Genomic DNA, 56,641 nt, shown 5'->3' with positions numbered 1-56,641 from the left:
GGGCCCGGCCCGGCCCCTGCTCGAACTGGCGTCCACCACCGCGCTGAAGGCCGCCGCCGTCAGCGGGGAGGGCCCCTGCGTGCTGAGCGAACTGGCGGTCGGCGAGGAGCTGGCCGCGGGCCGGCTGGTGCGGGTCCCGGTGGCGGGCGTACGGCTCCGGCGTGACCTGCGGGCGGTCTGGCCGGCCGGTGCCCGCCCGGCCGGCCCCGCGCGCGACCTGCTGTCACTGACGCGCGGCGCCGTCCAGCCTCCGCCCGACCGGCTCTGAGGCGGCGCCGGGCGTGGCTGCCCGGTCGGAGGCGGCCCGGTCGGAGGCGGCGCGGGCCGTGGCTGCCCGGACCGTGGCGGCCCGTACCAGCCAGGACATCACGCGGGTGTCCTCGCCCATCTCGGGGTGCCACTGGACGCCCAGCACCGGCCGCGGATCCGGCAGTTCGACGGCCTCGACCGTGCCGTCGGCGGCGAACGCCGAGACGGTCAGCCCCGTACCGAGCCGGTCCACCGTCTGGTGGTGGTGCGTCGGTACGGCGAACTCCTCCGGCACCAGTTCACCGTAACGGGTGCACGGCACCGGCTTCACCGCGTGACTGCCGAAGGAGCCGACGACCGGGGAGCTGTGCCCGTCCACGTGCTGCACGAGCGTGCCGCCCAGCGCCACGTTGAGGAGCTGCATGCCCCGGCAGATCCCCAGCAGCGGGGTGCCGGAGGCCAGCGCCGCCCCGATCAGGGCCAGCTCCCACGCGTCCCGCTCCAGGGCGGGCGGCCCGGTGCGGGGGTCGGCCGTGGCCCCGTACCGGGCGGGCTCCACATCGGGTCCGCCCGCGATCACCACTCCGTCGAGCCGGGCCACCACCGCCGCCGCCGCGTCCGGGTCGTCCGGCGGGAGCATCACGGCCGTACCGCCGGAGCGCTGGACGAGCCGGGGGTAGCCGGCGGGCAGCAGCGCCGCGGGCAACTCCCAGACGCCCCAGGCGGTGGACTCCTCCAGATAGGTGCTGATGCCGATGAGCGGCTTCACTGTGCCTCCGTGCGGGTGGTTCGTGTGCGGGTGCTGGTACGGGAGTGCGGGTGGTGCTGGTACGGGTGGTACGCGTACGGGCCGGGCCTCGTCAGTCGCGTGCGAGTTCGGCCTCGGCGGCGGCGAGCGCCGCGAACTCCTCCTCGGGGGCCGCCGCGACCAGCCGGTGCCGACTGTAGAAGGTGAAGTAGGCGAGAGCGACGGCATAGACGCCCAGCGCGATGAACGCGGCGTCCTTGTCGACCAGGAAGGTCGCCACCAGCGCGGAGAGCGCGAGCACGAAGGCGACGCCCGAGGTCAGCATCCCGCCGGGGGTCCGGTACGGGCGCGGCAGACCGGGCTCCCGGCGGCGCAGCACGAGGTGCGAGAGGGCCATCAGGGCGTACGAGATGGTGGCGCCGAACACCGCCACGTTGAGCATCCGCCCGCCGTCGCCGGTGGACGCCGCGAGCGCGAAGCCGATCGCGCCGGGGATGAGCAGACCCGGATAGGGGGCTTTGCGGCCGCTGGTGAGGGAGAGGAATCGCGGCAGGTAGCCGGCGCGGGAGAGGGCGAAGAGCTGCCGGGACCCGGCGTAGATGAGCGAGAAGAAGGAGGCGACGAGACCGGCGAGGCCCGCGTAGTTCACGAACCGGCTGAGGGGGGTCGGGTCGCCGTCCCCCTGGAGCGCGACCACCAGCGGGTTGCCCGCCTCCTGGATGGCCGCCGACCCCCGGGCGCCCGTCGCGGCGAAGAAGGTGAGCAGGGCGAGGAGCACCAGCACCCCCATGGAGATCGACAGCGCCTTGGGCATCGAACGCACCGGGTCCTTGGCCTCCTCGGCGGCCAGCGGTACCCCCTCGACGCCCAGGAAGAACCACATGCCGAACGGGAAGGCCGCCCAGATGCCCAGCACGCCGTACGGCAGCCAGGAGGTGGAGCCGAACGCGTCCGGGTCGGCGGGGATGTCGTTGAGGCCGGCGGCGTCGAACTCGGTGAACGCGCCGACCGCGAAGATCAGCAGCGCCGCCACGGCGACGGCGGTCACGACCAGGCTGAAGCGCAGCGCCTCGCCGACGCCCCAGAGATGGATCCCGATGAAGATCACGAAGCAGGCCAGATAGACCGGCCAGCCGGCCGTCAGACCGAAGAGGTGGAGGGACTCGACATACTCGCCGATGAAGATGGAGATCGCGGCCGGCGCCAGGATGTACTCGATCAGGATGGCCGTACCGGTGAGAAAGCCGCCCCAGGTGCCCAGCGCGCGCCGGGCGAACCCGTAACCGCCGCCAGCCGTGGGCAGGATGGCGGACAGTTCGGCGAGCGAGAAGACCAGACAGGCGTACATCACGCCCATGAGGAGGGTGGCGATGGCCAGACCGCCGAAGCCGCCCTCGGAGAGGCCGATGTTCCATCCGGAGAAGTCCCCGGAGACGACGTAGGCGACGCCCAGGCCGGTGAGCAGCAGCCAGCCCGCGCTGCCCCGGCGCAGGGCGCGCCGCTTGAGGTAGTCGGCCGCCGGGGGAGCGGCGCCGTCCGCCACGGTGGCCGGTGGGGTGCGCGAGTCCGTGCCTTCGGACATGATCGGCTCCTGCCTCGGGGTAATGGTGTGGGGCCATACCATTGCTGCCGCGACGACCGCGCGCAAGGCCCGTGCGTTAAACGGCTGTTACGGATCGGCGTCACGTCAGGGATCGGCGTCACCGCGGTTCCGTGTCGCCGCGGTTCCGTGTCACGGCGAGCCGGCGTCGCGGCGGGCCGGGCCGCGACCGCGGCCGGCCCCGGCGGGCCGGGCCGCGACCGCGGCCGGCCCCGGCGGGCCCTCAGGCCAGGAAGCCCCGCAGCAGCGCCGCCGTACCGCCGCAGTGCTCGCGCGCGATCTCGCGCGCCCCGTCCGCGTCCCCGTCCAGCACCGCCCCGACCAGGGCCGTGTGCTGCCGCTGCGAGTGCTCCAGATTCCGTACGAGCAGCGGGATGCAGTCCAGCAGATCGTTCACCCCCGCCCGCACGGCCGCGTACTGCGCGGTCAGCGTGGCGGACCCGGACAGCTCGGCGAGCGTGAGATGCAGCAGCGTGTCCAGCCTGCGGTACTCCGCGAGCGGCGCCTCGTGCGTCGCGGCCAGCGCCGCACGCAGCCGCTCCGCCTGCTCGCCGGTCAGCCCGTGCGCCGCGCACAGCCCCGCCGCGCCGACCTCCAGCACCTCGCGGAAGCGCAGCACGTCCTCGATGTCCACGCCCGCCACCCGCCGCCGCAGCTCCTCCTCGGCGCCCAGCGCGGGCGCGTCGGGGCGGGGTCGTACGAACGTGCCGCCGTACCGGCCGCGCCGGCTCTCCAGCAGCCCCTGGTCCTGGAGGACCCTGAGCACCTCGCGCAGGGTGACCCGGCTGATCCCCAGCCGCTCCGCCAGCTCCCGCTCGGCGGGCAGCCGCTCCCCGGCCGCGACCAGCCCCAGCCTGACGACCTGGAGGATCTGCTCCAACGCCTCCTCGAAGCCGTTCCCGGCCCGCACGGGCCGCAGTACCGGAGTGAGCGGGTCCGTGTCGGGCGGGTCCATCGGCTCGTTCATCCTCGCCACGTCGCCGTTGCCCCTTCCCAACCAAAGGTCTTCAGGCATACCTTATGCCTTCCGGCTGACCGAAGGAGGAGCAATCCCGTGGCAGACCGCACACCCCCGCTCTCCGTCGAGGAACTGCGCGTCCTCGTCGAGAGCGGCGAGATCGACACAGTTGTCCTGGCCTTCCCGGACATGCAGGGCCGGCTCCAGGGCAAGCGGTTCGCCGCGCCCTTCTTCCTCGACGACGTCCTGGAACACGGCACGGAGGGCTGCAACTACCTCCTCGCCGTCGACACCGACATGAACACCGTCGACGGATACGCGATGTCCTCCTGGGAAAGCGGCTACGGCGACTTCGCCATGCGCCCCGACCTCTCCACCCTGCGCCGCGTCCCCTGGAACGAGGGCACGGCGATGCTCGTCGCCGACCTCGCCTGGCACGACGGCTCCCCCGTCGTCGCCGCGCCCCGCCAGATCCTCCGCCGCCAGCTGGAACGCCTCGCCGGCCACGGCTACACGGCGCACGTCGGCACGGAGCTGGAATTCATCGTCTTCAGGGACACCTTCGAAGAGGCCTGGGACAGCGGCTACCGCGGCCTGACCCCCGCCAACCAGTACAACGTCGACTACTCCGTCCTCGGCACCGGCCGCGTCGAACCCCTGCTGCGCCGGATCCGCAACGAGATGGCCGTCGCCGGACTCACCGTCGAATCGGCCAAGGGCGAGTGCAACCCCGGCCAGCACGAGATCGCCTTCAAGTACGACGAAGCCCTCGTCACCTGCGACCAGCACGCCGTCTACAAGACCGGCGCCAAGGAGATCGCCTCCCAGGAAGGCGTCTCGCTCACCTTCATGGCCAAGTTCAACGAGCGCGAAGGCAACTCCTGCCACATCCATCTCTCGCTCCAGGACGAGCACGGCACCAACGCCATGGCCGGGGACGGGCCCGGTGGCATGTCCCCCGTGATGCGCCACTTCCTGGCCGGACAGCTCGCCGCGCTGCGCGACTTCTCCCTGCTGTACGCGCCCACCGTCAACGCGTACAAACGCTTCCAGCCGGGCTCGTTCGCCCCCACCGCCGTCGCCTGGGGCTATGACAACCGCACCTGTTCGCTGCGGGTGGTCGGCCACGGCCGGTCCCTGCGCTTCGAGAACCGGCTGCCCGGCGGGGACGTCAACCCGCACCTCGCCGTCGCCGGACTCGTCGCGGCGGGGATCCACGGCATCGAGAACGAACTGGAACTCCCCGAGCCCTGCGCCGGAAACGCCTACACGGCCGAGTACCCCCACGTCCCCACCACCCTCGCGGAAGCCGCCGCGCTCTGGGAGAACAGCCCCATCGCCCGCGCCGCCTTCGGCGAGGAAGTGGTGGCGCACTACAGCAACATGGCGCGCGTCGAGGTGGATGCCTTCAACGCCGCGGTGACCGACTGGGAGCTCCGCCGCTCCTTCGAACGTCTGTGAGGAACGACCACCCGTGAGGAACGACGTGCAGGAACACCACGCCGCCGTACACCAGATCCTCAACCCCGCCACCGGGGAGACCATCGCGGCGATCGGCGCGACCACAGCCGAACAGGTCGACACGGCGGTACGGCGCGCCGCCGCCGCCCAGCGCGGATGGGCCGCCGCCGCCCCGGCCGACCGCGCCCGGCTGCTGCGCCGCTTCGCGGCCGTCGTCGACGCCCACACCGAGGAACTGGCCCGGCTGGAGGTCCGCGAAGCGGGCCACACCATCGGCAACGCCCGCTGGGAGGCGGGCAACGTCCGCGATCTCCTGGACTACAGCGCCGGGGGAGTGGAGCGGCTGACCGGCCGCCAGATCCCCGTCGCCGGCGGCCTCGACATCACCCTGCTGGAACCGCTCGGGGTGGTCGGGGTGATCGCCCCCTGGAACTTCCCCATGCCGATCGCCGCCTGGGGCACGGCCCCCGCGCTCGCCGCCGGCAACGCCGTCCTCCTCAAACCCGCCGAGACCACCCCGCTCACCGCCCTGCGACTGGCCGAACTCGCCCTGGAGGCCGGACTCCCCGAGCACCTCTTCCAGGTCCTGCCCGGAGCGGGCGCCGTCGCGGGCGACGCGCTGGTCGAACACCCCGGCGTCGCCAAGATCGTCTTCACCGGCTCCACCCGGGTCGGCCGGCGGATCCTGGCGAAGAGCGGCGCCCTGATGAAGCGCGTGACCCTCGAACTCGGCGGCAAGAGCCCCAACATCGTCTTCGCCGACTCCGATCTCGAACAGGCCGCGGCATCGGCCCCGATGGCCTTCCTCGACAACGCGGGCCAGGACTGCTGCGCCCGCACCCGCATCCTCGTCCAGCGCGACGTCCACGACCGGTTCCTCGAACTCCTCGCCTCCGCCGTCGCCTCGGTCGTCGTCGGTGACCCGGCCGACGAGAAGACCCAGATGGGCCCGCTGATCTCGGCCACACAACGGGAACGGGTCAGGGCGTACGTCCCCGACACCGCGCGGGCCCTCCGGGGCACCGCACCCGACGGTCCCGGCTTCTGGTTCCCGCCGACCGTCCTCACCGACGCGGCCCCGGACTCCGCGGTCGCCACCGAGGAGGTCTTCGGCCCCGTCGCCGTCGTCCTGCCCTTCGAGGACGAGGCCGACGCCGTCCGGCTGGCCAACGCCACCGACTACGGCCTCGCCGGATCGATCTGGACCCGGAACGTCGGCCGCGCCCTGCGCGTCTCGCGCGCCGTCGCCGCGGGCAATCTCTCCGTCAACTCCCACAGCGCCGTTCGCTACGGCACCCCCTTCGGCGGCTACAAACAGTCCGGAATCGGCCGGGAGCTGGGACCCGACGCTCTCGCCGCCTTCACCGAAACCAAGAACGTCTTCCTCAGCACGGAGGTCTGAGCGCCATGACCGACCCCACGACCGACGTCGTCTGCCGCCGCCTGGTCGGCCGGACCGCCGTCATCACCGGAGCCGCCAGCGGCATCGGTCTCGCCACCGCGCGCCGCCTCGCCTCCGAGGGCGCGCGCATCGTGTGCGGCGACATCGACGAGACCGCCGGCAAGGCCGCCGCCGAGGCGGTCGGCGGCACCTTCGTACGCGTCGACGTCACCGACGCCGAGGAGGTCGAGGCGCTGTTCCAGGCCGCCCACGACACCTACGGCAGCGTCGACATCGCCTTCAACAACGCGGGCATCTCGCCGCCCGACGACGACTCGATCCTCACCACGGGGCTGGACGCCTGGAGGCGGGTCCAGGAGGTCAACCTCACCTCGGTCTACCTCTGCTGCAAGGCCGCCCTGCCCTACATGCGCCGCCAGGGCCGCGGCTCCATCATCAACACGGCCTCCTTCGTCGCCCGGATGGGCGCGGCGACCTCGCAGATCTCGTACACCGCCTCCAAGGGCGGCGTCCTCGCCATGTCCCGCGAGCTGGGCGTGCAGTTCGCCCGCGAGGGGATCCGGGTGAACGCCCTCTGCCCGGGGCCGGTCAACACCCCGCTGCTCCAGGAGCTGTTCGCGAAGGACCCGGAGCGCGCCGCGCGCCGGCTCGTGCACATCCCGCTGGGCCGGTTCGCCGAGGCGGAGGAGATCGCTGCGGCCGTCGCCTTCCTCGCCAGCGACGACTCGTCCTTCGTGAACGCCACCGACTTCCTGGTCGACGGCGGCATCTCGGGCGCGTACGTCACCCCGCTGTAGGCCGGACCGGTCGTCCCGTTCCGCCGTACGCAGGCGGGACGGGACCGCCCGCCTCAACGGCCGTCGGAGATCAGAGGAACGTACGGCCCTCGCCCCGGTACGTGGGTACGGACGCCACCACACGGTCGCCCTCGACCAGCCGCAGGGTGTCGAACCGCTCGCACAACTCCCCGGCCTTGGCATGCCGGAACCACACCTTGTCGCCGATCAGCAGATCGTCGGCCGGCGCCCCCAGCAGCGGGGTCTGCACCTCGCCGGGCCCTTCCTGCGGGTCGTAACGCAGCCCCTCCGGGAGATACGGCACCGGCAGCCGGTCGGCGCCCGCCGCGCCCGACGCCGGGTAGCCGCCGCCCAGCACCGTCACCACGCCCACGCCCGGCCTGCGCACCACGGGCTGGGCGAACAGCGCCGCCGGACGGCCGGTGAACGAGGTGTAGTTGTCGAAGAGCCGCGGTACGTACAGGCCCGAGCCCGCCGCGATCTCCGTCACCGCGTCCTCGGCCGCCGTGTGCTGGACACTGCCCGTGCCTCCGCCGTTGACGAACTCCAGGTCGGGCGCGACGGCCCGTACGGCGCGCACCACCGCGGCGCGTCGCTCCGTCAGTTCCCGGCGCGCGACGGACTGCATCAGCCGGATCGCGCGCGAGCGCACCGGCCGGCCCGCCACGGTGTCCCCGACGCCGGCCACATGCCCCTCGTACGCCATGAGCCCGACCAGCCGGAATCCGGGGCGCCGGGCCACCGACCTGGCCAGCTCCGCCAGTTGAGCCGGCTCGCTCAGCGGGGACCGCAGCGCGCCGAGCCTGATCCGGCCACCGAGCAGCCGCAGGGCGGTGTCCAGTTCCAGACAGACCCGCACTTCCTCCCGGCCGCCTTCGCGCGCGGCGTCGATCAGGTCGAGGTGGGCCGGGTCGTCGACCATCACCGTGACCGCCGCGGCGAGCTTGGGGTCCGCGGCGAGTTCCGCGTAGCCGGCACGGTCGGCCGACGGATAGGCGAGGAGCACGTCGTCGAAGCCCGACCGGGCCAGCCACAGCGACTCCGCCAGCGTGAACGACATGATCCCCGCGAAGCCCTCCCTGCCCAGCACCCGCTCCAACAGGGCGCGGCAGCGCACCGACTTGCTCGCCACCCGGACCGGCTTGCCGCCGGCCCGCCGGACGAGGTCGCCGGCATTGGCGTCGAAGGCGTCGAGATCGACCATCGCGAGCGGCGCGTCGAGATGGGCGGTCGCCCGGTCGTACCGGGCGCGGTCGGTGGCGCGCGGGGGCGGGGACGGAGTCATGGGCCGAGCTTGCCAGACCGGATTACCGCGCGGTAGGGGGATGATCTGGGCAGATCCCCCCGGGGCTTCGCGGACGTTCCCGCGGGGTGCTCTCCAGCCCGTAGAGTGACGCACACACCGCGACGAACGGGCCTGCGCCGTACGGCCGGTAGCGGTGTGGGGCGGTTCAGGTCTGCATGGTTTCAGGGGGTCGGATGAGCACGGAGGCACCACGGGCTCCCATCCCTCCCCGCCCCACGGCGCCCCCGCGCGTACCCGCCCAGTCGGCCGGACGCGGCCAGGACGCTCCGGAAGCCGAGCCGCAGCCGCCCTCGGGCGCCGCCGCACCGTCGCCCGCTCAGGCCCACGCCGGCGCGCCCTCCGCTGCCGCTGCGGGCGCGTCGGGGTCCGGCGCACCGTCGCCGGTCCTGCCGTACGGCGACGTACGGTTCACCGCGGGCGGGTTCGCGCCGTACGGTCCCCGGCCCTCGGGCGGCGGGTACTTCAGCCGCGAGCGCGGCTCCGCCGCCGCCCCGCCCCCGCCCCCGCCCGAGACACCCGCGACGGCTCCCGCCCAGCCGCTGCCCCCGGCCGCGTCGCCGGCCCCCGTACCGAGGCCCGGCGAACAGTCCGCCCCCGACGCACGTACGGACGCACGCGCGGACGCGGCCCAGGGCACGGGTACCGGCGCTCGTACGAGTGACCGGCCCCGCCAGGACGAGAGCGCCCCGGGCACAGCCCCGCGCTCCGCCGCCACAGCCCCGCGCCCCGCGCCCGCCGTCCACGCCGTCCCCGCCGAGCGTCCGTGGGGAGACGACCGGCCCCCCGCCGCCACGGTTCAGGCGCCGCGGCCGCCCACCGCCCCGCCCTTCCCGCCGCCGCCCGCCGCGCCCCCGTCCCCCTCGGGCGCCCCGACGGCGAGCGGCACCCCGGCCCGGACCACGCCGCCCCGGACCACCCCGGTTCCGCCGGCCGGGCTTCCGCGCCCCAGCGGCTCGAACAGCCCGTTCCCCACCCCGTTCCTGATCGCCGGCGCGCGCGCCTCCTACGCGCCGCCCGTCCCGGCCGCGCCCCCGGCCGTACCGCCACTGCCCGCACGCCCCCCGGCGATGCCGTACACCCCGACCGCGCCGACGGTGTTCCCGTGGGCCGCCGGGCCCCCCGGGACACCCTCGGAGAGCACCGCGCGGCTGCGCCCCGTTCCCGTACGACGCCCCGCCAGGGCGGCCGCCGCCGTGGCCTGCGTGGTCCTCGGGGTCGGCCTCATAGGAGGCGCCGTCACCGGAAGCTGGCTGACCGGGGACTCGGCCGCCGAACCGGCCGTCCGGGACGACTTCACCGTCGCACGCGGCCTCTGGCACAGCGCCCCCGTGGACACCCTCTTCCCCCGCACCCTCAAGGGCGACGGTGCCGGGCCCGGCACCGCCGACCGGCGGTGGACGCGGATCGCCGTCGCGCCCGACAGCGGCTGCGCCGCCGCGCTCGACCCCCTGCTGGAGCGGGTACTGCGCCCCCTGGGCTGCACGCGGGTCGTGCGCGCCACGTACGCCGACGCGACCTCCAGCAGCGTCACCACCGTCGGACTGGTCTTCACCCAGGGCGACGCGACCGCGATGGCGGCCCTGCGCACCCGGTTCCGGGTCGACGACCTCACCGAACGCACCGACCTGATGCCCCGTACCTTCCCGGTCGAGGGCACCGTCGCCGCGACGTTCGGTGACGCGCAGCGCGCGAGCTGGACGGTCAACGTCCTCACCGAGGTGCCCGTCGTCGTGTACGCCGTCTCCGGCTTCGCCGACGGCCGTCCGGTCGCCTCCCCCCAGCCCGCCGACCACGCCATGGTCAGCGGCGCCACGACCCCGGCCGCACAGGCCGGCCTCGGACATGAGGCGAAAGGCGTCGCGGACCGTATAGAACGCGGGCTGCGCAAGGCAGTCAGCGCCGGCACGGTGGCCCCCCGTTGACCCCTAAGGGACACGGACCGCCGGTGCCCACGAGAACCCGGAGGACCCGCAACCCATGACGTCGAAGACCGCAGCGACGAGGCGCGGGCGCCGCCACCGGATCGCCGCCGTCCTCACCGCCGCGTCCGTCCTGCTGCTCCCCGCGACCCCGGCGCACGCCGACGCGATCCGCGCCCAGCAGTGGGCGCTCGACGCGATGCACACCGAACAGGCGTGGCGCCACTCGCAGGGCACCGGCGTCACCGTCGCGGTCCTGGACACCGGCGTGGACGACACCCACCCGGACCTCTCAGGACAGGTACTGCCCGGCAAGGACCTGATCGGCTTCGGCGCGCGCAGCGGCGACCGCTCCTGGGCCCGGCACGGTACGGCCATGGCCGGCATCATCGCGGGACACGGCCACGGCTCCGGCCGCACGGACGGGGTGCTCGGCATCGCGCCCGAGTCGAAGATCCTTCCCGTCCGGGTCATCCTCGAAGGCAGCGACCCGGCCCGCGCGAAGGCACGCGCCTCCAAGGGCGGCGCGCTCGCGCAGGGCATCCGCTGGGCCGCCGACCAGGGTGCCGACGTCATCAACCTCTCCCTCGGCGACGACAGCGAGTCCGCCCACCCCGAACCGGCCGAGGACGCGGCGGTCCAGTACGCCCTGTCCCGGGGCGCGGTCGTCGTCGCCTCGGCGGGCAACGGCGGCGAGAAGGGCGACCACATCTCGTACCCCGCGGCCTATCCCGGGGTGATCGCCGTGGCCGCCGTCGACGAGTACGGCACGCACGCGGCCTTCTCCACACGGCGCTGGTACGCCACGGTCAGCGCGCCCGGCGTCGATGTCGTCATCGCCGACCCCGACCGTCGCTACTACGAGGGCTGGGGCACCAGCGCCGCCGCCGCGTTCGTCTCCGGCGCCGTGGCCCTCATCCGCTCCGCCTACCCCGACCTCACCCCCGCCCAGATCAAGAAGCTCGTGGCCGACACCGCGCGCGACGCCCCGGAGAGCGGTCGCGACGACGCCAGGGGGTACGGCTTCATCGACCCGGCCGCCGCGATCGAGGCGGGCGGGAAGCTGGCCCGTACGGATCTCAAGAGCCAGTCCGCGGGGTTCGGCAAGCACTACTTCGGCAGCGGCCCCGAGGCCGCCCGCGAGGACGCGGACCCGGCCGTCTGGCTGGCGCCGGCCGCGGGCGCCGCCGGCGCCGTACTGCTGGCGGGAGCGGTGCTGCTCTGGCGGGGCTCGGGCCGGCGCATCGGCATCGGGGGCCGGCGCTGAGAAGGGCGCGGAGCCCGGTCGTACGAGGAGCCCGGTCGTACGAGGAGCCCGGTCGTACGAGGAGTCCGGGCGCCGTGTCAGCCGCGCCGCGGCCCCGTGATCCGGCGCACCGCGTCGACGGCGGCCTCCTCGACCCGCGTGACACCCTCCTCCTTGGAGGCGTGGCCGTCGGACAGGACCGCCACCAGGCAGCCGTCCACCCGCCCCACGGAGTGGACGACCCACAGGCCGCTCTCCGTTCTGGGCAGCCAACCGTTCTTCAGAGCCACCCCGTCACCACGGCGGCCCGAACCAGCCATACCTGTCGTACCGGTCCGGGTGCCGGTGCCGCGTGCCGCCGACACGCCCCAGTCCTGTCCCGGCACCACCCGCCCCATCAGTCCCGCGATACAGCGGCGCGACCGTGCGTCCAACGGCGCGTCGGGCCGGGCGTCCGCGTCGAAGACCGCCTTCAGCAGGGTGAGCTGATCGCCCGCCGTGGTCCGCGTCAGCCCCCACGCCGGGGCCGCCACGGTCCGGGTCATGCCGAGCCGCGCATGGGCCGCGGCCAGCCCCTCCACGCCCCCGGCCGCCTCCCGCAGCACCGTCGCCGCCTCGTTGTCGCTCCGCTCGATCATGGCCTCCGCGAGGCGCTCCTCGCCCGGGTCCGGCCACCGGCCCGCGTCCCGCGCGCGCAGCAGCAGGGCGGCCAGCACCGCGACCTTCACCACACTGGCGGTCACATACGTACGGTCCGCGCCGTACGCGGCCTCGTGACCGCCCGCCATGTCGTACACCGCGACCGAAAGATCCACCCGAGGACCGTACGCCCGCGCACACGCTCTAGGCTCGTCCCGTGGCGCTCAAGAACATCCCGGACCCCGGTTTCTCCGACGACGACGGCACCGCCGATCCCGCGCTGACGGCGGCCCTCGCCGCCTGGGCGGAGGACCGCGGGGCCCACGGGCCGGTGCTGGCGGCGCTGCGGACCTCGCGGCTGCTGGTGCCCGTCGTGGCCGTCCTGGGGGAGGTCGAGGAGGACGATGAGGGGAGCCGCGTGGCGTCGGACAAGGGTGGTGGGCGACGGGCGGGCCTGCGCCGCGAGAAGACCAGCGACATGGCCGTGCCCACCCTCCGGGCCGGTGACCGGCGCGCCCTGCCCGCCTTCACCTCCGTCGAGGCGCTGGCGCGCTGGGACCCCGGGGCGAGGCCCGTCGCCGTACCGCTGCACCAGGCGCTCCAGGCCGCCGCGCACGAGCGGGCCGACACGGTCGTGCTCGACCTCGCCGGCCCCGTCCCGTACGAGATCACCGGGCCCGCCCTGCTGGCCCTCGCCGAGGGCCGTACGAGGACCGGTCCGCTCGACGACCCCGCCGTGACCGCGGCGGTACGGGCCGCGGTGGCCGCGGAGCCCGCGGTCGTACGGGCGTATCTCGGCCCCGGCAGCGCGGACGGCACGCTCGCCCTCCTGCTGGACCCGGCCGCGCCCCCGGCGGAGGCGGCCCGCAGGGTCGCGCGCGCCCTCGCGGACGACGACGTACTGAGGGCCCGCCTGGTGCGCGGACTCGACCTGGCGGTACTGCCGGCCGAGGCCACCCCACCGGGCGAGCCCCTGTACGTACGCTCCTAGAAGCCGGTCAGCCGTAGACCGGGCCCGTGTACTTCTCGCCCGGGCCCTGGCCCGGCTCGTCCGGTACGACCGACGCCTCACGGAAGGCGAGCTGGAGCGACTTCAGCCCGTCACGCAGCGGCGCCGCGTGGAACGAGCTGATCTCCGTCGTGCTCGCGTCCATCAGCCCGGCCAGCGCGTGGACCAGCTTGCGGGCCTCGTCCAGGTCCTTGTGCTCGTCGCCCTCCTCGGTCAGCCCGAGCTTCACGGCCGCCGCGCTCATCAGGTTCACCGCGACCGTGACGATCACCTCGACGGCGGGGACTTCCGCGATGTCGCGGGCCATGGCGTCGTAGCCGGGTGATTCCGGGGCTGCCGGGGTGGACTGGGGGGAGGTCGCGTCGCTCATGCCCCACACGATAGGCCCACGCCGCGGGCGCCCGTCCGGGGGAGTGGCGGGGAGCGGACGGGGGAGCGGGCGTGGACCACGGGTTAGCACGAGTCCCCTGGTGGTGCTAACCTTGTGTAACGACCGGCCGGACACGTGTGTGCCCGGCCCACAAGTGGAGGCTCCGATCTCCCACCTGGCTGCCCCTTGAGGGCGGCGGGTCACCGGTCAGGTGGTGCCCATCGTTCCGTACGGACGATGGAACCGCCCGATGCGCCCCGTGGTTGGTACGCGGCGGTGCTCCGGTATTCGAGGAGCTCCTGCCTGTGTGCCGTCCGGGGCATTTTTGCTGTGCCGCCGCGGTTGGTCTGAAACAGACGTTACGCGGCTGTCTGCCAGACAGTCGTGTGGTGCTACCGAGGAGGATCCATCAGCGCCGAGCCCCGCATCAACGACCGGATTCGCGTTCCCGAAGTGCGACTTGTCGGTCCCAGTGGTGAGCAGGTGGGCATTGTCCCGCTCGCCAAGGCTCTGGAGCTCGCACAGGAGTACGACCTGGACCTGGTCGAGGTCGCGGCGACAGCCCGTCCGCCCGTGTGCAAGCTCATGGACTACGGGAAGTTCAAGTACGAGTCGGCCATGAAGGCCCGTGAAGCGCGCAAGAACCAGGCGCACACGGTCATCAAGGAAATGAAGCTCCGGCCGAAGATCGACCCGCACGACTATGACACCAAGAAGGGTCACGTCGTCCGGTTCCTCAAGCAGGGCGACAAGGTCAAGATCACGATCATGTTCCGTGGTCGTGAGCAGTCCCGCCCGGAACTGGGCTTCCGACTGCTCCAGCGACTGGCTTCCGATGTCGAGGAGCTCGGCTTCATCGAGTCGAACCCGAAGCAGGACGGCCGGAACATGATCATGGTTCTTGGTCCGCACAAGAAGAAGACCGAGGCCATGGCCGAGGCCCGTGAGGCGCAGGCGGCCCGCAAGGCGGAGCGCCAGGGCCACACGCCCGAGGAGTCGGCCGACGAGAGCGTCGAGGCTTCGGCCGAGGCCCCCGTCGAGGCATCTTCCGACGTGTGATCCGTGGGGGCGCCACCCAGGCGGCCCCCGGCTCCGCTCGGAACCACACACCAGAGATCTGACGCTCCCGCGCGCCGTTCGAGAACGCGGACCGGCTGGGAGCGCCACTGACGAGGAGAGAACGGCGCTATGCCGAAGAACAAGTCGCACAGCGGTGCCAGCAAGCGCTTCAAGATCACCGGCTCCGGCAAGGTGCTGCGCGAGCGGGCCGGCAAGCGCCACCTGCTCGAGCACAAGTCGTCGCGGGTGACGCGCCGCCTCACCGGCAACGCCGAGATGGCCCCGGGCGACGCCAAGAAGATCAAGAAGCTTCTCGGCAAGTGATGCCGCCGCCCCCGGTGACCGGGGGCGCGACAACAGGACCGGGACCTATTCGTTTTCGGGCCGTGTGAGTTCGACCACGGCCCCGCTACAAGGAGTCAACACGTGGCACGCGTCAAGCGGGCAGTCAACGCCCACAAGAAGCGCCGGGCAATCCTCGAAGCGGCCAGCGGTTACCGCGGCCAGCGTTCGCGCCTGTACCGGAAGGCGAAGGAGCAGGTCACCCACTCCCTCGTCTACAACTACAACGACCGCAAGAAGCGCAAGGGCGACTTCCGTCAGCTCTGGATCCAGCGGATCAACGCCGCTGCCCGCGCCAACGGCATCACCTACAACCGCTTCATCCAGGGTCTGAAGGCCGCCAACGTCGAGGTGGACCGCAAGATCCTCGCCGAGCTGGCCGTCAACGACACCAACGCGTTCGCCGCGCTCGTCGAGGTCGCCCAGAAGGCGCTCCCCAGCGACGTCAACGCCCCGAAGGCCGCGGCCTAAGAGCCGACAGGCTCCCTCAAGCCCGCGCCCTTCCCGCCGGACCCGCAGGCCCACCGCCTGCGGGTCCCGCGCGTTCCCGGCCCCTTCCCGGGCACCCCGCCGGACCGCCGGACCGCCGGCCGACAGACCGACAGACCGCCGGACCGCCGGACCGCCGGGCGACGGGCCGACAGACCGCCGGACGAGACCGCCCGTACCCGCCAGACGAGAAGCGAGCCGCCGCCCATGGGCACCCCCGAGCTGATCTCCCCGCGTTCCCCCCGTGTCACGGCCGCGCGCAGGCTCGCCAAGCGCGCCTTCCGGGGCAAGGAGCGCCGGTTCATCGCCGAGGGGCCGCAGGCCGTGCGCGAGGCGGTGGCCCACCGCGGGGCCGACGGGGAGCCCACGCTGGTCGAGCTGTTCACCACCGCCGAGGCCGCCGAGCGGTACGCCGACATCGTGGACGCGGCCCGCGCCACCGGCGCCCGCGTGCACTTCGCCCCCGACACCGTCCTCGCCGAGGTCTCGCAGACCGTCACCCCGCAGGGGCTGCTGGGCGTCTGCCGCTTCCTGGACACGCCGTTCGCCGACGTCCTCGCCTCGGGGCCCCGGCTCGTCGCCGTCCTGGCCCATGTACGCGACCCCGGCAACGCCGGTACCGTGCTGCGCTGCGCGGACGCCGCGGGGGCCGACGCCGTCGTCCTCACCGACGCCTCCGTCGACCTCTACAACCCCAAGTCCGTCCGCGCGTCCGCGGGCTCGCTCTTCCACCTGCCCGTCGCCGTCGGCGTCCCCGTGGAACAGGCGGTACGCGGCCTCCAGGGCGCCGGGGTGCGCATCCTGGCCGCCGACGGCGCGGGCGAGGACGACCTCGACGACGAGCTGGACGCGGGCACCATGGCCGGGCCCACCGGCTGGATCTTCGGCAACGAGGCGTGGGGCCTGCCGGCCGGGACCCGGGCGCTCGCGGACGCCGTGGTGCGGGTGCCGATCCACGGAAAGGCCGAGAGCTTGAACCTGGCGACCGCCGCGGCCGTATGTCTCTATGCCTCAGCGCGTGCCCAGCGCGTCCGCGGTATGCGCTGAGGGGGTCCGTCCGGTCACGGTCAGCTAGTAGGGTGGCGTGCTCGGGGACCCACTGAGCTACCCGGAAGAGGTGGGGTGCGGGGATGACCGTCGGGGCGAGCCGACCCGCAGAGGTCCAGGGAGCCTTACCTTCCGCGTTCGGTGCCGGTGCCGGAGAACCGGACGGCGTGCCCACGACGGGCTCCGGGGAACCGGGGGAAGCCCGCGCCGGCCTGCCGGCCGTACCCGGTCTCGACCCCGACGACCTCCCCGACGGGCTGATCGTCGCGGACGGGACCGGCCGCGTCGTCTGCTTCAACGCCGCCGCCGCGCGGATCACCGCCCTCGACCCCTCCGCCGCCCTCGGCCGCCCCGTGGACCGGGCGCTGCCGCTGGAGGACCTCAAGGGCCGCCGCTGGTGGGCGCTGACCGACCCGTACGGCGGCCTCGCCACCCGGACGGGACAGCCGGAGCGGAACCTGCTGCTTCCCGGCGGCCGGGAGGTCCTGGTCTCCGCCCGCTACGTCCGCGCGTACCCCACCGGGCCCGTCCAGAAGCTGGTGATCTGTGTCCGGGGCACGGAGGCCCGCCGCCGTACCGAGCTGAGCCACGCCGAGCTGATCGCCACCGTCGCCCACGAGCTGCGCTCGCCGCTGACCTCCGTCAAGGGGTTCACGGCGACCCTGCTCGCCAAGTGGGAGAGGTTCACGGACGACCAGAAACGGCTGATGCTGGAGACCGTCGACGCCGACGCGAACCGGGTCACCCGGCTGATCGCCGAACTGCTCGACATCTCCCGCATCGACTCGGGCCGCCTGGAGGTGCGCCGCCAGCCCGTCGACATCGGCGCCGCCGTCGGGCGGCACGTCCAGTCGCACACCGCCTCGGGACAGTCGCCGGACCGCTTCCTGGTACGGATAGAGCAGCCGCTGCCCGATCTGTGGGCGGATCCCGACAAGATCGACCAGGTCCTCGGCAACCTGCTGGAAAACGCGGTGCGCCACGGCGAGGGAACCGTCACCATTGAGGTGGCGCCCGCGCGGATCGAACACGCGGCGGAGAGCGAGAAGGGAACGGCCGTCACCGTGTGCGACGAAGGACCCGGCATCCCCGAGGAATCGATGCAGCGCGTCTTCACCCGCTTCTGGCGGGGCAGCAAACGCGGCGGTACGGGGCTGGGCCTCTACATCGTCAAGGGCATCGTCGAGGCGCACGGCGGCACGATCACCGTCGGCCGCGGCCCCGGCGGTGGCGCGCAGTTCCGATTTATCCTGCCCGTCGGCGCCCCGGCCTACCTCTCCTGACGGTCCCCGACCGCACCGGAGACCCCGCCCGGGCCGCCCGCGGGCCAATCCACCTTCGTACGACCCTTTAGACTCGGCTTTTGGCACCTTCACGCCCTCAGTGATCGAGCAGGGTCGTTTCGCCAAGCCAATCGGAAGTACGGGAAGAGATGTCCGCACCCAACAAGTCGTACGACCCGGTCGAGGTCGAGGCACTGAAACCGGAGCAGATCGAGCGCCTGCGGGACGAGGCGCTCGCCGCCTTCGCCGCCGCCGGTGACCTCGACGCGCTCGCCCACGCGAAGACCGCGCACACCGGGTCCACCTCGCCGCTCTCCCTCGCCAACCGGGAGATCGGCGCGCTGCCCCCGCAGGCCAAGGCCGAGGCGGGCAAGCGCGTGGGCCAGGCCCGCGCCGCCGTCGGCCGGGCCCTCGCCGCCCGGGGGACCGAGCTGGAGGCCGAGCGCGACGCCAGGGTGCTGGTCGAGGAGGCGGTGGACGTCACACTGCCGTACGACCGCACCCCGGCCGGCGCCCGCCACCCGCTCACCACCTTCATGGAGCGGGTCGCCGACGTCTTCGTGGCCATGGGGTACGAGGTCGCCGAAGGCCCCGAGGCCGAGGCCGAGTGGTTCAACTTCGACGCCCTCAACTTCGTGCCCGACCACCCGGCGCGCCAGATGCAGGACACCTTCTTCGTCGCCGGCCCCGAAGGCACCACGGGCGACGAGTCCGGTGTGGTGCTCCGTACGCACACCTCGCCGGTGCAGGCCCGCACCCTGATCGACCGCGAGCCGCCCGTCTACGTCGTCTGCCCCGGGCGGGTCTACCGCACCGACGAGCTGGACGCGACGCACACCCCGGTCTTCCACCAGATCGAGCTGCTCGCCGTCGACGAGGGCCTGACCATGGCCGACCTCAAGGGCACCCTGGACCACATGGTGCGGGCGCTCTTCGGCCCGGACATGAAGACCCGGCTCCGCCCGAACTTCTTCCCGTTCACCGAGCCGTCCGCCGAGATGGACATGGTCTGCTACGTCTGCCGCGGCGCGTCCGTCGGCAACCCCGACCGGCCCTGCCGCACCTGCGGCAGCGAGGGCTGGATCGAGCTGGGCGGCTGCGGCATGGTCAACCCCAAGGTGCTCACCGCCTGCGGCGTCGACCCCGAGAAGTACAGCGGATTCGCCTTCGGGTTCGGCATCGAACGGATGCTGATGTTCCGCCACAACGTCGAAGACATGCGAGACATGGTCGAGGGTGACGTCCGGTTCACCCGGCCGTTCGGGATGGAGATCTGATGCGCGTCCCGCTTTCCTGGCTGCGGGAGTACGTCGACCTGCCGGCGACGGAGACCGGCCGTGACGTACAGGCGCGGCTCGTCTCCGCCGGTCTGGAGGTCGAGGCCGTCGAGCAGCTCGGCGCCGGGCTCAAGGGCCCCCTCGTCGTCGGCAAGGTCCTCACCATCGAGGAGCTGGAGGGCTTCAAGAAGCCCATCCGTTTCTGCACCGTCGACGTCGGCACCGCCAACGGCACCGGCGAACCGCAGGAGATCGTCTGCGGTGCCCGTAACTTCGCCGTCGGCGACAAGGTCGTCGTGGTCCTGCCCGGCGCCGTCCTCCCGGGCGACTTCGCGATCGCCGCCCGCAAGACGTACGGCAGGACCTCGCACGGCATGATCTGCTCCGGCGACGAGCTGGGCATGGGCGACGACGGCTCCGGCGGCATCATCGTGCTGCCCCCGGAGTACGAGCCCGGCACCGACGCCATCGCCCTCCTGGAGCTGGTGGACGAGGTCCTGGACATCGCCGTCACCCCCGACCGCGGCTACTGCCTCTCGCTGCGCGGTGTCGCCCGCGAGACGGCCATCGCCTACGGCCTGCCGCTGCGCGACCCGGCGCTGCTCGACGTCCCCGCGCCGAACGCGTACGGCCACCCCGTGAAGATCGCCGACCCGATGGGCTGCGACCGTTTCACCGCGCGTACGGTCACCGGCCTCGACCCCGAGGCCCGCTCGCCGATCTGGCTGAGCCGCCGCCTCCAGAAGGCCGGGATGCGCCCGATCTCGCTCGCGGTCGACATCACCAACTACGTGATGCTGGAACTGGGCCAGCCGCTGCACGCGTACGACCGGACCCGTCTCGAAGGCCCGATCGGCGTCCGTCGTGCCGAGGCCGGCGAGAAGATCACCACGCTCGACGGCGTGCAGCGCGTCCTGGACACCCAGGACCTCGTCATCACCGACGACCGCGGGCCGATCGGCCTCGCGGGCGTGATGGGCGGCGCCCACACCGAGATCGCCGACGTCGTCACCGACGCGGAGACCGGCGCCGTGCACGGCACGACCGAGGTCGTCATCGAGGCCGCGCACTTCGACGCGATCACCATCGCCCGTACCGCGCGCCGCCACAAGCTGCCCTCCGAGGCGTCCAAGCGCTTCGAGCGCGGCGTCGACCCCGGGGCCACCGCCGCCGCCGCGCAGCGCACCGTCGACCTGCTGGTGCTCCTCGCCGGCGGCTCCGCCGAGGCCGGGGTCACCGAGGTCGTCGCGCCCTCCGCGCCGCACACCATCGCCATGCCCGCCGACCACCCCGACCGCGTCGCGGGCGTCGGCTACGGCCGGGAGACCGTCGTACGACGCCTCCAGGAGGTCGGCTGCGACGTGTACGGACAGGACGAGCTGATCGTCACCGTCCCGTCCTGGCGGCCCGACCTCGGCGCGCCCAACGACCTCGCCGAGGAGGTCATCCGCCTGGAGGGGTACGAGAACCTGCCCTCCACGCTGCCGACCCCGCCGTCCGGCCGCGGGCTCACCGAGCGGCAGCGGCTGTACCGCCGCGTCGGCCGCGCCCTGGCCGGGGCCGGCTACGTCGAGGCGCTGAACTACCCGTTCACCGGCACCGCGGTCCTCGACGCGTTCGGCCTCCCGGCCGACGACGACCGCCGCCGTACGGTCACCCTCGTCAACCCGCTCTCCGACGAGGAACCCGCGCTGCGCACCACGCTGCTGCCCGGACTCCTCACCGCGCTGCGCCGCAACGACGGCCGGGGCTCGCACGACCTCGCGCTCTTCGAGACCGGGCTGGTCTTCCGGCCGACCGGCGAGGAGACCGTACCGGTACGGCTGCCCGTTGACCGGCGGCCCACCGACGAGGAGATCGCCTCTCTCGACGCCACGCTGCCGCGCCAGCCGCGCCACGCCGCGGTCGTCCTGTCCGGCGCGCGCGAGCAGGCCGGCTGGTGGGGCCAGGGCACCCGGGCGAACTGGGCGGACGCCGTCGAGGCGGCCCGCACCGTCGCCCGCGAGGCCGGCGTCGAGCTGTCCGTACGGGCCGACCGCCACGAGCCGTGGCACCCCGGCCGCTGCGCCGCGCTGTACGTGAGCGTGGACGGCGCCGAGACGCTCGTCGGGCACGCGGGAGAGCTGCATCCGCGCGTCGTCAAGGCGCTCGGACTGCCGGAGCGCACCAGCGCCATGGAGATCGAGCTGGACCTGCTGGAGCGCGCGGGCACCGGCGCGCTCCAGGCACCGCGCATCTCCACCTACCCGGTGGCCACCCAGGACGTGGCGCTCGTCGTCGCCGACGACGTGCCGGCCGGTGACGTGGAGCGCGCGCTGTACGAGGGCGCGGGGGAACTCCTGGAGTCGCTGCGCCTGTTCGACGTCTTCTCCGGCGAACAGGTCGGCGCGGGGAACAAGTCCCTCGCGTACGCCCTGCGCTTCCGCGCCACCGACCGCACGCTGACGGTCGACGAGGCCACGGCGGCCCGTGACGCGGCCGTCGCGCTCGCCGCCGAGCGGACCGGGGCGGTGCTGCGGGGAGCATGACCTCGCTGTAACGCAGGGCCTTTCGGCTTTTCGTTCGACAGCTAGGCGGTTCGGCAGTTCGAAAGAGAGTGGAGCCCTGAGGGGCGCGTCCGGGGCTCCGGGCGCGCCCCTCACTCATTTGAGTGAGAACCCTCGGCGGGTCGCGCCATCGGCGGCCGGTGATCGACACAATCGATCCGGCCACGACGGTCGACGTACGCCCAACGGCTGAGTGGCCGGACGGCCGAGGGGGGCCGACGTATGAATCGGACCAGTCCAGAAGAGCAGGCAACCGAGGAGGACACAGCCTCCTGGGGATTCGTGGAGTGCGCGATCCCCGGCGGTCTGCTCGCGCTGGTGATCACCTGGGAGCTGACGCGCCCGCCCTCGGAGCGCGACACGCTGCTGCCCCGCATCGTGACCTGTGTGGCCTTCGTCCTGGTGATGGCGTACCTCGTCATGCGGGTACGGCGCCGGGCGGCGCGGGAACTGCTCCAGGTGCGCGCCGTGGCGCGCGCCGCGCAGGAGGTCCTGCTGCGCCCGCTGCCGTCCCGGCTCGACGGGCTGGCGCTCCACGCCCGCCAGCTCTCCGCGTCGCGCGGCGCCGACGTGGGAGGCGACCTGTACGAGGTGATGGCGACCACCTACGGGGTGCGCGTGGTCATCGGGGACGTACGCGGCCACGGACTGCCCGCCATCGGGGCGGTGGCCGCCGTCCTCGGCAGCTTCCGCGAGGCCGCCCACGACGAGAGAGGGCTCGACGGCGTCCTGCGCAGACTCGACCGGGCACACCAGCGTCATCTGAAGGAACTGGCGCGGCGGGATCCGGACTGCGAGGCCGCGCTCCGGGTGGCGCTGCTCGCCGAAGCGGCCGCCACGGAGGGCGCGAGCGCGGCCGAGGTCGCCGAGGCGTGCCGGGCCGCCCAGCGGATGGCGGAGGCGGACGCGGCGGACGCCGCCGAGGAGTTCGTCACCGTCCTGCTGCTGGAGATCGGCCCCGACGCGGAGATCCGCGCCCTCAACTGCGGCCATCCCTGGCCCTACCGGCTCGGGCCGGGCGCGGAACCGCTCGCCTGCGAGGAGCCGTTACCGCCGCTGGGCGCCGTACCGCTCCCGGCGGAACTCACCCCGTACCGGTGCGGACGGCTGCTGCCGGGCGAGGCGCTGTTCCTGCACACCGACGGCGCCGAGGACGCGCGGGACGCGCAGGGGCGCTTCTTCGGCCTCAAGGAGGCGCTGGTGGAAGCCGCTTCGGTCACCGAGCTGTCGCCCGTGGCGGTGGTACGGCAGGTGCACGCGGCGCTGCTGCGGCACACCGGCGGCCGGATCACCGACGACATGGCGCTGCTGGTGCTGCGCAACGACCGGGTGGACGGCACCCTGTGCGCGGCGGCCGGACGGCAGTCGGGGCCGGCCGACCGCTCCGGCGCGGAGCGGACCCTCGCCGACCTGGCCGGGACGGACCGGACCGCTTCCGTCAGGACCGGTACGGACGGAAGCGTCGCCGACGGCACCGGTACGGACGGAAGCGCCGCCGACGGGCCACGCGCGCCGGACGGCCCCCTCACCCCTGACATCTCCGACCGCCTTCCCGCGCCGGACGCCGCGCCCCCGACGCAGGAGGGGCCACCGGTCAGCGGCCAGGCGCAGCCGGGCTGTCGTGCCGTACTGGAGGAGCGCACACGGGTGCCGACGCAGTCCGGTGACCCGGCGCTGCGCCGCACCCGTCCGGCTCCTTCCCGTCCCTAGACGCCGCTGTCGTCCGTGACCGGACTCGTCTCTCACCCAGGATCACCCCGCCCGCGGTCTGAGGGGGACCGCCGGCGCGGTGGCCGTGTCGTCCGCCCCGCCGTGGAGTGCCGGGCAGGTCGGCGGGGCGGACGACACGGTTGCGGGCCGCCGCACTTACGAGGGGGAGCCGGCGACCCGGCCGCCTCCTTGAAGAGGGCACCCAGTCAACCGGTCCCGCCCGCCCGGCGGCAGAGCGCACAGGGTGCGAGTCCGGGCACTCCGTTCACACCCCGTGCGTTTCCCGTTCCGCCTGTACGAGCGCCTCCGAAGGAGCGTCACCCGCCTCTCGGGGCCTTCCGTAGGCGGGAGTTCGGATTTATTCGTCTAGGCTGGAAAGGCCGAGTCTCCGGAGGGGCACATGCAGCCCAACACTCTGCTCGATTCCCTGCTCGACGAGGCGGGCATCTCCCATGCCGGCCTCGCCGCACGCGTCAACCAGGCGGGCCGCACGAGGGGCCTCGCGCTGCGGTACGAACACACCGCCGTGTCCCGCTGGCTGAAGGGCCAGCGGCCACGTGGCCAGGTGCCCGACCTGATCTGCGCGGTGCTCAGCGACCGGCTGCGCAGACCCCTCACCCTCGACGACATCGGGTTCGGGGTGGCGGGGGAGTCACCTCTGCCGCACGCCACCCCGCTCTCCGGCTTCGTGGAGCGCGCCGCCGCGCTGTGGCGCAGCGACGAGCAGCAGCGTCCGCACATAGTGGGCGCCCCCGCCGTCACCGGCACGCCCGCCGTGATGCCCGTCTGGGAGTGGGAGAACCCGCCCGAGGACTCCGACGTGTCCCGCGCCGGCCGTACGAAGGTCGGCCCCGCCGACATCAAACTGCTGCGGTCGGCCCGCGCGCACTACGAGTTGATGTACCGGCGGGCGGGCGGTGTCGCGACCCGGGCCAGGATCGTCCGCTTCCTCAACGCCGAGACCGCGCCGCTGCTGCGCGGCGGGTACAGCGATGCCCTGGGGCGCCAGCTCCACCGCGCCACCGGCGGTCTGGTCGCGGTGGCCGGCATCTGCGCGTACGACTCCGATGCCCACGGCCTGGCCCAGCGCTACTTCCACCAGGCGTTGCGGCTGGCCAAGGCCAGCGGCGACCGGGGGCTCGGCGCGTATGTGATCGCCCTGCTCGTCAACCAGTCGCTGTTCATGGGGGAGCACCGCCAGGCCGTGGCCTTCGCGGAGGCGGCGCTGCGCACCGCCGGGCGCCAGATCACCCCCGCGCTCGCCGCCGATCTCTACGCGATGCAGGCCAAGTCGTACGCGCACCTCGGCGACGCGGGCGCGGCGCTCAGCTGCATCCGTCGTGCGGAGTCAGAGGCGGAGCGCATCCGTCCTGGCCACGAACCGGACGAGACGGGCTACGTCCAGCCGGGCCTGGTCAACGTACAGGTGGCGGAGGCGCTCCTCAGCCTCGGGGAGCTGGCCGCCGCGCGGGTGCACGCGACGGCGGCCGTGGACACCCCGGCGCACGACCGGGGACGGGTCCACCGGCTCGCGATGCTGAGCCATATCGAACTGCGGCAGGGCGAGGCCGACCGGGCCGCCAGAACAGCGGCGGAGATGGCGGAGCGGGCCAGGGGGATGGAGTCCCAGCGGCTGCGCGACCGCTTGCGCCAGGTACGCGAACAGCTTGTGGCCAGCGGCTCTTCCGAAGCCGAGGACACCGCGGAACTGATCGCCGGGGCGCTGCGCGTTCCTCTGTGAGCCCCCTTGTGAGCCCCCCGCGCTTTCCCCGGGTCGGGCGTCGCTGCTGCGATATTGCCATCAACTTGTCGGAAGGTGGCAGAAACGTGCAGTGGACGAAGCTAAATGAGCAGACCGTGTACGAGAATCGCTGGTTCAGCGTCAATCTCGCCGACGTCAAACTCCCCGACGGCCGGCATCTGGACCACTTCCTCATCCGGCTCCGCCCGGTCGCCGTGGCGACCGTGGTCAACTCCGCCAACGAGGTGCTGATGCTCTGGCGGCACCGCTTCATCACCGACAGCTGGGGCTGGGAGCTGGCGGCCGGGGTCGTCGAGGACGGTGAGGACATCAAGACCGCGGCGGCGCGGGAGATGGAGGAGGAGACCGGCTGGCGCCCGGGACCCCTCAGGCATCTCCTCACCGTCGAGCCGTCCAACGGGCTCAGCGACGCGCGGCACCACATGTACTGGGCGGAGGACGCCACGTACATCGGTCATCCGGAGGACGACTTCGAGTCCTCGCGCCGGGAGTGGGTACCGCTCAAGCTGGTGCCCGACATGATCGCCCGGGGCGAGATCCCGGCCGCCAACATGACGGCCGGGCTGCTGATGCTCCACCACTTGAGGCTGGGCCAGTGAGGTCCTGGCCCGGACAAGGGCCCGGGACCCGCTAACGGCCCAGGCTCTGCCAGACCGCCACCGCGAGCGCCCCGAGTGAGCAGAGCGCCGCCACGGCGGGCAGCGGCCACCTGGAGTGTTCCAGGGCGGCCACACGCGCGGCCAGATCGGCCACATCCTTGTCGGTCTGGTCGTTGCGGTGGGCCAGTAGTGCCATCCTGCCCTCGGTCCTGGCAAGGCCGACGTCGAGGCTGCGACGTAACTCCGCGCGCTCCTGGCCGACCACGGAATGGTCAGATTCGGTGGTCACGATTTCCGCTCCTGTTCGGGAGAGTGGTTCCACGATTCGGTTGCCCGGCCACGGCGGGTACTGGCCAAGCGGAATCGAGTCAACTCCCCCTGGGCGGTGGGCATCAGGGTGTACGGGAGTCATATGCGCGCACCCTTCGCACACTCCGTGTGAATCAGGTGTACGAGTAGAAGCCCGCACCCGTCTTACGGCCCAGCCGCCCCGCGTCCACCATTCGCTGGAGCAGCGGGGACGCCGCGTACAACGGCTCCTTGTACTCGGAATACATCGAGTCGGCGACCGAGGCCACGGTGTCCAGACCGATCAGGTCGGTGAGCTTGAGCGGGCCCATCGGGTGGGCGCAGCCCATCTCCATCCCGTTGTCGATGTCCTCGCGGCTCGCGATGCCCGACTCGAACATCCGGATCGCGGCGAGCAGATACGGGATGAGCAGCGCGTTCACGACGAAGCCCGAGCGGTCCTGCGCGCGGATCGCGTGCTTGCCGAGGACGCGCTCGACGACGGTCTCGGCGCGCCGGATCGTCTCCTCGGAGGTCGTCAGCGCGGGGATCAGCTCGACGAGCTGCTGCACGGGGGCCGGGTTGAAGAAGTGGATGCCGATCACCTGGTCGGGTCGCGACGTCGCGACGGCCAGCTTGACCAGCGGGATGGAGGAGGTGTTGGAGGCCAGGATCGCGTCGGGACGCGTCACCACCTGGTCGAGCACCTGGAAGATCTCCGTCTTGACCTGCTCGTTCTCGACGACGGCCTCGATGACGAGATCCCGGTCGGCGAACTCCCCGAGATCCGTCGTGAAGCTCAGCCTGCCGAGCGCGGCGTCGCGCTCCTCCGCGCTGATCTTGCCACGGTCCGCGGCCTTGGCCAGCGAGTTCTGCAGCCGGGTCCGGCCGATCTCCAGCGCCTCGCCGGTGGTCTCGGCGACCATGACCTCCAGGCCGCTGCGCGCGGCGACCTCCGCGATGCCTGCGCCCATCTGGCCGCAGCCCACCACTCCGACGCGGGTGATATCGGTCAGGGTGTCGGTCACATCGTGCCTTTCGCCGGTCCGTGTCAGCACAGGTCCCCCGTATGATTCCGGCGCCTGCCCGGGACAGGACGTTACTCCGACGGCGGATGCGCCGGGCGGGCCGGGGCGGGCATGCTCAGCGGGTGACCGGACCGATCATCTCTGTGGCCCGGTCCAGGACGAGACGACAGGCGAGGGACGGCGCATGGGGCACGACGACGTGGGGCACGGAGCGACGGGACGCGGAACGGCAGGGCACGGCAGGACAGCGCAGGGCGGTACGCCCCTCGGGCGGCGTGGATTCGTGGCCGCCGCCGCCGGGGTGGCGGCCACGCTGCTGACCGCCGGCGACACCGCCCTCGCCGCCGCGGACGTGCCGGGGCAGGGAGCCACCGGGCACCGGGCACCGCGCCCCGCGCTGCGCGGCATGTGGCTGGCCACCGTCGCCAACCGCGACTGGCCCTCCAAGCCCGGCCTCTCGGCCGGCCGCCAGCGGACCGAGCTGATCCAGCACCTCGACACGGCGGCGGCCCGCGAGCTCAACGCCGTCGCCTTCCAGGTCAGGCCCACGGCCGACGCGCTGTGGCCCTCGCCGTACGAGCCCTGGTCGCAGTACCTCACCGGCACGCAGGGCAAGGACCCGGGCTGGGACCCGCTGGACACGGCGGTACGGGAGGCCCACGCGCGCGGCCTCGAACTGCACGCCTGGTTCAACCCGTACCGCGTCGCGAACCACACCGACCCCACCCGGCTGAGCGCGCGCCACCCCGCCCGGGTCCATCCCGGCTGGGTCCTGCCGTACGGCGGGAAGCTCTACTACAACCCCGGTCTGCCCGAGGTCCGGAAGTTCGTCCAGGACGCCATGCTCGACGCCGTCGAGCGGTACGACATCGACGCCGTCCACTGGGACGACTACTTCTATCCGTACCCGGTCGCCGGACAGGTCTTCGGGGACGACGCGGCGTACGAGCGGTACGGGGCGGACTTCCCGGACAAGGCGGCCTGGCGGCGGGACAACACCGACCGGCTGGTGCGCGAGACCGCCGAGCGGATCAGGAAGACCAAGAAGAACGTGCGCTTCGGGATCAGCCCCTTCGGGGTCTGGCGCAACGCCGCAACCGACCCCCTCGGCTCCGACTCCAGGGCGGGCGTGCAGACGTACGACGATCTGCACGCCGACACCCGCGGGTGGGTCCGCAAGGGCTGGATCGACTACATCGTCCCGCAGCTCTACTGGAACATCGGCTACGCCGCCGCCGACTACGCGAAGCTGGTGCGCTGGTGGGACGCGACGGTACGGGGGACCGGGGTCGACCTGTACATCGGGGAGGCCCTGTACAAGGCGGGCGACCCGGCGCAGCCCGCCGCCTGGCAGGACCCGGCCGAACTGTCCCGCCACCTCACGCTGGCGAAGGACTTCACGGGGGTACGGGGCCACTGCTACTTCTCCGCCAAGGAGGTCGGCACCGACCCGATCGGGGCGATGACCCGGGTGGTGACGGACCACTACGGCAAGCGGTCAGCGCTCCAGAAGTGAGGCCGGGGCGCGGTCCACCGGCCGGGCGGAGCGCTGCGTCACCGCGATGCAGACCAGCACCGCCACGGCCGCCACGGGCGCCGCCGGGGTGAGGTGTTCACCGAGCAGCAGGACCGACCAGACCAGCGTCAGCACCGGCTGCGCGAGCTGGAGCTGACTGGCCCGCGCGATCCCGATCGCCGCCATGCCCCGGTACCAGACGTACATCCCGAAGAAGGTGGAGGCCAGCGCCACCCAGACCACACCGATCACCCCGTGCGCGGTCAGCCGTACCGGCTCGAAGGACAGTGCCACCGCGCCGCCCGCCAGTGAGAGCGGCAGAGCGCCGATCAGCGCCCAGCCGATCACCTGCCAGCCCGGCATCTCCCGGGCCAGCCTGCCGCCCTCCGTGTAGCCCGCCGCGCAGACCAGCAGCGCTCCGAAGAGATACAGATCGCCGGTGGACAGGGCGCCACCGCTCTGCTGGACGGTGAAGGCGATCACCACGGCGGCCCCGGCGACCGCCGCCACCCAGAACGTACGGGAGGGCCGGCTGCCGCTGCGGACCACCGAGAAGGCGGCCGTGGTGAGCGGCAGCAGCCCGACCACCACGGCCGCGTGCGAGGAGGTGGAGGTCTCCAGCGCGAGCGTCGTGAGCAGCGGGAACCCCACCACGACCCCGAGGGCGACCACCACGAGCCCGCCCCGGTGCCGGCGCTCGGGGACCGGGACACGCAGCGCCAGCAGACAGCCCCCGGCGAGGAGCGCGGCGAGCACGCTGCGGACGGCGACCAGGGACCAGGGACCGAAGCTCTCCAGGCCCCACACGGTGGACGGGAAGGTCAGGGAGAAGGCGACGACGCCCAGCGCGGCGAGGAGGGTGCCCCGCTCGGCGCGCGGGCCGGGCCGCGGCGCGGAGTCGCCGGTGACCGCTATCGCGGTATCGCTGGTAGCGCTATTCTCTGCTGTCATGCAAGAGCGTAACAGCGTCGTTGAACTGGCGCATTCTCTGAGGCGGGAGCTGAAGCACTACTCTCCCGGTGGAAAGCTGCCGTCGAGCAGGGAGCTGATCGAGCGCTACCGGGTCTCGCCCGTGACGGTCTCCCGGGCGCTCGCCCGGCTCGCCGCGGAGGGCCTGGTCGTCACCCGCCCCGGCGCCGGAGTCTTCCGCGCCACCGAACGCCCCGCCCCGGTCAGGACCGGCGACACCTCCTGGCAGGAGGTCACCCTCAGCGCGGACAGCCCGGCCGGCGGCGTGCCGCGCACCGTCGACGCCTCGGGCGTCCTGGTCACCCTCGCCGCACCGCCGCCCGGTGTCATCGAACTGACCGGCGGCTATCTGCACCCCACGCTCCAGCCCGAGGCCGCGCTGGCCGCCGCCCTCGCCCGCGCCGGCCGCCGCCCCGGCGTCTGGGGCCGGCCACCCGTCGACGGACTGCCCGAGCTGCGCGAGTGGTTCGCCCGCGCCATCGCCCCGACCTGCGGCACCGCGGAGATCCTGGTCACGGCGGGCGGCCAGAGCGCGCTCACCACCGCGCTGCGCGCGCTCGCCCCGCCCGGCGCCCCGGTCCTCGTGGAGTCGCCCACCTACCCCGGCATGCTGGCGATCGCCCGTGCCGCCGGACTGCGCCCCGTCCCCGTCCCCGTCGACTCCGACGGGGTACGGCCCGAACTGCTCGCCGCCGCCTTCCGGGCCAGCGGCGCCAAGGTCTTCGTCTGCCAGCCGCTCTTCCAGAACCCGACCGGCGCCGTGCTCGCGCCGGAGCGCCGCCCCGAAGTGCTGCGGATCGCCCGGGAGGCCGGGGCCTTCGTGATCGAGGACGACTTCGCGCGCCGTATGGCGCACGCGGACGCGGGCCCGCTGCCCGCGCCGCTCGCCGCCGTCGACCCCGACGGCATCGTCGTCCATGTCTGCTCGCTCACCAAGGTGACCTCGCCGAGCCTGCGCGTCGGCGCCCTCGCGGCCCGGGGCCCCGTCCTGGAACGGCTGCGCGCCATCCACGTCGTGGACACCTTCTTCGTACCGCGCCCGCTCCAGGAAGCCACCCTGGAACTGGTGGGCTCCGCCGCCTGGCCCCGTCTGCTGCGCACCGTGGCCACCGAGCTGAAGACCCGCAGGGACACCCTGACCGCCGCGCTCCGCACCGATCTGCCAGGACCGGTCCTGACGCACATCCCGGCGGGCGGCTACCACCTCTGGCTCCGCCTCCCGGACGGCACCGACGAGGCCGCCGTCGCCGCCGCGGCCCTGCGCGCCGGTGTCGCGGTCGCACCGGGCCGCCCGTACTTCAGCGCCGAACCGCCCGCACCGCACCTGCGGCTCAGCTTCGCGGCGCCGGCCGGCCCCGCCGAGATCACCGAGGGGGTGCGCCGGCTCCGTACGGCCTGCGACGAAACGCTCGGCCGGGGCTGACCCCACCGAGGGGCGCACGAGCCCGTGGACGACCGGCGCGTGCCCAGCGTGTGACAGGGCGGGGACGGGGGAGCACCCACGCGCGTTGCCTGGCTGAAACCCCTTGACCGGCACCGCTTTCCGCTCCACGATCACGGCCATGAGTGTTCGGCTCACCTTGGTCGCGGCGGCGCGCAGCGCCGACCTGTTCGACGAGCGCTTCGAGGACGACCGCCCCCTCGACCGGACCGGCTGGCACGAGATGCAGCGTGTCGCCCACACCCTCATCCCGCTCGCCGCCGCCGACCTCCGCTACTGCTCACCCACCCCGCGCAGCCGCGCCACCGGCGACGCCCTCGGCTTCGCCCCCCTCGCCCAACCGGCCCTGCGCGACTGCGACATGGGGCGCTGGCGCGGCTACACCCTCTCCGAGGTGATGGCCCGCGAACCGGCCGGCGTCGACGCCTGGCTCGCGGACCCGCGCGGCGCCCCGCACGGCGGCGAACCGCTGCTCACCTTCATCTCGCGGGTAGGCGGCTGGCTGGACACCCGCCCGGCCGAGGACGTCACGGCGATCGTCGCGGTCGCCGAACCGGCCGTCGTACGGGCGGCGCTGGTCTACGCGCTGAAGGCGCCACCCCGTACGTACTGGTACGTGGACGTCCGCGCCCTCTCCACGGTCACCCTGACCGGCACGCCGGGCCACTGGAACCTGCGGCTCGACACCGGCGCCTGAGCGTCCGAGCGGCTCAGCATCCGGGCGCCCGAGCCCGGCCGTTCACCCCGTACCCAGCGTCTCCAGGATCTGCTCCCCGTACTTCGCCAGCTTGTTCTCGCCGACCCCCGTCACCGTCCCCAGCTCCGCCAGCGTCGACGGCGCCAGGACCGCGATCTCGCGCAGCGTCGCGTCGTGGAAGATGACGTACGCGGGCACGCCCTGCTCCTTCGCCGAGGCCGCCCGCCAGGCGCGCAGCGACTCGAAGACCGGCACCGTCTCCTCCGGCAGATCCACCGGCGCGGAACGCTGCTTGGACGACTTCTCCGCGCGCGCGGGCCGCGCCGCCCTCTCGGGCTCGCGCCGCAGCATGACCGGCCGCCGGCCGCCCAGCACCTCGGCGCTCTCCTCCGTCAGCACCAGCGTCCCGTAGTCGCCCTCCACGGCGATCAGCCCCTGCGCCAGCAACTGCCGCGCCACCCCGCGCCATTCGGCCTCGCGCAGCTCCGCACCGATACCGAAGACGCTCAGCGCGTCATGGTCGAACTGGATGACCTTGGCGGTCTTCTTCCCCAGCAGGATGTCGGTGATCTGCCCGGCGCCGAACTTCTGGTTGCGCTCGCGCTTCAGCCGGACGACCGTCGACAGCAGCTTCTGCGCGGGGACCGTACCGTCCCAGGACTCCGCGGGCGTCAGACACGTGTCGCAGTTGCCGCACGCGGTGCTCTTCTGCCCGAAGTACGCGAGCAGCCGCACCCGGCGGCACTCGACCGTCTCGCACAGCGCCAGCATCGCGTCCACATGGGCGCCGAGACGCCGCCGGTGCGCCTCGTCGCCCTCCGAGGTGTCGATCATCTTCCGCTGCTGGACCACGTCCTGGAGCCCGTACGCGAGCCACGCCGTGGACGGCTGCCCGTCACGGCCGGCGCGTCCGGTCTCCTGGTAGTACCCCTCCACGGACTTCGGCAGGTCGAGATGGGCGACGAAGCGCACGTCCGGCTTGTCGATGCCCATGCCGAAGGCGATCGTCGCGACCATCACCAGTCCCTCCTCCCGCAGGAAGCGCGACTGGTTCTCGGCCCGCGTACGGGTGTCGAGCCCCGCGTGGTACGGCAGGGCCGCGATCCCGTTCTTCACCAGGAACTCGGCGGTCTTCTCGACCGACGCCCGCGAGAGGCAGTAGACGATCCCCGCGTCCCCCTCGTGCTCGGCGCGCAGGAGCTGGAGGAGCTGGCGCTTGGGGTCGTTCTTCGGCGCGATGCGGTACTGGATGTTGGGCCGGTCGAAGCTCGCGACGAAGTGCCGGGCGTCCTGGAGCTTCAGCCGGGAGGCGATCTCCGTGTGCGTGGCCTCCGTGGCCGTCGCGGTCAGCGCGATCCGGGGCACATCGGGCCAGCGCTCGTGGAGGGAGGAGAGGGCGAGGTAGTCGGGGCGGAAGTCGTGGCCCCACTGGGCGACGCAGTGTGCCTCGTCGATGGCGAAGAGGGAGATCGTGCCGCGCTCCAGCAGCCGTACGGTCGCCTCGACCCGCAGCCGCTCCGGCGCGAGGTAGAGCAGATCCAGCTCACCGGCGAGGAACTCGGCCTCCACGAGGCGCCGTTCGTCGAAGTCCTGGGTGGAGTTGAGGAACCCGGCCCGCACGCCGAGCGCCCGCAGGGCGTCGACCTGGTCCTGCATGAGCGCGATCAGCGGCGATACGACGACCCCGACGCCCTTCCGTACGAGGGCCGGGATCTGGTAGCAGAGCGACTTGCCACCGCCGGTCGGCATGAGGACCAGCGCGTCGCCGCCGGACACCACATGCTCGATGATCTCCTGCTGGCTCCCGCGGAAGGAGTCGTAACCGAAGACACGGCGCAGCACCTCCAGCGCCTCACCCGCCTCCGGGCCGGCGATCGGGCCGGCGCCCGGGCCGGTCCCCGCATCCGTCGCGGGATCCGCCCCCGGACGGGTCTCGGTGCCTGTCTCGGGAACGGTGGCGGAATCGGGAGCGCTCATCCGCCGATTCTACGAGGCCCCACCGACAGACCTGGGCCGGAACCGGCGGATCCACCCGATCCGGGCGGCCCGGACCGGCTGAGCCGGGATGTAGGACACGTCCTGTCCTGCACGCGATCTAGCGTCGAACACGCAGGCAGACAGGACGGCAGAAGGAGCCCAGGATGACCCGTCTCACGACCGACCAGCCGCTCGGCACCCCGACGTGGATCGACCTTGACGTCGTGGACGTCGAGGCGGCCAAGGAGTTCTACGGGGCCGTGTTCGGCTGGGAGTTCAGCGCGCCGGGCCCCGGCGGACACGTCTTCGCGCTGCTGCGCGGCAGCCGGGCCGCGGGGCTGCGCCCGGTCCCCGCACCGGCCTCGCCCGAGCCGGCCCACTGGCGCGTCCACTTCGCCACCGACGACTGCGACGCCACCGCCCGGCGCGTCACGGAGGCGGGCGGCACCGTCACCGCGGGCCCGCTGGACCAGGGGGAGCACGGCAGGGTGGCCCACGCGGTCGACCCGGGCGGCGCCGCGTTCGGCCTCTGGCAGGGTGGCACGCTGCTCGGCTGCGAACGCGTCAACGAGCCGGGGAGCCTGCTCCGTAACGACCTGACGACAGCGGACCCCGCACCCGTGCGGGACTTCTACACGAAGGTCTTCGACTTCACGCTGGACGGCAACGAGGACATGGCCGACGCCGACTTCACCTTCCTGCGCCGCCCCGACGGCCACGAGATCGGCGGCATCCTGGGCGTTCCCGGCGCCCCGGCCGCCGCCTGGGGAACCCTCTTCGAGGTCGCGGACACGGACGCGACGGCGAATCGCGCAGGGGCGGCGGGCGGCACCGTCAAGGATCCCGAGGACACCCTGTACGGCCGGATCGCGGAGATCACCGACCCGTTCGGGGCCCTGTTCGTGGTAGGGGCGAGGCCCTCGGACGCTCCGGTGAGCTGACCGCGGGCCCCGGATCGGGGATGTGGTGCGGACGGGGGGACGGCCGGTCCGGTCAGGCGTGCTGGGGGATCTCGTCCTTCAGCGCCGACCGGATCTGCTGCCGCAGCTCCGAGCTGTCCTCGTGGCCGTGCACGGAGACGGCGTGCTCGCTGGCGGCGCGGACCACCTCGTCCTCCTCACCGGTGATGGCGAGCGAGCACTGCGTCTCGCTCGGGAAATCCCGGCAGTCGGCAACCTTGCGCATGACGCACCTCCTCCCCTCCAGTATCCGCCCGGCCCCGGGGACGGCGCTTCCCGGCGGCCGGGCGCACCGGACCGGCCGGGCGCGGCCCGGCACGCGGGTGTCCGGCAGCGTCACGGGAAGCGAACGGACGGCAAACGAAGCGGCAACGCGCACAACCGATACCCCACGAACACAGTCTTCACGCGTATGAAGATCTCTTTCCTCATCCACAACGCCTACGGGATCGGGGGAACCATCACGACCACGTACAACCTGGCCCGTTCGCTCGCCGACCGGCACGAGGTGGAGATCATCTCCGTGTTCCGGCACCGCGAGGACCCGAACCTCACGCCGGACCCGCGGGTCACCCTGCGCCCCCTGGTCGACCTCCGCGCCGAGCGGGACCATCCGGCCTTCTCACGCCCCGCGAAGGCCTACCCGTCCTCGGAGTACCGCTACGGGCAGTACAGCGAGCTGACCGACGAGCGGATAGGCGCGTGCCTGGCGGAGCTGGACTCCGACGCCGTGATCGGTACCCGGCCCGGCCTCAACGTCCACATCGCGCTCCAGGCCCCCGAGCGGACCCTGCGGATCGGGCAGGAGCACCTGACCCTGGACAACCATTCGCCCCGGCTGCGGAACGTCCTGCGCCGTACCTACCCCCGGCTCGACGCGCTGACCACCGTCACCGAGGCCGACGCCGACGCCTACCGGCGCCAGATGCGCCTCCCGGGGGTCCGAGTGGAAGCGCTGCCCAACAGCGTCCCCGATCCGGCCCTGCCGCCGGCCGACGGGGACGCCCGCGTCGTCGTCGCCGCGGGCCGGCTCGTCCCGGTGAAGCGGTACGACCTGCTCATCGAGGCCTTCGCCCAGGTGGCGGCCCGGCACCCCGACTGGCGGCTGCGCGTCTACGGCGGTGGCGAGGAACAGGCCCGGCTGCGGGGGCTCATCGACGGCCTCGGGCTGCACGACAACGTTTTCCTGATGGGATCGGCCACCCCCATGGAGGCCGAGTGGGTCAAGGGCTCCATAGGAGCGATGGCCTCCAACTTCGAACCGTTCGGCATGACGATCGTCGAGGCGATGCGCTGCGGCCTGCCCGTCGTCGCCACCGACTGCCCCTACGGCCCCGCCGAGATCATCCGGGACGGCGTCGACGGCACGCTGGTCCCGGTCGGCGACCGGGACGCCCTGGCCGCCGCGCTGCTCGCGCTCGTCGGCGACGACGAACGGCGCCGCCGGATGGGCCGCGCGGCGCTGGAGAACTCCCGGCGCTACGCCCCGGGCCCCGTCGTCGCCCAGGCCGAGCGCCTCCTCGACGACCTCGCCGCCGCGCGCGCCGGCGGGAAACCCGCGGCCCCGCCGTCGCGCCGCCCGGTCGGCGCGCTGATCAGCGGCGGCTACGCGGCCAAGGACACCGCCCGCGTCATGGCCGGCGCGGCCCTCAGGACCGTACGGAAGACAGGACGCTGAGGATGAGTACGACGGACCACATACCGCCCGCAGGACCGGCCCGCCCCGCCCCGCCCGTCGAGCGGCCCCGCGCCGACTGCACGGTGGACGCCTCGGGCCGGATCACCTGGAACGTCCATCTGACGGTGCCCGACGGCGCGCGCCCCCGGCTGCTGCTGCGGCTGCGCCCGAAGAAGGGGCAGCCCGAGACCGTACGGCACCTCCTCGACCTGGAACCGGCGGGCCCCGACCGGCTGCGCGCCGTCCTGGACCCGGAGCCGGTGTTCGCCGAGGGGCGCTGGGACATCTATGTCGTCCCCGCCTCCGGCGACGGCCCGGGGGCGCGGCAGCGGCTGCTCCCGGGGCTGCGGGACCTGCGCGCGCTGGTGGCCGGCCGCCCGGCCGGCCCGGCCGCCGCGCCGCTGGCCGTCCGTATCCCGTACGCCACGGCGGACCGCTACCTCGCCGTACGGACCTGGCTGCGGACAGGCCACGCCGAGGCGGGCGAGGTCCGGGTCGCGGGCCACACCCTGACCGTACGGGCGCGGCTCCACGGCGCCGGGCCCGCCGTCGGGGCGACGGTCCTGCTGCGCCGCAGGGGCGGGGACGGCGCGGCCCTCCGGATCGAGCCCACCGCGGACGGCGGCCGGGACGGTGAGGACTTCACCTTCACCGTCGACTACCGGGACCTGCTCAACGCGGGCGGGTCGGGGCACGAGGTGTGGGACCTCTACGTGGAGCGGCGCGGGGGCGGGCCCCCGGTCCGGATGGGCCGGCTGCTCGACGATGTGGCGGACCGCAAAGAGATCTTCGTCTACACGGCCGCCACGCTCGGCGGCGTGACCGTAAGGCCGTACTACACGCTCGACAACGACCTCTCCGTGGAGGTGACGGGCGCCTGAGCGGCCGTGGCTTCCGCCCCCACCCCGGCCGCTCATCGTCCGATGAGGCTTCCCCGCACGACCGGTCACGGGCCGAACGGCTGGACGCCGACCGGACGGCCTACGCGCCGGCCGCCCCCACCGGCGTCCGCCCGACCGCCTCGTCCCACGCGAACCGCCCCGGCCGGGCGTCGAAGCCTGGCCGGGGCGGTGCCGTACGCGGGGGAGGGACGCCGTCCGCCAAGGGCGCGGCGCCGTCCGCTGCTCGGAGGCGTCAGCCGAGGGTGGCGATCGCCTGGTTGAAGGTCTTCGACGGGCGCATGACCGCCGCGGCCTTCTCCGCGTCGGGCCGGTAGTAGCCGCCGATCTCGGCGGTCGCGCCCTGTACCGCGATCAGCTCGTCGACGATCGTGCCCTCCTGCTCGGTCAGCGTCTCGGCGAGCGCGCCGAACGCCTCCGCGAGCTGCGCGTCCTCCGTCTGCTTCGCCAGCTCCTGGGCCCAGTACAGCGCCAGGTAGAAGTGGCTGCCACGGTTGTCGATGCCGCCGACCTTGCGGCTGGGCGACTTGTCCTCGTTGAGGAAGGAGCCGGTCGCGCGGTCGAGGGTGTCGGCGAGGACCTGGGCGCGCGGGTTGTCCGTCGTCTGCGCGAGGTGCTCGAAGCTGACCGCGAGCGCGAGGAACTCGCCCAGGCTGTCCCAGCGCAGGTAGTTCTCCCTGACGAGCTGCTGCACGTGCTTGGGCGCGGAGCCGCCGGCGCCGGTCTCGAAGAGTCCGCCGCCGTACATCAGCGGGACGACCGAGAGCATCTTGGCGCTCGTGCCCAGCTCCAGGATCGGGAACAGGTCGGTCAGGTAGTCGCGCAGCACATTGCCGGTGACGGAGATCGTGTCCTCACCCCGCCGGATGCGCTCCAGCGAGAACGAGATCGCCTCGACCGGCGCCATGATCTTGATGTCGAGCCCGTCGGTGTCGTGCTCCGGCAGGTACGCCTTGACCTTCTCGATCAGGTTCGCGTCGTGCGCGCGACCCTCGTCCAGCCAGAACACGGCCGGGTCCCCGGTCGCGCGGGCGCGGCTGACGGCGAGCTTGACCCAGTCCTGGATCGGCAGGTCCTTGGTCTGGCACATGCGGAAGATGTCACCGGCGTTCACCGGCTGCTCCAGCACGGCCTCGCCGGCCTCGTTCACGACGCGGACGGTGCCCGCGGCGGCGATCTCGAAGGTCTTGTCGTGGCTGCCGTACTCCTCGGCCTTCTGCGCCATCAGACCGACGTTGGGCACCGAGCCCATCGTCGACGGGTCGAAGGCGCCGTTGGCGCGGCAGTCGTCGATGACGACCTGGTAGATCCCGGCGTAGCTGCTGTCAGGGAGGACGGCGATCGTGTCGGCCTCGGCACCGTCCGGGGCCCACATGTGGCCGGAGGTACGGATCATGGCCGGCATGGACGCGTCGACGATGACATCGCTCGGCACGTGCAGGTTGGTGATGCCGCGGTCGGAGTCGACCATCGCGAGCTCGGGGCCCTCGGCCAGCTCGGCGGTGAAGGACGCCGCGATCTCCGCGCCCCCGGGCAGCGACTCCAGGCCCTTGAGGATGCCGCCGAGACCGTCGTTCGGGGTCAGGCCCGCCGCGGCGAGCGTGGCGCCGTGCGCGGCGAACGTCTTCGGGAAGAAGGCCCGTACGACATGGCCGAAGATGATCGGGTCGGAGACCTTCATCATCGTGGCCTTCAGGTGCACGGAGAAGAGCACGCCCTCGGCCTTGGCGCGGGCGATCTGCGCCGCGACGAACGCGCGCAGCGCCGCGACCCGCAGCACCGACGCGTCCACGACCTCGCCCGCGAGGACCGGCACGGAGTCGCGCAGCACGGTGGTGGAGCCGTCCTCGCCGACCAGCTCGATACGGAGCGAACCGGCCTCGGCGACGACCGCGGACTTCTCCGTGGAGCGGAAGTCGTCGGCGCCCATGGTCGCCACGTTCGTCTTCGAGTCGGCCGACCAGGCGCCCATGCGGTGCGGGTGCGCCTTGGCGTAGTTCTTCACGGAGGCGGGGGCGCGGCGGTCGGAGTTGCCCTCGCGCAGCACCGGGTTGACGGCGCTGCCCTTCACCTTGTCGTAGCGCGCGCGGATGTCCCTCTGCTCGTCGGACTCGCCGGGCTTGGGGTCGTCCGGGTAGTCCGGCAGCGCGTAGCCCTGCCCCTGAAGCTCCGCGATCGCGGCCTTGAGCTGCGGGATCGACGCCGAGATGTTCGGCAGCTTGATGATGTTGGCCTCAGGAGTCCTGGCCAGCTCGCCCAGCTCGGCGAGTGCGTCATCGATCCGCTGGCCGTCCTGGAGCCACTCGGGGAACCCCGCGATGATCCGTCCCGCCAGCGAGATGTCGCGGGTTTCCACCGAGACCCCGGCCGTCGAGGCGTACGCCTCGACCACGGGCAGGAACGAATACGTCGCCAGGGCCGGGGCCTCGTCGGTGTGCGTATAGATGATGGTCGAGTCAGTCACCGGTGCTCCGCTCCACGTCTGCAACATACGTCTGCAACATTGCTCGACATCAAGATATCTCCTGACCCCCCCTCCGGGGCACAGGGCCCCGGCTTCCGCGTACCGGGGCCCGCCCCGCCCGTCGGATCACGCGGGCCCGCCTTCGGATCACGCGGGCCCGCCTTCGGATCACGCGGGCCCGCCTTCGGATCACGCGGGCCCGCCTTCGGATCACGGGGAAGAGGTCGGCCGCCGCGTGCACGTCGGTGAGGTCGTCGCTCGAGCGGAGGTGGTCGCGCCGGGCGTCCAGGACGGAGTCCGTCTCGGCGGCGCGCGGGGCGCCGACGGGCCCCCGACCGGTTCGCGCCGCTCCCCCGCCCCTCTGCCAGAATCGCCGCATGGCTGAGCACGGCACGGACCACGGCTACCTGTTGGACAACCGCCAGGTGGAGGCGGGTACCCGGTTCGACGCCCTGGGCGAGTTGTTCGACCCGGTGACGTTCCAGCACGTGGACCGGCTCGGGATCGCGGCCGGCATGCGGTGCTGGGAGGTCGGCGCCGGTGGCCCGTCCGTACCCCGCGGACTGGCCGAGCGCGTCGGCCCCGAGGGAACGGTGATCGCCACCGATATCGACGTGTCCTGGACCCGGGAGATCGCCGGTGGCGTGATCGAGGTGGTACGCCATGACGTGGCGGCCGACCCGCCGCCGCCCGGCGGCTTCGACCTCGTCCACGCCCGGCTGGTCCTGGTGCACGTCACCGACCGGGCCGAGGCGCTGCGCCGGATGGTCCAGGCGCTGCGGCCCGGCGGCCTGCTGCTCCTGGAGGACGCCGATCCGGGGCTGCAGCCGCTGCTGTGCCCGGACGAGTCGGGTCCTGAACAGCGGCTCGCCAACCGGTTGCGATCCGGCTTCCGCACCCTGATGGCGGCACGCGGCGCGGACCTCACGTACGGGCGGACCTTGCCCAGGCTGCTGCGGGAGGCCGGTCTGGACGAGGTCCGGGCCGACGCGTACTTCCCGATCACCTCGCCGGCGTGTGCCGTCCTGGAGGCCGCGACCGTGCGGCAGATCCGCGGCCGTCTGGTGGCGGAAGGGCTGGCCACCGACGAGGAGATCGACCGCCACCTCGCGAACGTCACGGCCGGGCGCCTCGACCTGGCCACCGCCCCGATGATCTCCGCGTGGGGCCGCCGCCCGTAACCCTCTGCTGTCCCCCGTACTCCCCGGCCCGAACGGCGCGGCCAGGGCGATCGCTCAGACGCGCGGTGCCGTGGCCCGGATACCGGCGAGCACCACGCCGACGATGCGCTCCGCGTCCGCGCGGGTGAACGGGCGCATGCCGCGGTTGACGATGAGGTGCACCGGGCCGGAGATCATCTCGCCGAGGAAGGAGCTGTCCACCGGGGGGAGTTCGCCCCGGTCGACGGCGGTGTCCAGCCGTCGCCGCAGGGCGGCCACGCGTTGGTCGAGGATCTTGGTCAGAGCCTGGACGGTGGGGGTCTGGCGGGCGGGCTGGATGGCCTGTTCGAGCATCCGGCCGAACGGTGTTTCCAGGCCACCGGCAAGGGCCTCCAGGAAGTCCACCAGGTCCCGGTGGAGGTCGCCGGTGTCGGCGACCGAGGCCAGCTCCTCGGCGTACCGCAGCAGCGCTTCGACCACCAGCTCCTCACGGTCGGGCCAGTTGCGGTAGACGCTGGTCTTGTGCACGCCGGCGGTTTCGGCGACCTCCTCGTAACGGAAGCCCGCGATGCCGTCGCGCGCCACGAGCTCGACGGTCGCGGCGAGGATCTGCGCTCTCACCCGCGCGTTGCGGCCACCCGGGCGCCGTGCGGGCGGCCGGTCAGCGGTTCCTGCGGCCATGGCCGCGCTCACCTCCAGGTCTCGGCTCGGGTGCCGATTGTGGCCAGGTGCGGCATTGCGGTGCAAGCCGGTGGTGAGTAGAGTCCTTAAAAGCGACAGATTGTTTCTTTAAGCGTTCGGTCGCCATGCCCCGGCCTGCCCGCAGGACGTACCGCTCCGCGGGGTACGCCTGCCCGGCCGGCGGGCGGCGGCCGATCCGATCACCTCATCCACCTCAGCGAAACCTGGAGCGCACTCGTGAACATCCTTGTCTCCGGAGCCGGTATCGCCGGGCTCGCCTGCGCACATCAGCTCGGCACCCGCGGCCATGACGTCACCGTCGTCGAGTACGCCCGCCGCCTCCGGTTTACCGGCACACCCATCGACATCCGCGGCGACGCGATCGAGGCCGTGGACAGAATGGGAGTACTCGCGAAGATTCAGGAGCGACGGATCCGGATGTCCGAACTCACCCGGTTCGTGGACGGCGAGGGCGAGCCGGTGGCCCGGATCCCGATGGCCGAGGTCAGCGACTCCGACGACGACATCGAGATCCTGCGCGAAGACCTCGTACGTATCCTCGCCGACGCGCTCCCGGACACTGCGGCGATCCGTTTCGGCGACTCGATCGAGACACTGACCGACGGCGACGGCGGTGTCGATGTGCGTTTCGCGTCGGGCCGCACCGGGCGGTACGACCTGGTGCTCGGCGCCGACGGCCAGCACTCCGCCGTACGCCGGCTGGTGTTCGGGCCCGAGGGTGACCACCTCCGGCACCTCGGTGTCTACTTCGCCCTCGCCGACCTCCCCGGAGAGGCGCGGTCCGGGGGCACCAACTCGATATACAACGTCCCCCGCCGGATGGCGGGCATTTTCCGCTACAAGGGCAAGGCCGTCGCGGTCTTCCAGTTCCGCTCGGAACGGATCGACCACGACCACCACGACCTGGACGCCCAGAAGAAGATCCTCGTCGACGCCTTCGCGGGCCACCGGTCCTGGCGGATCCCGGAGCTGCTCGACGCGGCCCGCGCCGATCCCCGTTTCTTCCTCACCTCCGCGAGCCAGATCCACCTGCCCACCTGGCACCGCGGCCGCGTCGTCCTCGTCGGGGACGCCGGGTACAGCCCGGCCTTCCTGTCCGGCCGTGGCACCTCACTCGCGCTCACCGGCGCCCGCTTCCTCGCCGAGGAACTCGAAGGGTGCGGCGGCGACCACACCACCGCGTTCGCACGGTACGAGGCCCGGCAGCGCCCCTATGTCACCTTCGCCCAGGGCCGGGTCCACAGCGGCCGAGACCGCATGCTCCCCCCCACCTGGGCCGCCATCGCCGCCCGCAACGAGGCGCTGCGCGCATCCGCCGGCGCGCCCTGAACCGGACCCCTGTCCCACCCCCACAACCCGCGGGAGAACGCACCGTGACCGACACAACCGTGAAAGAGACAACGGTGACAGCGACAACCGTGACCGACACACGGGAAAAACCGGCCCCCGGCCCCCAGGAGCACCACTGGAGCAAACGGCTCGTCCTCTGGACGGTCGTGCTCACCCTCGCCAACGTCCTCGCCGACGTGGTCATCGGCTCGCCGATGATGGTCCTGCCCCAGTTGCTGGACCATTTCGACACCGACCAGGCCGCGTGGCTCAACGCGAGCGCGTTACTGGCCGGGGCCATCTGGTCCCCGCTGATCGCGAAGAGTTCCGACCTCTTCGGCAAGCGCCGGATACTCGTCGGCACACTGCTCCTCGCCGGCGCGGGAGCGCTGGTCTGCCTCGTCGCCCCCAACGTCTGGACGTTCCTGGCGGGGCGCTTCCTCCAGGGCGCCGCCTTCGCCGCCGTCTTCCTCACGGTGGCCCTCGCACGCCAGATCTGCGCACCACGGGTCGCGATGGCCCTGGTCGGGCTCGTGACGTCCGGCTCGTCGCTCGTCGGAATCGTCGAGCCGTTCCTGATGAAGCCGGTCATCGATGAGTTCGGCTACCGGAGCGTGTTCGTCGTGGCGGCGCTGCTCGCCGCGGTGGCCGCGATCTGCGTACGTACCCTCATCCCCGAGTCGCCGGTCCGCGGCACCGGCCGGATCGACGTGGGCGGGGCGCTCCTGCTCGGCGGCGGCCTCGGCGCGGTGCTCGCCTACGTCAGCCTCGGGCGGGACCTCGGATGGCTGTCCGGGGGCATGATCGCGCTGCTGGCCGCAGGCGCCGCCGCGTTGGCCGGTTGGGCGTTCCGCGCACTGCGGGTCGACGAACCCATCATCGACATCCGGGCGCTCAGCCGCCCGGTCCTGCTGACGCTGCTGGCCCTCGTACTGGCGGCAGGCTCCTTCCGGAGCATGCTGCAACTGACGGGCATCGTCGCCCAGGTGCCCCCCGGCCTGGGGCTCGGTTACGGGCTGGGCGACGGAGAGGCGGTCGCGGTGCTGCTCGCCGCGCCCAATCTCGGCATCGTCATCGGAGGCACGTGCGCCGGATGGCTCGCGGGGCGGTTCGGTCCCGCACCGCCCCTCCTCGGCGGCATCACCGTCGGGGCAGTGGCGACCTTCGCGATGCTGGCGGGTGTGTCGGTGCTCCCGCTGGCGATCGCCTGCGGCGCCCTGGTCGGCGTGGCCGCCGGCGCGATCGGCGCCTCCGGCTACAACCTGGCGACCGCCATGGAAGCGCCCGAGCGGCAGGGCACGATCGCCGGTCTGGTGTCGGTCGTGCTCGCACTCGGCTCGGTCGTCTTCAACTTCGCCGGGGGAGAGGTGCTCAAAGCGACCCTCGTTCCCGGGACCTTTGCCGACGGTGCCCCGGTGAGCACCGCGACCGGCGTGTACCTCTACGTCGCGATGGCGGGTGTGCTCTTCGTCCTCGCCGCGGTGCCCGTGATCCTGCTGGTACGCAACCGGCCCGCCCTCCCGGGCTCTGGCTGAGCGCTTCGGCCGGCGTCCGGAAGTCCACCGGTGTCCCGGTGGACTTGATGCCGTGTTCACCAGGTGGAGGACCGCGTCGATCACGACGCGGTGGCGTGAAGAGCCCTGGGGGAAGCTGTTGTTCCGCCAGGAACCGCGGGCTGCTGCTGGACAGATCGGTCGAAGACGGTGAACGAGCACACGAAGCTCCTGGCGGACGGGGTGGTCCTGGTCGAGAAACCCGTCTGCCAGGAGATTCGCCGTTTCACAGGAGCGTCCAGCTCACGGTCGGCACCGTGAGATCAGAGAACGCTCAAGCTCCGGTTCAGACAGTCGGCGAAATGCCGAGCTGCACACCGTTGAGTCTCCCTGCCGAGTCCACCCAGCCACCATGGGTGATGGTCCGTCCGAAACACACCGACCAGGAATTCGCCCCGACCCCGGATGGGGAGCATTCCCATTCGCCCACGTAACCGGTGGAGTCCCCCAGGTCCGCGGTTGCTGTCGCACGGTAGGAGCTGGATTTATTGTTGCGCACGATCACCGCCGCCTGTACGCCGGTCCCGTTCCCCTGTGACGCCCTGACCGCGCAGACCTGCGCGAGCACATCGCTCTGGATGTGTACGGTGGTGGCGCAACGCCACAGGCTGGAGCTGGACGTAATCGGATTTGTGTTGCCGTAGGGACGCCAGCTGCCGCTCTCCGCAGCCGCGGCGGAGCCGGCGGTTGCCAGATTCAGCCCGAGGACAGCGGTGACGGCGGCTGTGAACCCTGCGACCATCCGTGTAACTCGCATGTTGATCCCTTCTGGACCAGACTTGAGAAGCCGTTTTCTCAGAGCCGGAGTGTGCCTGTGATCAGCGCCACGGCTGTTGACGACGCGCGCCATCAGCACTCCCAGGCTCGGAATTGGAAATGCGCGCCGGGTGGGGGAGTCGGTCGGACCTTCTCAGCGGCCGACGAGCGCCCCCGACGCCCTTGCTGTCCGCGATCGTTCCCTTCCCGCCACGACCGCTTCGGCTGCGGGACTGCAACGAATGGACCAACAGTCCCCCCCCAGGGAGGCCGAGTTCGGCCGGTGCGCTCACTTCGCCCGCATGTTCTCTCCCCGTTGGGCCTCGGGCGCGTGCCGAGGGCATGTGGTGGTGACGGCATCGATATTGCCGTGGTGTCGACGGGACGTCGTTGTCCGAGAGACCACGCTTCTTGACGATGCGTCTACACCGTCCCAAGTGGCCGCACCGACTTTGACGGCCTCGTATCCGAGGGCGAACTGCCGTGGGCCTGGTGACGATGGTCGCGGGGCGAGAAGCCGTATGCGCAGTCGCGCGGCCGCCGCCGACGCCGCGATGCCCGGAGCCCGCGAGACCGGCCGCAGGTCCGGGCCGCACGGCCAGGCCTTGTTGAAGTGCTGGTCCGCTGGGGATGAGAGTGGAGGAGCGGTGGCAAGCCGGTCAGGTACTCGATGAGAGATGGTGGGGGACATGCTGGTCGAAACGGCGTTCCGGAGTGAGGACGTGCCCGCGGCGAACCGGTTCGAGTGCTGGCGGGAGCTCATGAGCCGGGCGCACGCCCCGATGGAGCTGTCCAGCGACCATGCGGCCGACTTCCGGGTGCACCAGCGCTTGATCGAACTCGGTGCGGTGTCGGTATGGCCGGGCGAATTCCAGCCGCTGGTCATCCGGAGGACGCCGAAGCTGATCAGGCAGTCCGACCCCGAGGTCTACCAGCTCACCCTCGTCCTGAAAGGCAGCGGGAGACTCGTCCTGGGCAGACAGGAAGCGACCTGCGACGCGTACGACTTCCACTCGAACGACTCCTCACGGCCGTCCGAGACATGGACCGGCCAGGAGCACACCAAAATCGTGGGAGTCCAGTTCCCCAAGGCGCAGCTGCCCCTGCCGAGGGGCCGGGCCGACCAGACGATCGGACGGAGGATGTCGGCGAAGGAAGGCGTCGGCGCACTGCTGGCCCAGTTCCTCACCCAGCTGACCAGCAACACCGACCAGTACACCCCCGACGACGCACCCCGTCTGGGGACGGTCCTGACCGACCTGGTCGCCGCGCTGTTCGCCCACACCCTCGACACCGACACGTCCCTGACGCCGGAGACCCGCCGGCGAAACCTGACCCTGCTCATTCAGGCGTTCATCCAGCAGCACCTGCACGACCCCGACCTGACCCCACGCTCGATAGCCGCCGCACACCACATCTCCCTCAGCTACCTGCACCGCCTCTTCCAGGACGAAGACGCCACCGTCGCCTCCTGGATCCGGCGGCAGCGCCTGGAACGCGCCCGCCACAACCTCACCGACCCCGCGCTCCGAACCGCCCCCATCCACTCCATCGCCGCCCGCTGGGGATTCACCCACCCCGCCGACTTCAGCCGCGCCTTCCGCACCGCCTACGGACTCCCGCCCAGCGACTACCGCCACCAAGCCACCCACTCCACGGCATAGACACAACACCGAAGGGCCGCCTCGGCCGCGCAGTCACAGGCTCCCCTCCGCCGGAGAACATCTCGTTGCATAAAACTGCATCGCTACGTATAGTCATGCCATTACTGAGGAGGGCTTTTCGATGGCTGTACGTGCAGCGGTGGCAGGAGCGAGCGGATACGCGGGCGGGGAACTGCTCCGTCTGCTCCTCGCCCATCCCGGGATCGAGATCGGATCCCTCACCGGAAACTCCAACGCGGGACAGCGGCTCGGCGGGCTCCAGCCGCATCTGCTTCCCCTGGCCGATCGCGTCCTCGCTCCCACCACCACCGACGTTCTCGCAGGTCACGAGGTGGTCTTCCTCGCGTTGCCGCACGGGCAGTCCGCGGCCGTCGCCGAACAGCTCGGCGACGAGGTCCTCGTCATCGACATGGGCGCCGACTTCCGGCTGAAGGACGCCGCCGACTGGGAGCGGTTCTACGGCTCCGCGCACGCCGGGACCTGGCCGTACGGCCTCCCGGAGCTGCCCGGCGCCCGGGCCGCGCTGGAGGGGACCAAGCGGGTCGCGGTGCCCGGCTGCTACCCCACCGCCGTCTCGCTCGCGCTGTTCCCCGCGTACGCCGCCGGACTCGTGGAGCCCGAGGCCGTGATCACCGCGGCCTCCGGCACCTCGGGCGCCGGCAAGTCCGCCAAGCCGCACCTGCTCGGCTCCGAGGTCATGGGCTCCATGACCCCGTACGGCGTCGGAGGCGGCCACCGGCACACCCCCGAGATGATCCAGAACCTCAGCGCCGCCGCGGGCGAGCGGGTCACCGTCTCCTTCACCCCCACCCTCGCCCCGATGCCGCGCGGCATCCTCGCCACCTGCTCCGCCAGGGCGACCTCCGGCACCACCGCCCAGGACGTGCGCGACGCGTACGAGAAGGCGTACGCCGACGAGCCCTTCGTGCACCTCCTCCCCGAGGGCCGGTGGCCCGCCACCGCCTCCGTGTACGGCTCCAACGCCACCCAGCTCCAGGTCGCGTACGACGAGGCGGCCTGCCGTGTCATCGCCGTCAGCGCCATCGACAACCTGACCAAGGGCACCGCGGGCGGCGCGGTGCAGAGCATGAACATCGCCCTCGGACTCCCCGAGTCCACCGGACTGACCACGATCGGAGTGGCACCGTGAGCGTCACCGCAGCGAAGGGATTCACGGCGGCGGGCATCGCCGCCGGGATCAAGGAGAACGGCGGACCCGACCTGGCCCTCGTGGTCAACGAGGGGCCGCGCCGCGCCGCCGCGGGCGTCTTCACCTCCAACCGTGTCAAGGCCGCCCCCGTCCTCTGGTCCGAGCAGGTCCTCAAGGGCGGCACCGTCTCCGCCGTCGTCCTCAACTCCGGCGGGGCCAACGCCTGTACGGGCCCGAAGGGCTTCCAGGACACCCACGCCACCGCCGAGCACGCCGCCGAGGTCCTGGCGGGCCACAGCGCCGGGGAGATCGCCGTCGCCTCCACCGGCCTCATCGGCGTCCTGCTGCCCATGGACAAACTGCTGCCCGGCATCGGCACGGCCGCCGCCGCCCTCTCCGCGCACGGCGGCGAGAAGGCCGCCATCGCCATCAAGACCACCGACACCGTCCACAAGACCGCGGTCGCCGGCGGCGAGGGCTGGACCGTCGGCGGCATGGCCAAGGGCGCGGGCATGCTCGCGCCCGGCCTCGCCACCATGCTCGTCGTCCTCACCACCGACGCCGACATCGAGACGGCCGCGCTGGACACCGCGCTGCGCGCCGCCACCCGTACCACCTTCGACCGCGTCGACTCCGACGGCTGCATGTCCACCAACGACACCGTTCTCCTGCTCGCCTCCGGCGCGTCCGGGGTCGCCCCCGCGTACGACGTGTTCGCGGAGGCCGTCCGTACGGTCTGCGCCGACCTGGCCCGGCAGCTCATCGGGGACGCGGAGGGCGCCTCCAAGGACATCCGCATCGAGGTGATCAACGCCGCGACCGAGGACGACGCCGTCGAGGTGGGCCGCTCCATCGCCCGTAACAACCTCCTCAAGTGCGCCATCCACGGCGAGGACCCCAACTGGGGCCGGGTGCTCTCCGCGATCGGCACCACCGGCGCCGCGTTCGAGCCCGACCGGCTCAATGTCGCCATCAACGACGTGTGGGTCTGCAAGAACGGCTCCGTCGGCGAGGACCGCGACCTGGTCGACATGCGCTACCGAGAGGTCCGCATCACCGCCGACCTGTCCGCCGGTACGGACACGGCCGTCATCTGGGCCAACGACCTCACCGCCGAGTACGTCCACGAGAACAGCGCGTACAGCTCATGAACGCCCGCAAGCACACCGCGCTGCCCAAGGCGCGGATCCTCATCGAGGCGCTGCCCTGGCTCACCCGGCACCACGGGAAGACCGTCGTCATCAAGTTCGGCGGCAACGCCATGATCGACGAGGACCTGAAGGCCGCCTTCGCCCAGGACGTCGTCTTCCTGCGGCAGTCCGGACTCAAGCCGGTCGTCGTGCACGGCGGTGGCCCCCAGATCAGCGCCGAACTGGCCCGGCACGGCCTGGCCAGCGAGTTCAAGGCCGGCCTGCGCGTCACCACGCCCGAGGCGATGGACGTCGTACGGATGGTCCTCGCCGGACAGGTGCAGCGCGAGCTGGTCGGCCTGCTCAACCAGCACGGTCCCCTCGCCGTCGGCATGACCGGCGAGGACGCGCACACCATCTCCGCCGTCAAGCACCGGCCGCTGATCGACGGCGAGCCGGTCGACATCGGCCGGGTCGGTGAGATCACCGCGATCGACACCGGCGCCATCGAGGCACTGCTCGGCGACGGCCGGATCCCGGTCATCTCCTCCGTGGCCCGCGGCGCCGACGACGGCGAGGTCTACAACGTCAACGCCGACACCGCCGCCGCCGCGCTCGCCGCCGCGCTCGGCGCCGAGACGCTGATGGTCCTCACCGACGTGGAGGGCCTGTACGAGGACTGGCCGAACAGCGACGACGTGATCAGCAGGCTCACCGCCACCCAGTTGGAGACGCTGCTGCCCGAGCTGTCCAGCGGCATGGTGCCCAAGATGGAAGGGTGCCTGTTCGCCGTACGCAACGGCGTCACCACGGCACGCGTGCTCGACGGCAGGGTCCCGCACTCGATCCTGCTGGAGATCTTCACCGACGAGGGCATCGGCACCATGGTCGTGCCCGACGCGCGGGAGACCGGACCGACACCCACCCAGGGAAAGGGAGCGAAGTGACCGGCAACCAGGAGCTGATCCACCGCTGGCAGGGCGTCATGGCCGACAACTACGGAACGCCGGGGCTGTCCCTCGTACACGGTGAGGGCGCCCGTGTCCGGGACGCCGACGGCACCGAGTACACCGACTTCGTCGGCGGCATCGCGGTGAACGCGCTCGGCCACGGACACCCCGCGATCGTGGAGGCCGTCTCCCGCCAGATCGCCGCGCTCGGCCATGTCTCCAACCTCTACGTCGCCGAGCCGCCCGTCGCCCTCGCCGAGCGGCTGCTCCAGCTCTTCGACCGCCCGGGACGGGTGTTCTTCTGCAACTCCGGCGCCGAGGCCAACGAGGCCGCCTTCAAGATCGGCCGGCTGACGGGCCGCACCCGCATGGTCGCCACCGACGGCGGCTTCCACGGCCGGACCATGGGCGCCCTGGCGCTCACCGGCCAGCCCGCGAAGCAGACCCCCTTCCTGCCGCTGCCCGGCGAGGTCACGCACGTACCGTACGGAGACGCCGACGCGCTGCGCGCCGCCGTCACCGAGGAGACGGCGCTCGTGATCATCGAGCCGATCCAGGGCGAGAACGGCGTGGTCGTCCCGCCCAGGGGCTATCTGGAGGCCGCCCGGGAGATCACCCGCGCCACCGGCACCCTGCTCGTCCTGGACGAGGTCCAGACGGGCGTCGGCCGGACCGGCGCCTGGTTCGAGCACCAGGCGCACCAGGGCGTCGAACCCGACGTCGTCACCCTCGCCAAGGGCCTCGGCGGCGGCCTGCCGCTCGGCGCCACCATCGCCTTCGGGGACGCCGCCGACCTGCTCAAGCCCGGCCAGCACGGTACGACGTTCGGCGGCAACCCGGTCGCCTGCGCCGCCGGGCTCGCCGTACTCGACACACTCGCCGCCGAAGGACGCCTCGACGAGGTGAAGCGGCTCGGCGAGAAGCTGCGCGACGGTGCCGAGGGTCTGGGCCACCCGCTCGTCTCCCACGTCCGCGGCTCGGGACTGCTGCTGGGTATCGTGCTCACCGGGCCGCTCGCGCCGATGGTGCAACAGGCGGCCCAGGGTGCCGGTTTCCTGGTGAACGCCCCCGCCCCCGACGTCGTACGGCTGATGCCTCCCCTGATCATCGGCGACAGCGAGGTGGACGCGTTCCTGGAAGCCCTGCCCGGCATCCTCGACGACGCGCACGGGGACGGACGATCCTGAGAAATGAGACGAAGACGATGACCGACGCCCAGGGAGCAGAGCACGGCGGGCCGTCCGTGCCGCAGACCAGAACAGCCCGCCACCGCCGGATCGTCGACATCCTCAACCGGCAGCCGGTGCGCTCCCAGAGCCAACTGGCGAAACTGCTCGCGGACGACGGGCTGAGCGTCACCCAGGCGACGCTCTCCCGCGACCTGGACGAACTGGGCGCGGTCAAGATCCGTAACACCAACGGCGAACTGATCTACGCGGTCCCCAGCGAGGGCGGCTTCCGCACCCCGCACGCCCCGCTGGGGGGGTCGGCCAAGGAGGAACGGATGCGCCGCCTCGCCGGCGAACTCCTCATCTCCGCCGAGGCGTCCGCCAACCTCGTGGTCCTGCGCACCCCGCCCGGCGCGGCCCAGTTCCTCGCCTCCGCCATCGACCAGGCCGAACTGAGCGACATCCTGGGCACGATCGCGGGCGACGACACCCTGATGCTGATCAGCCGCGACCCGGCGGGCGGCCAGGCGCTCGCGGACCACCTGCTGAAACTGGCCCAGAACGACCGCTGAGCGCCCGGGGCCTCACGTTCCGGCCGCCGTGCGGGCCGCCCGAGTCGCCCCGGGCCGCCCGCACGGCGCTGTGTCGCCGCCGCTCAGACCCCCACCGTCGCGACATGCCGGTGGAAGCCGCTCGTCGCCCACGTGTCGCCGTACGGGGTGACCGCGAAGCCCTCGGTGCCCGGCAGGGACTCCAGCCACTTCCGCGCCCGGTCGCCCATCGCGTACGCCGCCGTCGCCCGGGTGTCCGCGGCCGTCACGCCCTCCTGGCAGACCACGGTGACCGAGGCCAGGCCGCCGGCCGGGGCCTCGCCCGTGTGCGGGTCCAGGACGTGGCAGCCGCGCTCCGCCGGGCCCGAGGTGGCCACGCCCAGGCCCTGGTGGGCCTCCACCACCGTGGCCAGTTCGCCGGGGCGCAGCGGGTCGGCGATGCCCACCCGCCAGGGGCCGCCCACCAGTTGGATGTCGCCGCCGCCGTTGAGGCAGACCGAGGCCGCACCGGACGAGGCGATCATCCGGGCCGCGCGCTCCACCGCCCAGCCCTTCACCAGCCCCGTCGGGTCGACGCCGCCCGCGTAGCCGGTCGTGAACCAGCCGTCGCTCTCGCGCTCGGCCTCCGCGCACAGGTCGAGCACCTCGACGACCTCCGTCAGACAGCCGGCGAGCGTCAGCTCACCCCGGTTCAGCCGCGAGATCTGGCTGTCGGGGCGGTACGTCGAGAAGATCTCGTCCGCGCGGTGCAGCGAGGCCACCGCCGCCTGGAGCCCCGCCCCTACCCTCGGCCGGTCCCGTACGCCCCGGATGTCGAACGAGAAGACCGTGCCCATCGACTCCTCGACATGGCGCAGCCGCGCCCCCTCGGGCGCCATCAGAGGCCCGCCTTGTCGAGCGCGCTCTGGAGTGATTCCTGGTAGCCCTTGCTGGTGTAGCTGGCGCCGGACACGGCGTCGATCTGCGCGCTCTGTGCCGTGACCGCCGCCTGGTTCAGCTTCGGCACGGCACCGGAGGTGATGGACTTGGAGCGGCCGTCCGCCGACGGGGCCTGGACCGCCTCGGACGCGGTGAGCTTTCCGTCGGCGACGGTGATCCGCACCTGGACCGCGCCGTACTGGGTGTCGACCGGGCTGCCGAGGACGGTCTGCGGGGCGGCGGGCGCCGTGCCCGACCCCGCTCCGGTCTCCGTGCCCGTACCCGCTCCGGTGCCCGCTTCCGCTCCGGTGTCCGCGCCCGCGTCCGGTCCGCTCGCCTCGGCCGAGCCGCTGCCCCCGTCCCCGCCGGTGGCGCCCGTACCGCCGGTGGTGCCCGTGGCGCCCGTACCCGCCTTGTCGAGCGCGCTCTGGAGTGATTCCTGGTAGCCCTTGCTGGTGTAGCTGGCGCCCGTCACGGCGTCGATCTGCGCGCTCTGTGCCGTGACCGCCGCCTGGTTCAGCTTCGGCACGGCGTCGGCCGTGATCGACTTGCTGCGCGCGTCGGCCCCCGGCGCCTGTACCGCCTCGGCCTGCGCGATCTTCCCGCCGGCCATGGTGAGCCGCACCTGTACCGGGCCGTACTGGGTGTTCACGGCGTCCCCGAGCAGGGCCTGCCCGCCCGTGGCGCCCGCCGCCCCCGCCGAAGCGCCGGCGGCCGTTCCCGGCGGCGCCGTCGCCCCGACCACCGAGGACCCGCCGGGCTGCTTCAGCGCGAGCAGCAGCACGATGCCCGACGCGGTCGCGGCGACACCGATCATGATCCGCCGGAGCGGATGCTTCCTCTTCACCGGCTGCCTCACATTTCGAAGGACTCGTGATGGATGCGCCGGGCGGGCACGCCCGCCTCGCGCAGTGCTTCGTACGATTGACGGGCGAGCCCGGTGGGCCCGCACATGTACACGTCGTGGTCGTCGATGTCCGGCAGCAGCTCACGCAGCCGCTGCGGAGTGATCTCGGGCCGGACCCCGTCGGGGCCGTTGACCGCGTACAGCAGCCGCGCCCCGCGCGCCGAGGCGATCTGGCGCAGCTCGCTCCACAGCGCCAGGTCCTCGGTCTTGCTGGCCCGGTAGAGCAGGGTCAGATCGCCGGGCTCACCGGGCAGCGTCTCGAACAGGGCCCGCATCGGGGTGATACCGGCGCCGCCCGCGATCATCAGCACCTTCTCCTGGCTGCGCCGGCCCGCGGTCAGCGCGCCGTAAGGACCCTCCGCCCAGATCCGGGTGCCGGGCTCCAGCCGGGCCAGGGCCTCGCTGTGTTCGCCGTTGGCCTTGACGGTGATCCGCAGCAGATCCGGCCGCGGCGGCGCCGACAGGGAGTACGGGTTGGAGCTCCAGCGCAGCCCGTCCGTGAGGAACCGCCAGCGGAAGAACTGGCCGGGCTGCGCGCCGATCCGGTGCAGCCGCCGCCCGGTGATCAGTACGGAGACCACGCCCGGCGCCTCGTACACCGTCGAGTCGACCCGCATCCGGTGGCGCAGGTTGAGCCGGACCGGCGTCAGGACGCGGTACCAGAACAGCAGGGCCCCGGCGGTGGCGTACAGCACGTACCAGACGGTCCGCGCGGTCGCGTTGCCGACGAACTCGGCGCCCGTGGCGAGCTGGTGCCAGAACGACAGGTACACCGCGGCATAGGTGAGGAGATGCAGGTAGTACCAGGTCTCGTAGCGCACCTTGCGGCGTACCGTCCCGGCCGAGACGAAGCCGACCAGGATGAGGAGCACGGTCCCGACGGTCGCCTCGATCATCCGCGGGAACTCGGTGATCACGCTGATCGTCTGGGCCACGATCGGGCTGTTCGCCTGGACCGCGTACCCCCAGACCGTGAGCACGACATGGACGATCACCAGGCTCACCGCGTACCGGCCGGCCACCGCGTGCCAGCGCGCCACCCGGTCGGAGCCCACCCGCCGCTCCAGCGCCGGCACCCGCGCCATCAGCAGCACCACGATCGCGATCAGATAGCCGCTCAGCAGCCCGGTGAGCCGTCCGCCGCCGATCAGCCACTCGGCCATGGCCATGTGGACGACCGCGGTGTTCTGCCACCACAACGCCATGACGGCGGCCGCGCCCGCCCAGCACATCACCAGCAGGGGCAGCGCGCCCGACCGCTGGGGGCTGATCGCGCGCATGGTCTGCCGTCTGGCGGCCCGACCGTTGTGCATCATCGCCACGGAACTGCACCTCAACTCTCCTCCGTGTCCGCCGATACGGATTTGAATGACGGCGGGTTCAAAGAAGAGGGGCCGCGCGGCGACGAGTTCAATCTTTGGTGGTTCCTCCGAACCGGGTGACGGACGTCAGCGCGGTCGGCCCATCGGATGTGCCGATCGCGAGGTGCGGGGCGCGCTCCGGGTCGGCCCAGGCCAGCACGGTCCGCATCGCGTCGGCCGGTACGGAGACGCAACCGGCCGTGGCGCCCGCGCCGTTGACGTGCAGGAAGATCCCGGCGCCCCGGCCGCGCACCGGACGGTCGTAGTTGAAGCCGGTGACCATGGCGAGGGAGTACTGCTCCGGATAGTCCGTCAGCCGCTCCGACTCGGCGGCCCGGCAGTCCGCCGGCAGGCCCTCCACCCAGCGGTTGTAGTCGCGGGAGGCGTTGTCCTGGCACCACCAGGACGCCTCGGTCACGGGGCGGTAGGAGTACGCGGTCCCGGCGGGCGCCGGGGCGGTCCCGAACGCGTACGGCAGGTCGTACACCCCGATCGGGGTGGTGGAGGTGCCCTGCCGGCGGGTGGTGCCCTCGGTGAGCCCGCCCGCCCCGAAGCGTGCCGGGGCGGAGCCGGCGGCCACCCACCGGTCACCCTGCCGGTCCCACCAGGTGAGCCGGCCGGTGGTCGAGCCGGTGTCGGGCGCCTCGGCGGTGAGGAGCTGGCTGCCGCCGCCGGTGTCGGCCATCCGCTCGGGCAGCGGCACGTCGGAGGACCGGGCGGGGCCGGCCGCCGGGTGGGCGGAGGAGGCGCCGGTGGCGGTGGCGAGGGTGAGCAGCGTGGCGGCGGCGAGGACGACGGCGGCGCGAGCGGTACGAGAAGCGCGAGCCGTACGAGAAGCACGAGAAGCGCGAGCGATGCTACGAGCGGTACGCATGGCCGGACCGTACGTGGCGCCCGCGCCCCTCGTCCTCCCGGAAGCCCCCGCGCTACGCCGAACGCAGCCCGGATTCAGCCGGCCGGTCGGCGAGGTCCGTCCGCGGGGGCAGGGGCATCGGCAGCGCGGGGAGTCCGTCCAGGCTCACCGGGACGTACTCCTTCTTCGCGCAGTACGCGGCGAACTCCTCGTCGGACTTCCGCCCGAAGTGCTCGGCGTGCTGCGTGCGCTCCTCGCGGTACTCCATGAAGGGGACGGCGAATCCGCACGCGTCGGAGATCCGCCGGGCGTGGATGACGATGATCGCGCGGGCGGCAGGTCCGTCGGCGTCCGCGAAGTACGGGATGTACGTGGCCCAGCGCGGGTCGTCCCGGAAGACCGGCTCGCCCCGGCCGTGCACCCGCAGCACCTTGGGCGGCCCGGTGAAGGCGCACCACATCAGGGTGATGCGGCCGTTCTCCCGGAGGTGCGCGACGGTTTCGGCGCCGCTGCCGCCGAAGTCGAGATAGGCGAGGGTCAGCTCGTCGATCACGACGAGGGTCCCGGCGCGGCCTTTGGGCGAGAGGTTGACGTGGCCGTCGTCCGCCAGCGGTGCGGTGGCGGTGAAGAAAACGGGCTGGTCCTCGATGAAGGCGCGAATTCTGCCGTCGATCCGTTCATAGCGTTTCCCCATACGGGTGATTATCGCTCCGCACCCGTACGGGACGCCGTGAACGCCGCCGCCGTTCGTCAG

The 56,641-nt window shown here is 72.6% G+C and carries 51 protein-coding genes (1 of these 51 cut by a window edge); 32 read left to right on the top strand and 19 right to left on the bottom strand.

Features of this window, described 5'->3' with window-relative positions:
* Positions 1 to 268 carry the 3' end of a LysR family transcriptional regulator gene (locus ACFXPL_RS24515; RefSeq protein WP_384923374.1) on the top strand. 680 nt of this gene lie to the left of the window's left edge, so 268 of the gene's 948 nt are visible here — the last part of the coding sequence; its start codon lies off the left edge, out of view; it ends in the stop codon at positions 266 to 268.
* Here the strand turns inward: ACFXPL_RS24515 and ACFXPL_RS24510 are convergent.
* The 3 genes from ACFXPL_RS24510 to ACFXPL_RS24500 form a co-directional block, all read right to left on the bottom strand.
* The gene (locus ACFXPL_RS24510; RefSeq protein WP_384923371.1) at positions 224 to 1,018 is read right to left on the bottom strand and encodes a gamma-glutamyl-gamma-aminobutyrate hydrolase family protein; all 795 of its coding nucleotides are present in this window, start codon (positions 1,016 to 1,018) and stop codon (positions 224 to 226) included. The two genes, ACFXPL_RS24515 and ACFXPL_RS24510, sit on opposite strands and share 45 nt — an antisense overlap.
* A gap of 91 nt (positions 1,019 to 1,109) precedes the next feature.
* The gene (eat, locus tag ACFXPL_RS24505; protein WP_384923368.1) at positions 1,110 to 2,579 is read right to left on the bottom strand and encodes an ethanolamine permease; all 1,470 of its coding nucleotides are present in this window, start codon (positions 2,577 to 2,579) and stop codon (positions 1,110 to 1,112) included.
* A 241-nt stretch (positions 2,580 to 2,820) separates the two neighbouring features.
* Positions 2,821 to 3,564, bottom strand: coding sequence for a FadR/GntR family transcriptional regulator (locus ACFXPL_RS24500; RefSeq protein WP_384923404.1), 744 nt, complete (start codon positions 3,562 to 3,564; stop codon positions 2,821 to 2,823).
* An 87-nt stretch (positions 3,565 to 3,651) separates the two neighbouring features.
* Between ACFXPL_RS24500 and ACFXPL_RS24495 the strand changes: the two genes are divergently transcribed.
* The 3 genes from ACFXPL_RS24495 to ACFXPL_RS24485 are packed head-to-tail and all read left to right on the top strand — an operon-like array spanning position 3,652 to position 7,215.
* Positions 3,652 to 5,016, top strand: a complete 1,365-nt coding sequence (locus ACFXPL_RS24495; RefSeq protein WP_384923365.1) for a glutamine synthetase family protein — start codon at positions 3,652 to 3,654, stop codon at positions 5,014 to 5,016.
* 13 nt (positions 5,017 to 5,029) lie between these two features.
* Positions 5,030 to 6,418, top strand: a complete 1,389-nt coding sequence (locus tag ACFXPL_RS24490; protein ID WP_384923362.1) for an aldehyde dehydrogenase family protein — start codon at positions 5,030 to 5,032, stop codon at positions 6,416 to 6,418.
* Positions 6,419 to 6,423: 5 nt separating this feature from the next.
* Entirely contained in the window at positions 6,424 to 7,215 is a 792-nt protein-coding gene (locus ACFXPL_RS24485; RefSeq protein ID WP_384923359.1) for a 3-oxoacyl-ACP reductase, read from the top strand.
* A 70-nt stretch (positions 7,216 to 7,285) separates the two neighbouring features.
* Here ACFXPL_RS24485 and ACFXPL_RS24480 read toward each other — a convergent pair whose 3' ends face one another.
* On the bottom strand, positions 7,286 to 8,500 hold the full coding sequence (locus ACFXPL_RS24480) for an amino acid deaminase/aldolase (RefSeq protein ID WP_384923356.1): 1,215 nt from the start codon (positions 8,498 to 8,500) through the stop codon (positions 7,286 to 7,288).
* A gap of 194 nt (positions 8,501 to 8,694) precedes the next feature.
* Between ACFXPL_RS24480 and ACFXPL_RS24475 the strand changes: the two genes are divergently transcribed.
* Both ACFXPL_RS24475 and mycP read left to right on the top strand, forming a co-directional pair.
* Positions 8,695 to 10,443 carry a hypothetical protein gene (locus ACFXPL_RS24475; RefSeq protein ID WP_384923353.1) on the top strand — a complete coding sequence of 583 codons (1,749 nt, stop codon included), beginning with the start codon at positions 8,695 to 8,697 and terminating at the stop codon, positions 10,441 to 10,443.
* A 55-nt stretch (positions 10,444 to 10,498) separates the two neighbouring features.
* Positions 10,499 to 11,707 (top strand): type VII secretion-associated serine protease mycosin, encoded by a 1,209-nt coding sequence (gene mycP, locus ACFXPL_RS24470; protein ID WP_384923350.1) that lies wholly within the window; start codon positions 10,499 to 10,501, stop codon positions 11,705 to 11,707.
* A gap of 77 nt (positions 11,708 to 11,784) precedes the next feature.
* On the opposite strand, the gene ACFXPL_RS24465 is transcribed toward mycP, so the two are convergent.
* The gene (locus ACFXPL_RS24465; RefSeq protein ID WP_384923347.1) at positions 11,785 to 12,501 is read right to left on the bottom strand and encodes a serine hydrolase; all 717 of its coding nucleotides are present in this window, start codon (positions 12,499 to 12,501) and stop codon (positions 11,785 to 11,787) included.
* Positions 12,502 to 12,542: 41 nt separating this feature from the next.
* Here ACFXPL_RS24465 and ACFXPL_RS24460 point away from each other — a divergent pair, with 41 nt between their 5' ends.
* Positions 12,543 to 13,316 (top strand): SseB family protein, encoded by a 774-nt coding sequence (locus ACFXPL_RS24460; protein ID WP_384923344.1) that lies wholly within the window; start codon positions 12,543 to 12,545, stop codon positions 13,314 to 13,316.
* A gap of 7 nt (positions 13,317 to 13,323) precedes the next feature.
* On the opposite strand, the gene ACFXPL_RS24455 is transcribed toward ACFXPL_RS24460, so the two are convergent.
* Positions 13,324 to 13,704 carry a DUF1844 domain-containing protein gene (locus tag ACFXPL_RS24455; RefSeq protein ID WP_329824443.1) on the bottom strand — a complete coding sequence of 127 codons (381 nt, stop codon included), beginning with the start codon at positions 13,702 to 13,704 and terminating at the stop codon, positions 13,324 to 13,326.
* A gap of 384 nt (positions 13,705 to 14,088) precedes the next feature.
* On the opposite strand from ACFXPL_RS24455, the gene infC reads away from it, so the two are divergent.
* The 10 genes from infC (at position 14,089) to ACFXPL_RS24405 (ending at position 25,818) form a co-directional block, all read left to right on the top strand.
* A complete protein-coding gene (gene infC / locus ACFXPL_RS24450) occupies positions 14,089 to 14,763 on the top strand; it encodes a translation initiation factor IF-3 (RefSeq protein ID WP_384923340.1) in 675 nt (224 codons plus the stop codon).
* Positions 14,764 to 14,892: 129 nt separating this feature from the next.
* Positions 14,893 to 15,087, top strand: a complete 195-nt coding sequence (gene rpmI / locus ACFXPL_RS24445) for a 50S ribosomal protein L35 (RefSeq protein WP_019065473.1) — start codon at positions 14,893 to 14,895, stop codon at positions 15,085 to 15,087.
* A gap of 102 nt (positions 15,088 to 15,189) precedes the next feature.
* Positions 15,190 to 15,576: a 50S ribosomal protein L20 gene (rplT, locus tag ACFXPL_RS24440; RefSeq protein ID WP_041991468.1), complete on the top strand. Its 387-nt coding sequence runs from the start codon at positions 15,190 to 15,192 to the stop codon at positions 15,574 to 15,576.
* Positions 15,577 to 15,801: 225 nt separating this feature from the next.
* Positions 15,802 to 16,641, top strand: coding sequence for a TrmH family RNA methyltransferase (locus ACFXPL_RS24435; RefSeq protein WP_384923336.1), 840 nt, complete (start codon positions 15,802 to 15,804; stop codon positions 16,639 to 16,641).
* A gap of 83 nt (positions 16,642 to 16,724) precedes the next feature.
* Complete coding sequence (locus ACFXPL_RS24430; protein ID WP_384923333.1) at positions 16,725 to 17,924, top strand: ATP-binding protein; 1,200 nt, start codon at positions 16,725 to 16,727, stop codon at positions 17,922 to 17,924.
* Positions 17,925 to 18,073: 149 nt separating this feature from the next.
* On the top strand, positions 18,074 to 19,201 hold the full coding sequence (gene pheS, locus ACFXPL_RS24425; protein WP_384923330.1) for a phenylalanine--tRNA ligase subunit alpha: 1,128 nt from the start codon (positions 18,074 to 18,076) through the stop codon (positions 19,199 to 19,201).
* Positions 19,201 to 21,729 carry a phenylalanine--tRNA ligase subunit beta gene (pheT, locus tag ACFXPL_RS24420; protein WP_384923327.1) on the top strand — a complete coding sequence of 843 codons (2,529 nt, stop codon included), beginning with the start codon at positions 19,201 to 19,203 and terminating at the stop codon, positions 21,727 to 21,729. Before pheS ends, pheT begins: the two co-directional genes overlap by 1 nt.
* Positions 21,730 to 21,969: 240 nt before the next feature.
* On the top strand, positions 21,970 to 23,457 hold the full coding sequence (locus ACFXPL_RS24415; RefSeq protein WP_384923324.1) for a PP2C family protein-serine/threonine phosphatase: 1,488 nt from the start codon (positions 21,970 to 21,972) through the stop codon (positions 23,455 to 23,457).
* A gap of 400 nt (positions 23,458 to 23,857) precedes the next feature.
* Positions 23,858 to 25,198, top strand: coding sequence for a transcriptional regulator (locus tag ACFXPL_RS24410; RefSeq protein WP_384923321.1), 1,341 nt, complete (start codon positions 23,858 to 23,860; stop codon positions 25,196 to 25,198).
* A gap of 86 nt (positions 25,199 to 25,284) precedes the next feature.
* On the top strand, positions 25,285 to 25,818 hold the full coding sequence (locus ACFXPL_RS24405; protein ID WP_384923318.1) for an NUDIX hydrolase: 534 nt from the start codon (positions 25,285 to 25,287) through the stop codon (positions 25,816 to 25,818).
* A gap of 31 nt (positions 25,819 to 25,849) precedes the next feature.
* Here the strand turns inward: ACFXPL_RS24405 and ACFXPL_RS24400 are convergent, their stop codons facing one another.
* Positions 25,850 to 26,107 carry a hypothetical protein gene (locus tag ACFXPL_RS24400; protein WP_384923315.1) on the bottom strand — a complete coding sequence of 86 codons (258 nt, stop codon included), beginning with the start codon at positions 26,105 to 26,107 and terminating at the stop codon, positions 25,850 to 25,852.
* A gap of 154 nt (positions 26,108 to 26,261) precedes the next feature.
* Positions 26,262 to 27,122 carry a 3-hydroxybutyryl-CoA dehydrogenase gene (locus ACFXPL_RS24395; protein WP_384923401.1) on the bottom strand — a complete coding sequence of 287 codons (861 nt, stop codon included), beginning with the start codon at positions 27,120 to 27,122 and terminating at the stop codon, positions 26,262 to 26,264.
* A 295-nt stretch (positions 27,123 to 27,417) separates the two neighbouring features.
* Between ACFXPL_RS24395 and ACFXPL_RS24390 the strand changes: the two genes are divergently transcribed.
* Complete coding sequence (locus ACFXPL_RS24390) at positions 27,418 to 28,650, top strand: glycoside hydrolase family 10 protein (protein ID WP_384923398.1); 1,233 nt, start codon at positions 27,418 to 27,420, stop codon at positions 28,648 to 28,650.
* Here ACFXPL_RS24390 and ACFXPL_RS24385 read toward each other — a convergent pair.
* Positions 28,633 to 29,601, bottom strand: a complete 969-nt coding sequence (locus ACFXPL_RS24385; RefSeq protein ID WP_384923312.1) for a DMT family transporter — start codon at positions 29,599 to 29,601, stop codon at positions 28,633 to 28,635. The two genes, ACFXPL_RS24390 and ACFXPL_RS24385, sit on opposite strands and share 18 nt — an antisense overlap.
* On the opposite strand from ACFXPL_RS24385, the gene ACFXPL_RS24380 reads away from it, so the two are divergent.
* Complete coding sequence (locus ACFXPL_RS24380) at positions 29,600 to 31,042, top strand: PLP-dependent aminotransferase family protein (RefSeq protein WP_384923309.1); 1,443 nt, start codon at positions 29,600 to 29,602, stop codon at positions 31,040 to 31,042. The two genes, ACFXPL_RS24385 and ACFXPL_RS24380, sit on opposite strands and share 2 nt — an antisense overlap.
* Before the next feature lie 139 nt (positions 31,043 to 31,181).
* Positions 31,182 to 31,757, top strand: a complete 576-nt coding sequence (locus ACFXPL_RS24375; protein ID WP_384923306.1) for a histidine phosphatase family protein — start codon at positions 31,182 to 31,184, stop codon at positions 31,755 to 31,757.
* A 42-nt stretch (positions 31,758 to 31,799) separates the two neighbouring features.
* On the opposite strand, the gene recQ is transcribed toward ACFXPL_RS24375, so the two are convergent.
* A complete protein-coding gene (recQ, locus tag ACFXPL_RS24370; RefSeq protein WP_384923303.1) occupies positions 31,800 to 33,734 on the bottom strand; it encodes a DNA helicase RecQ in 1,935 nt (644 codons plus the stop codon).
* Positions 33,735 to 33,898: 164 nt separating this feature from the next.
* Between recQ and ACFXPL_RS24365 the strand changes: the two genes are divergently transcribed.
* A complete protein-coding gene (locus ACFXPL_RS24365; RefSeq protein WP_384923300.1) occupies positions 33,899 to 34,675 on the top strand; it encodes a VOC family protein in 777 nt (258 codons plus the stop codon).
* Between the two features lie 52 nt (positions 34,676 to 34,727).
* Here the strand turns inward: ACFXPL_RS24365 and ACFXPL_RS24360 are convergent, their stop codons facing one another.
* A complete protein-coding gene (locus ACFXPL_RS24360; RefSeq protein WP_384923298.1) occupies positions 34,728 to 34,919 on the bottom strand; it encodes a DUF1059 domain-containing protein in 192 nt (63 codons plus the stop codon).
* Positions 34,920 to 35,105: 186 nt separating this feature from the next.
* Here ACFXPL_RS24360 and ACFXPL_RS24355 point away from each other — a divergent pair, with 186 nt between their 5' ends.
* Entirely contained in the window at positions 35,106 to 36,371 is a 1,266-nt protein-coding gene (locus ACFXPL_RS24355; protein WP_384923295.1) for a glycosyltransferase family 4 protein, read from the top strand.
* Positions 36,372 to 36,373: 2 nt separating this feature from the next.
* Positions 36,374 to 37,252 carry a transferase gene (locus tag ACFXPL_RS24350; protein ID WP_384923292.1) on the top strand — a complete coding sequence of 293 codons (879 nt, stop codon included), beginning with the start codon at positions 36,374 to 36,376 and terminating at the stop codon, positions 37,250 to 37,252.
* Positions 37,253 to 37,505: 253 nt separating this feature from the next.
* Here ACFXPL_RS24350 and ACFXPL_RS24345 read toward each other — a convergent pair whose 3' ends face one another.
* On the bottom strand, positions 37,506 to 39,734 hold the full coding sequence (locus tag ACFXPL_RS24345; RefSeq protein WP_384923289.1) for an NADP-dependent isocitrate dehydrogenase: 2,229 nt from the start codon (positions 39,732 to 39,734) through the stop codon (positions 37,506 to 37,508).
* 377 nt (positions 39,735 to 40,111) lie between these two features.
* Between ACFXPL_RS24345 and ACFXPL_RS24340 the strand changes: the two genes are divergently transcribed.
* Positions 40,112 to 40,915, top strand: a complete 804-nt coding sequence (locus ACFXPL_RS24340) for a class I SAM-dependent methyltransferase (protein WP_384923286.1) — start codon at positions 40,112 to 40,114, stop codon at positions 40,913 to 40,915.
* A gap of 54 nt (positions 40,916 to 40,969) precedes the next feature.
* On the opposite strand, the gene ACFXPL_RS24335 is transcribed toward ACFXPL_RS24340, so the two are convergent.
* Entirely contained in the window at positions 40,970 to 41,575 is a 606-nt protein-coding gene (locus tag ACFXPL_RS24335; protein WP_384923283.1) for a TetR/AcrR family transcriptional regulator, read from the bottom strand.
* A gap of 237 nt (positions 41,576 to 41,812) precedes the next feature.
* On the opposite strand from ACFXPL_RS24335, the gene ACFXPL_RS24330 reads away from it, so the two are divergent.
* Complete coding sequence (locus ACFXPL_RS24330; protein ID WP_384923280.1) at positions 41,813 to 42,925, top strand: FAD-dependent monooxygenase; 1,113 nt, start codon at positions 41,813 to 41,815, stop codon at positions 42,923 to 42,925.
* An 89-nt stretch (positions 42,926 to 43,014) separates the two neighbouring features.
* The gene (locus ACFXPL_RS24325; protein WP_384923277.1) at positions 43,015 to 44,460 is read left to right on the top strand and encodes an MFS transporter; all 1,446 of its coding nucleotides are present in this window, start codon (positions 43,015 to 43,017) and stop codon (positions 44,458 to 44,460) included.
* 304 nt (positions 44,461 to 44,764) lie between these two features.
* On the opposite strand, the gene ACFXPL_RS24320 is transcribed toward ACFXPL_RS24325, so the two are convergent.
* Complete coding sequence (locus ACFXPL_RS24320; RefSeq protein WP_384923274.1) at positions 44,765 to 45,328, bottom strand: hypothetical protein; 564 nt, start codon at positions 45,326 to 45,328, stop codon at positions 44,765 to 44,767.
* 595 nt (positions 45,329 to 45,923) lie between these two features.
* Here ACFXPL_RS24320 and ACFXPL_RS24315 point away from each other — a divergent pair.
* From ACFXPL_RS24315 to ACFXPL_RS24290, 6 genes are all read left to right on the top strand, one after another.
* The gene (locus ACFXPL_RS24315; protein WP_384923271.1) at positions 45,924 to 46,898 is read left to right on the top strand and encodes a helix-turn-helix domain-containing protein; all 975 of its coding nucleotides are present in this window, start codon (positions 45,924 to 45,926) and stop codon (positions 46,896 to 46,898) included.
* A gap of 121 nt (positions 46,899 to 47,019) precedes the next feature.
* Positions 47,020 to 48,048 (top strand): N-acetyl-gamma-glutamyl-phosphate reductase, encoded by a 1,029-nt coding sequence (argC, locus tag ACFXPL_RS24310; RefSeq protein WP_384923268.1) that lies wholly within the window; start codon positions 47,020 to 47,022, stop codon positions 48,046 to 48,048.
* On the top strand, positions 48,045 to 49,199 hold the full coding sequence (gene argJ, locus ACFXPL_RS24305; RefSeq protein ID WP_384923266.1) for a bifunctional glutamate N-acetyltransferase/amino-acid acetyltransferase ArgJ: 1,155 nt from the start codon (positions 48,045 to 48,047) through the stop codon (positions 49,197 to 49,199). Before argC ends, argJ begins: the two co-directional genes overlap by 4 nt.
* Positions 49,196 to 50,125 (top strand): acetylglutamate kinase, encoded by a 930-nt coding sequence (argB, locus tag ACFXPL_RS24300; protein ID WP_384923263.1) that lies wholly within the window; start codon positions 49,196 to 49,198, stop codon positions 50,123 to 50,125. Before argJ ends, argB begins: the two co-directional genes overlap by 4 nt.
* Positions 50,122 to 51,315: an acetylornithine transaminase gene (locus tag ACFXPL_RS24295; RefSeq protein WP_384923261.1), complete on the top strand. Its 1,194-nt coding sequence runs from the start codon at positions 50,122 to 50,124 to the stop codon at positions 51,313 to 51,315. Before argB ends, ACFXPL_RS24295 begins: the two co-directional genes overlap by 4 nt.
* Before the next feature lie 17 nt (positions 51,316 to 51,332).
* Entirely contained in the window at positions 51,333 to 51,869 is a 537-nt protein-coding gene (locus ACFXPL_RS24290; RefSeq protein ID WP_384923258.1) for an arginine repressor, read from the top strand.
* 83 nt (positions 51,870 to 51,952) lie between these two features.
* Here the strand turns inward: ACFXPL_RS24290 and ACFXPL_RS24285 are convergent, their stop codons facing one another.
* The 5 genes from ACFXPL_RS24285 to ACFXPL_RS24265 form a co-directional block, all read right to left on the bottom strand.
* Positions 51,953 to 52,726, bottom strand: coding sequence for an FAD:protein FMN transferase (locus ACFXPL_RS24285; protein WP_384923255.1), 774 nt, complete (start codon positions 52,724 to 52,726; stop codon positions 51,953 to 51,955).
* A complete protein-coding gene (locus ACFXPL_RS24280; RefSeq protein ID WP_384923253.1) occupies positions 52,726 to 53,613 on the bottom strand; it encodes an FMN-binding protein in 888 nt (295 codons plus the stop codon). Before ACFXPL_RS24280 ends, ACFXPL_RS24285 begins: the two co-directional genes overlap by 1 nt.
* Positions 53,614 to 53,621: 8 nt before the next feature.
* Complete coding sequence (locus tag ACFXPL_RS24275; RefSeq protein ID WP_384923395.1) at positions 53,622 to 54,989, bottom strand: ferric reductase-like transmembrane domain-containing protein; 1,368 nt, start codon at positions 54,987 to 54,989, stop codon at positions 53,622 to 53,624.
* 94 nt (positions 54,990 to 55,083) lie between these two features.
* Positions 55,084 to 55,908: a L,D-transpeptidase gene (locus ACFXPL_RS24270; RefSeq protein WP_384923250.1), complete on the bottom strand. Its 825-nt coding sequence runs from the start codon at positions 55,906 to 55,908 to the stop codon at positions 55,084 to 55,086.
* A gap of 52 nt (positions 55,909 to 55,960) precedes the next feature.
* The gene (locus ACFXPL_RS24265) at positions 55,961 to 56,581 is read right to left on the bottom strand and encodes a pyridoxamine 5'-phosphate oxidase family protein (RefSeq protein WP_384923247.1); all 621 of its coding nucleotides are present in this window, start codon (positions 56,579 to 56,581) and stop codon (positions 55,961 to 55,963) included.
* Positions 56,582 to 56,641 lie beyond the last annotated feature (60 nt).

This window comes from Streptomyces sp. NPDC059092, assembly GCF_042756365.1.
Taxonomy (GTDB): Bacteria; Actinomycetota; Actinomycetes; order Streptomycetales; family Streptomycetaceae; genus Streptomyces.
Note: the sequence above shows the minus strand (reverse complement) of the source record. Positions and strands in the feature narration are given on the sequence as shown.

Excerpts from the sequence above, each read along its gene's own strand:
- eat (WP_384923368.1), bottom strand. The coding sequence starts at position 2,579 with ATGTCCGAAGGCACGGACTCGCGCACCCCACCGGCCACCGTGGCGGAC.
- ACFXPL_RS24500 (WP_384923404.1), bottom strand. The coding sequence starts at position 3,564 with ATGAACGAGCCGATGGACCCGCCCGACACGGACCCGCTCACTCCGGTA.
- ACFXPL_RS24485 (WP_384923359.1), top strand. The coding sequence starts at position 6,424 with ATGACCGACCCCACGACCGACGTCGTCTGCCGCCGCCTGGTCGGCCGG.
- ACFXPL_RS24480 (WP_384923356.1), bottom strand. The coding sequence starts at position 8,500 with ATGACTCCGTCCCCGCCCCCGCGCGCCACCGACCGCGCCCGGTACGAC.
- ACFXPL_RS24475 (WP_384923353.1), top strand. The coding sequence starts at position 8,695 with ATGAGCACGGAGGCACCACGGGCTCCCATCCCTCCCCGCCCCACGGCG.
- mycP (WP_384923350.1), top strand. The coding sequence starts at position 10,499 with ATGACGTCGAAGACCGCAGCGACGAGGCGCGGGCGCCGCCACCGGATC.
- ACFXPL_RS24455 (WP_329824443.1), bottom strand. The coding sequence starts at position 13,704 with ATGAGCGACGCGACCTCCCCCCAGTCCACCCCGGCAGCCCCGGAATCA.
- rpmI (WP_019065473.1), top strand. The coding sequence starts at position 14,893 with ATGCCGAAGAACAAGTCGCACAGCGGTGCCAGCAAGCGCTTCAAGATC.
- ACFXPL_RS24435 (WP_384923336.1), top strand. The coding sequence starts at position 15,802 with ATGGGCACCCCCGAGCTGATCTCCCCGCGTTCCCCCCGTGTCACGGCC.
- ACFXPL_RS24430 (WP_384923333.1), top strand. The coding sequence starts at position 16,725 with ATGACCGTCGGGGCGAGCCGACCCGCAGAGGTCCAGGGAGCCTTACCT.
- pheS (WP_384923330.1), top strand. The coding sequence starts at position 18,074 with ATGTCCGCACCCAACAAGTCGTACGACCCGGTCGAGGTCGAGGCACTG.
- pheT (WP_384923327.1), top strand. The coding sequence starts at position 19,201 with ATGCGCGTCCCGCTTTCCTGGCTGCGGGAGTACGTCGACCTGCCGGCG.
- ACFXPL_RS24415 (WP_384923324.1), top strand. The coding sequence starts at position 21,970 with ATGAATCGGACCAGTCCAGAAGAGCAGGCAACCGAGGAGGACACAGCC.
- ACFXPL_RS24410 (WP_384923321.1), top strand. The coding sequence starts at position 23,858 with ATGCAGCCCAACACTCTGCTCGATTCCCTGCTCGACGAGGCGGGCATC.
- ACFXPL_RS24380 (WP_384923309.1), top strand. The coding sequence starts at position 29,600 with ATGCAAGAGCGTAACAGCGTCGTTGAACTGGCGCATTCTCTGAGGCGG.
- ACFXPL_RS24385 (WP_384923312.1), bottom strand. The coding sequence starts at position 29,601 with ATGACAGCAGAGAATAGCGCTACCAGCGATACCGCGATAGCGGTCACC.
- ACFXPL_RS24375 (WP_384923306.1), top strand. The coding sequence starts at position 31,182 with ATGAGTGTTCGGCTCACCTTGGTCGCGGCGGCGCGCAGCGCCGACCTG.
- recQ (WP_384923303.1), bottom strand. The coding sequence starts at position 33,734 with ATGAGCGCTCCCGATTCCGCCACCGTTCCCGAGACAGGCACCGAGACC.
- ACFXPL_RS24365 (WP_384923300.1), top strand. The coding sequence starts at position 33,899 with ATGACCCGTCTCACGACCGACCAGCCGCTCGGCACCCCGACGTGGATC.
- ACFXPL_RS24360 (WP_384923298.1), bottom strand. The coding sequence starts at position 34,919 with ATGCGCAAGGTTGCCGACTGCCGGGATTTCCCGAGCGAGACGCAGTGC.
- ACFXPL_RS24355 (WP_384923295.1), top strand. The coding sequence starts at position 35,106 with ATGAAGATCTCTTTCCTCATCCACAACGCCTACGGGATCGGGGGAACC.
- ACFXPL_RS24350 (WP_384923292.1), top strand. The coding sequence starts at position 36,374 with ATGAGTACGACGGACCACATACCGCCCGCAGGACCGGCCCGCCCCGCC.
- ACFXPL_RS24340 (WP_384923286.1), top strand. The coding sequence starts at position 40,112 with ATGGCTGAGCACGGCACGGACCACGGCTACCTGTTGGACAACCGCCAG.
- ACFXPL_RS24335 (WP_384923283.1), bottom strand. The coding sequence starts at position 41,575 with ATGGCCGCAGGAACCGCTGACCGGCCGCCCGCACGGCGCCCGGGTGGC.
- ACFXPL_RS24320 (WP_384923274.1), bottom strand. The coding sequence starts at position 45,328 with ATGGCGCGCGTCGTCAACAGCCGTGGCGCTGATCACAGGCACACTCCG.
- ACFXPL_RS24315 (WP_384923271.1), top strand. The coding sequence starts at position 45,924 with ATGCTGGTCGAAACGGCGTTCCGGAGTGAGGACGTGCCCGCGGCGAAC.
- argC (WP_384923268.1), top strand. The coding sequence starts at position 47,020 with ATGGCTGTACGTGCAGCGGTGGCAGGAGCGAGCGGATACGCGGGCGGG.
- argB (WP_384923263.1), top strand. The coding sequence starts at position 49,196 with ATGAACGCCCGCAAGCACACCGCGCTGCCCAAGGCGCGGATCCTCATC.
- ACFXPL_RS24290 (WP_384923258.1), top strand. The coding sequence starts at position 51,333 with ATGACCGACGCCCAGGGAGCAGAGCACGGCGGGCCGTCCGTGCCGCAG.
- ACFXPL_RS24285 (WP_384923255.1), bottom strand. The coding sequence starts at position 52,726 with ATGGCGCCCGAGGGGGCGCGGCTGCGCCATGTCGAGGAGTCGATGGGC.
- ACFXPL_RS24275 (WP_384923395.1), bottom strand. The coding sequence starts at position 54,989 with ATGATGCACAACGGTCGGGCCGCCAGACGGCAGACCATGCGCGCGATC.
- ACFXPL_RS24270 (WP_384923250.1), bottom strand. The coding sequence starts at position 55,908 with ATGCGTACCGCTCGTAGCATCGCTCGCGCTTCTCGTGCTTCTCGTACG.
- ACFXPL_RS24265 (WP_384923247.1), bottom strand. The coding sequence starts at position 56,581 with ATGGGGAAACGCTATGAACGGATCGACGGCAGAATTCGCGCCTTCATC.